Origin of the sequence: Acidovorax sp. 106, assembly GCF_003663825.1 — a bacterium.
Classification (GTDB): Bacteria; Pseudomonadota; Gammaproteobacteria; order Burkholderiales; family Burkholderiaceae_C; genus Acidovorax.
This window is the reverse complement of sequence record NZ_RCCC01000001.1, coordinates 4,381,366-4,437,784: the sequence shown is the minus strand read 5'-3', so window position 1 is coordinate 4,437,784 and position 56,419 is coordinate 4,381,366. Positions and strand designations below refer to the sequence as shown.

Genomic DNA, 56,419 nt, shown 5'->3' with positions numbered 1-56,419 from the left:
TTTGAGCGCAAATCCGTGCCGCCGCAGTTCACCGCCGTGGGCGAGCGCCTGCTGGCCCTGGCCGATGCCGTGCTGCCGCAGGTGGAAGGGGCAGAGCGCGACATCGCCCGCCTGGTGCTGGGGCAGGGCGGGCAGATGCGCATTGCGGTGGAATGCCACACCTGCTTTGACTGGCTCATGCCCGCGATGGATGCCTTTCGCACCCGTTGGCCCGAGGTGGAGCTGGACATCGTCAGCGGCTTTCACGCCGACCCGGTGGGCCTGCTGCACCAGGGCCGGGCCGATGTGGCCATCGTTTCCGAAGTGGACGCCGACGAGGCGGGCGTGGACTACCACGCGCTGTTTGGCTTTGAGATCCGTGCACTGCTGGCCAACACGCACCCGCTGGTGGCCAAGCCGCATCTGGCGGCGCAGGACTTTGCCGACCAGACCATCATCACCTACCCGGTGCCCGACGAAATGCTGGACCTGATCCGCCAGGTGCTGGAGCCCGCTGGCGTGCGCCCCCCGCGCCGCACCACCGAGCTGACGGTGGCCATGCTGCAGCTGGTGGCCAGCGGGCGCGGCGTGGCAGCGCTGCCGCTGTGGGCGGTGCAAAGCTACCTGGACCGGGGGTATGTGACGGCGCGGCCCATTGCGGTAGGGCCTGGCGACAAAGGCCTGCGCGGCGAGCTGCACGCCGCCTGCCTGCCCAGCCTGTCGGCCAAACCCTACCTGCAGGACTTTGTGCAGGTGACGCGCGAGACGAGTTTTGTGACGCTCAAGGGTGTGGAATTGCTGTGACGGTGCCCTGGGTTTGGCATGGATGTTGCAAAACGATTGGTGTTTGAAATTTGCATTTCATGCACCCCATAATGGCCATTCACACCACCCCGGCTTCTTCCTTTTTGCACGAGTCCCCCATGCCACACCCGTCCACTGCCCCTTCTGTGATTCGCCCCCTCATGGCCGCCTTGGCCATGGCCTTTGCCTTGGCTGCCCAGGCTGCGCCTGTGGCCGATGTGCATGCCCTGGCCCAGCAAGAGCAGCAGCCGCTGCTCGATACCCTGCGCGATCTGGTGCACATCGAGTCTGGCAGCAAGGACATTGAGGGGCTCAACGAGATTGCACAGCGCATTGCCGGCCAGCTCAAGCAACTGGGCGGTGCGGTGGACGTGCTACAGACCAGCGACATCTACCGCCTGGACGACACACCCGAGAAGGTGGGGCCTGCCGTGCAAGCCGTGTTCAAGGGTACGGGCACCAAGAAGATCATGCTGATCGCACACATGGACACGGTGTACCTCAAAGGCATGCTCAAGGCCCAGCCGTTTCGCATTGATGGCAACAGGGCCTACGGCCTGGGCATTTCTGACGACAAGCAGGGCATTGCCCTGATCTTGCACACCATCGCTGTGCTGCAAAAGCTCAACTTCAAGGACTACGGCACGCTCACGGTGTTGATCAATGGCGATGAAGAGATCAGCTCGCCAGGCTGGCGCAGCACCATCACCCGCATGGCGGCCGAGCAGGATGTGGTGTTCTCGTTTGAAGGCGGCGGCACCGACGGCACGCTGCGCCTGGCCACCAGTGGCATTGGAGCGGCCTACCTCACGGTGCAGGGCAAGGCATCGCACGCCGGGGCCAAGCCCGAAGACGGCGTGAACGCGCTGTATGAGCTGTCGCACCAGTTGCTGCAGATGAAGGATTTGTCAAAAACCGATGAAGGCCTCAAGCTGAACTGGACGGTGTCCAAGGCGGGCACCAACCGCAACGTGATCCCGGCCGAAGCCACAGCCCAGGCCGATGCGCGCGCACTGCGCGTGGCCGATTTCGACGGGCTGGAGAAAAGCCTGCAAGAGAAGGTCCAGAGTAAGCTGCTGCCCGCATCCAAGGTGGACGTGAAGTTTGAAGTGCGCCGCCCGCCGCTGGAGGCCAACGACGCATCGCGCCGCGTGGCGGGCTATGGCAAGGTGATCTACCAAGAGCTGGGCATGCCGCTGAACGTGGTGGAAAAAGCCACCGGCGGCGGTACCGACGCAGCGTTTGCCGCGCTCAAAACCAAGGGTGCGGTGGTGGAGGGCATGGGCCTGTCGGGCTATGGCGCGCACTCTAACGACGCCGAGTACGTACAGATCAACACCATCGTGCCCCGCCTGTACCTGGCTGCGCGCATGGTGATGGACATCTCGCGCGGCGTGCTGAAGTGATGGGGCCTGGTGGCTGAAGCGGAGGCGCATGCCCGCCATGCCCACCGGCTGCTCCACCGGTCAACCCCACCGGCCTGCCCGCGTGGGGTTTTTTGTTGCCTGCCAGGGCGGCGCTGGGCGCGGCGACTCGCTTTGGGCGGCACGCTGATGCTGTCTTTTGCTATTAATTCAATAGCTGTCTGCGCTTGTATTTAAAGCGCTACAGCCTGTTTTTCTGCAAATCCAAAATCTGTCCCTTCACAAAAAGGCGCCAACGCTGCGCCGGGAGGGATGCATGAGTTACACTTTGCAGTTGTGGAGTAAACCCGCCGACTGGCCCGAAGAACCCGATCTGCAGGTGCCCTTCGCCGTGCGTGCCCGCCGGGGGGGCGCCACCGCCTGGGCCGCGCGCGGCAACACCCATGCCCTCTATGTGGGCGGCTGCATCGCCAGTTTGGACAGGCACCGCCGCCCGTGATTTGGTTGGGATTGCGGATGTCATAGATCGCCGCAACTTGGCGGCTTGATAGCTTTTCAAGGCCCTGGTGGGGCATTGCCTGCAGCTCGAACTGCGCACTGTACGTGCTGCGCTTTGGCCGCAACCCGTCTATGCCGTGGAGTTGGTAGCGGCTCACCCGGCGCGTATCTTCTCCTCAGTCGTAGACCATTGGCGCGCCAGCAGTTTCGATCCGCTGTCTCCAGCCAAAAAGCCCGTGACCACTTTGAGCTTGAACTCTATTTGGTGCTTCTTCATGAAACCCCTTGAAGCTTGGCCCACTTATGGGGGAAGTTCAAACACCGGGTGATTCACTGTGGGTGCTTTCGTCTGATCGCGGAATCACTGCCTCCTTGCCAACGCAAAAGCGATACCCGCGCACGACCTGCTTGTTTTGCTGCATACAGAGCTTGGTCAGCAGTGCTCAGTAACGCTGTTGCGCACACGGTTGGAACGGGTGTGGTGAGGGGATCATCGTGGCCGTCGCGTGGCATATCCCAGGGCAGTGATTCTTGATCGCAGCAACTAATGCCCACTGACACGGTGAGAAACCCCGTCTCGGATGCAACGTGTGGGATTTTGAGGTGAGCCACGTTTTGCATCAGAGCTTTAGAAACTGTCATCGCACCTGATCCATCCGTACCTGGCAGTACAGCTGCAAATTCCTCTCCTCCGTAGCGAGCTACCAAGTCGGTAGGACGATTGGTGGATGCCAGCATGGCTTGTGCTACGGCCTTTAAGGCTTCATCTCCCGCAGCATGTCCATAGGTGTCATTGAAGCGTTTGAAATGATCCACGTCCAGCATGATCACTGACAAGGGCGCGCGGTTGCGCTGAGCGCGCTTGCATTCTTGGAGCAATAACTCATCCAGCGTGCGCCGATTGGCGACACCCGTCAGTGCGTCGGTGGATGAGAGCTGGCGCAGTCGGTCCAGGGCACGTTTCAGCCGCACTTGTGTTCTCACGCGTGCTGCAACAATGGCCGGATGGAATGGTTTGGCGATGAAATCAGCAGCGCCTTTGGCCAGGCCCTCTTCTTCCATTTCCTGGCTGCTGTGGCTGGTGATGAAGATGACAGGCACATCCTCCAACAGGGGCTGTGCGCGCATGGCCCCCAAGACCTCGAAGCCCGACATGCCCGGCATGTGGGCGTCCAGCAACATCACGTCGGGCGGTTCTTGTTCGGCCAATCTCAGCGCATCGGTACCGTTGAGTGCATAACGGACACTCCCGATGCCTGCAAGTGCCTTGGCCAGAACCTGGATCACCGTGATGTCGTCGTCCACGATCAGAAGATTGGCGCGGTCTGAATCAAGTGATTTGCGCATGTATGGCGGGCTCTCGTTGAAAACAATGTCGTCAAAAAATCTTATGCCGCGACGCCACCGATACCGTCTGGGGGCAGTGGAGCGTATGGCAATTTCTCACGCTCTCTTTGGTAAGCGAGCAGAGATTGTTCGTAGTGCAGAAGCAAAATCGAGCATGTGAATAGCTTCGAGGAGTACAGCTAGATTCTCTTCGCCCAGTAACGCCGACAAGTCCGAGGCCAAGGCGTCGACCTCTCCCATGGCCGCCAGGTCTTGCCTCTCAAGCAGTTGCACGAAAGCGTAGATTTTCTCCAAACCAGCCTCGTCCATGTTTGGCGCCTGAACGGCAGGGCTGATAGTAGGCACCGAGGGACGCGCCATGGCAGCATTTTTGGCGAACGCATCGCGGGTCTCAGAAGATGCCGCTGCCAAGGTGAGCAAAGCGCTATTGAGCGATGCGATCGAACTTGCGACTGATTCGTCAAGCAATGTGCGCTCCAGCGGCTGGTGGTCCAGGTCTCGCAATTGCGCCTCCAGCGTGGACGCGATGGCGTGCAATGCATTGGCACCCAGCATGCCCGAGGACCCGCGCAGCTTATGAACGCGCGCTATGAAAACCGCGCGCTCTTCAGGCGTGTGGCCTGCGGGCAGCTCGAAATCGGCCTTGCCATAGTCGCTCACAAAGCGTTGGAGCAAATCGACAAAAAGGTCTGCATCGCCCTGCAGCAGCTTCATGGATACCGCGGCGTCTATGCCCTCGATGTCGGGCCAGTGTGGCGCCGATGTCGATTTGGTGGCGATGCCCCCAACGGCAACCGCAACCGGTGCTCCGCGTCTCTTGCTGACATGCATATGCAATGTGCGCACCAAAAGTGCTGGGTCAAGCGGCTTGGTCAGGAAGGCATTCATGCCTGCCGCCTCTGCGCGTCGCCTTTCTTCAGACAGCGCGCCCGCCGTGAGCGCAATGATGGGAAGATCCGTCAGGCCCAGTTCGCGGCGCGCTATAGACGTGGCCTCGTAGCCGTCCATGATCGGCATTTGTACATCCATCAGGACGGCGTCATATGCGAAGGTCTGGGACGACAGTGCACCCCTGAGTGCTTCCACCGCCTCGCGACCGTTGGTTCGGAGCTCCACAGTGGCACCCTCTTTTTCGAGAAGCCTGCGCGCAACCTCCAGGTTGATGTCGCTGTCGTCCACCAGCAGAATGCGCAGGCCTTGAAGCCAATGGCCGCGCATGGAGTCCAGTCGTGTGGTGGCAATGACGTGATCATGGTTGCCGGTGTACTCTGCAACAGACGCGTTGACGGCATTGAACAGGGTGGACGGGTTGATCGGCTTGGTCAGAATGCGGTTGACTATCCCGGCTTGGTCATGGCTTGCCACTTGATCTCGTTCGTGGGCGGACACAATCAGGGTGGCGGGAAGCGCCGAGGCCCCCAGCCGCTCTGCCAACATGTTCAGCGTCTGAATTCCATCCAGCCCTGGCATTTTCCAATCAAGCACCAACGCGTCGGGCAGTGCCTGGTGCGCGTCGGCCAGTTCCTGCATGCGGTGCACCAGCTCGGTACCTGAAGGAACCGCTGTCGTATGCCAGCCAAATGCTTCGCACATTTTGGACAGACCCTCAAGATCGATCTCATTGTCATCGGCTATGAACACGGTCAGTCTGTCCTGCTTGGATGCCAATGGCGGCACTAATCCGCCTTCTTCTGGAGCCGAGAACGGCAACTGGACCCAGAACCTGCTGCCTTTGCCCAGAGCACTTTCTACGCCGACATCGCCGCCCATCAACTGAGCCATGCGTTTAACGATGGACAGTCCCAACCCAGTGCCGCCAAATCTGCGGGTGGTCGAGGCATCAGCCTGGGCGAAAGGCATAAACAGATTTTTCAGCGCCGCCTCGGAAATGCCTTCACCGGTGTCTATGACCGAGAACTTCAACCAAGCGCGCTGATCCGCTGGGGCGCTGCTGTGCACGCGCTCGACTTCAAGCCGCACAGAACCCTGTTGGGTGAACTTGATCGCGTTGCTTACCAAGTTGGAGAGCACTTGGCGTAGCCGTGTCGGATCGCCTTGCAGTGCCGACGGAAGACCATCCAAGCCGCGCGCCTCCAGCGCAACGCCCTTCCCTTGAGCCTGCGGTGAGTAAAGCTGCACAAGCTCGTTGACCAGTTCGGGCAGATGAAAGGCCACAGATTCCGTGGTCATCTCTCCTGCTTCAATCTTGGAGATGTCCAGTACATCGTTGATGATTCCCAACAATGAACGGCCCGCGATCTGAAGCTTCTTCAGGAGCTGGCGCTGGTCATCGTCGAGCGATGTGTCTGCCAGCAAATGAGCCACTCCGAGCACCGCGTTCATGGGCGTTCGGATTTCATGGCTCATGTTGGCCAAGAACATGCTTTTGGCTGTGCTGGCGGTTTCTGCGGCCGCCTTGGCATGGCGCAGGGCCCGATCCTGACGGTGACGTTCCGTCATGTCGTGTGCAATACCGAGGTACCCCAGAATGTTGCCGCGCGCGTCTTTGATCGTGTTGACTGAGAGCAGAACGCGCAGTTGAACCCCATCCTTGCGCACGTAGGTCCATTCCCGGGCTTCAAAGCCCAGCCGCTCGGCCTCGTGCACAAAGACCTGAAATCCCTGCACGGGATACCCATAGCGCTGCGAGAGTTCTTCGCCGTAGGCCTCGACTTCCTCTCGCAGATGCAAGGGGGCCGGTGAACTGACCCCCACAAGCTCTTGGGCCGTGTAGCCCAACATTTTTTCCGCCCCGGTGTTAAAGAGCGTGACGGTCCCATTCACATCCGTGGCAATGATGGATTGCTGAGTGGCGGCGCCCAGCACCCCGCCCAGCATGGCGACAGCCTGTTGCAGTTGATTTTCGGCCTCTTTTGCCGCAGTGATGTCCTGGTGCGTTCCGTACATCCACTCAGGCTCGCCGGCAGGGGTGCGTGTGAAGGTCCTCCCACGCGACTGGACCCACACCCAATGTCCTTGTTTGTGGCGCATCCGAATGACGCTTTGGTATTGCGGCTGCATGCCCTTGAAATGCTGGTCGAGAAGCGCTTGCGCTTGCGGTAAGTCATCGGGGTGGGCGTGGGTCGTCCAGGTATCGTTTGTGGTGGGGCGAAGCTCTTCCAGGGTGTAGCCGATGATGTCCGCCCAGCGCTCATTGATGATGATCTCGCCGGTCTGGATGTTCCATTCCCATGTGCCAACGTTGGTGCCGTCAATGATGTGTGCGAGCCGCTCGCGCTCCTGTGCGATGGCGTAGCGACTCTCCACCACTTCGGAGACATCATGGACGATCACATAGAAGCCGCGCACTTCGCCATCAACGATGTCGGGCAAGTAGTTGGCTAGCGAATGGCGCTTGCCTTTTCCGTCGGGACGGGGGATGGACCTTTCAAACTGCTGTCTCTCGCCGCGCAGCGCGCCCTCAATGTAGAGGCGATTGATCTCGAAAAGGTCCTTGCCCACGACGTCCACCATGGACTTACCCAAGAGGCTGCGCGCATCGATACCAAACCAGTCGGTATAGGCCCGGTTGGCAACGCGATTTCGCAGATTCTTGTCCCAATAGCCGATCATTGACGGCACAGCATCCAGCACGGTCTGCAGATCATGGCGAGCCGTCTCCAGTTCTGCGGTGCGGCTTTCCACCTGCTTTTCCAGGCTGGCGGCCAGGTCGGTCATCGCTCTTTCTGCCCGCAGACGGTCTTGAATATCGCGCATGAACCGCGCAATTCCGATGATCTCGCCGTGTTCTCCGCGTATGGCACTGGCCGTGACGGAAACTGGCGCCAAGGTACCGTTCTTGGTCAAGAGCGCTGTGTCCGCTGGGTGCATATCTTCGCGCGATAGTACTTGCTGCACCAGTTGCTCTTCCTTGGATTTTTCTGTCTCCGGTGTCATGTTCCCAATCATGGGCTGGCCTATGGCTTCGCTCTTGGCGTAGCCAAAAAGCCGCTCTGCGGCTGGGTTCCAAATGATGACTTTTCCATCCCTGGATTCGCCCACAATGGCGTCTGCAGAGTTCTCCACAATGGTCGCCAGTTGGGCCTGCTGCAACAGGTTCTTCCGTTTGCGCTCCACACCGACCCGCAGCGCCCCAATCAGAAGCGAAATAAGAAGGCTGGCGGCCGCACCGACGGCGAGGACCGCAAGCCAAGGAAACTGGCCGAGACTGCCGACAAACCCTGGCCGAGCGGTTAAGCCAATGCGCCACAAACGGCCGTAGATTTCGCGCTCCAGCGTTTGGTGCAAGGCGAATTCGCTCTTGTCGGGTTGGCGCAGGCTGTCGAAAACGGTCTCAGGTTTGGATGGATTGGAGACATCCGTGATGGACAGGTCGTACTGCAAGTGCGCCATGTCGAAGTCGGCCAGAACTTCGCTTAAAGCCAATGGCGCGTAGGTCCAGCCGAAAGCCAAGGATTCACGCTGATCAATTTCTGTAGGGGTTGCGCCGCTGCGGTACACCGGCAGCAGAAATAGCACGGAGCGTTGTGGGTCTACCGTTGCCTGAACAAGGGTGATGGGGCCCGTGATCGTGGCCTTGCCGGTTTGCATGGCAGAGATTGCAGCTTGGCGGCGATTCGCCTCCGACCCTATGTCCAGACCTTGAGCTGCGCGATTGCGCGCCGAAGGCTCGAGGTACTCGATGACAAAGCGCTCTTCACTGTGCTCATTCAGTGTCTTGATGGAAAAGTCTGAGAGTCCGTCCGCTCGTCTGGCTTGCAGGTAGGCGTCTGTTTGCGGTCTGGGTACCTTTCGAATGAAGCCGAACCCCCTCGCGCCTGGGAACTCTTCCGCGAAATTTCGCGTTTCGCTGTACTGGTGGAACAAGCGCTGATTGATACCTCTCTCGCCAGCGGTCACCACAACGGCTCTGGCTCCTCGCAGGCCGTATTCATACAGTCGCATACGCAGCTGCAGGCGCTCGACAACATCCTCGGATAGCGCTTCAAACCTTGATTGGGCGGCTCGGGTGTTCGAACCTTTCTGGTAATACGCAACCAGCGCACTTGCCGCAAACCCGATGAGCAGGCTGGCAGCCATCCATGCCAGGGGGGACGATGACAATTTTTTCACGCGCATGGGTGGTCGTTCTCCGCATTGTGTTTACCGCTTGGCGTCGCATCGCGCATCGCGCATCGCGGGGGCAGTCGACGCTGATCTTTCCACTCCTCATCCTCCATCGCCGCCCATTGCGCATTTATCGTGCCGCGGTTTTCAGACGCTTGATGCACACTAAGAGGCAGAAACTGAAAGCTCGGCCTTATCTGAAAGGGCGTCCCAACATGTCCATTGAAGAACTGGTATCACGCATCCATTATGGCGAGCAGGCGGAGCATATTCTCATTGTGGACGACGATGTGGTCTGTGTGCGCACGCTGCATGCGGTAGTCAAAGACCTCGGAACCATCGCGTTCACAACCCAGGCGGTCGAAGTCATGCGTTTGGCGAAACAACTGAGGCCCCGCGTGGTGCTTTTGGATATTTCGATGCCTGAGCGGGACGGCTATCAGCTGTGCAAAGATTTGAAGAGCTGCCCAGAAACCCAGGACGCCGCCATCATTTTCATTACCAGCAACGATGATGTGGATCACGAGCTGAAGGCCTTTGAAGTGGGCGCGTCAGACTTCCTTCCCAAGCCGTTCAACGCCCAGTTGGTAAGAGCGAGGGTGCAAGTGCAACTCGCCCTGCGCCGTGAGCAGCAGAGACTCCTGAACACACAGCGTGACTTGGCCGATGTCATCAGAAATGTGCCGGGGCACATCTCGTTTTGGGATAGCGACCTCAGATGCCAGCTTTGTAGCGATCAGGATGGCCGCTGGTTCGGTGTTCCCCCGGGCGGCTTGGCGGGAGCACCCATTCGGACCGTGCTCGCAGAAGAAGTGGCTGATAGTGTGCAGACCCTGCTTGGCAGCCTGCTGCAGCAGGCAGGGCGGGACCCATCACCGGCTGAAGCCAGTGCCGCACTGATTTACCGCGCAACCGACGGCAGTAAACGACATGTTCACGCTTCGGCTGCGCTGCGGCTGGATGCAAAAAATGCCTGGGGCGCGTTGCTCCTGCTCACCGATGTCACAGCGGTCACTGCGGCAGAGGCTGCGCTCGACGAGGAGCGTGAGCGCGCACGGGTCATTCTGAGCTCTATTGGCGACAGCGTGATTGCCACCGATGCCCGGGGCCTCATCACGTATGTGAATCCCGTCGCCGAGACGATGACGGAATGGGAGATGGCAGACGCCTTGGGTCAGCCCATCGAGAGCATCATGCCTTTGCGCAGCCATGGCGAGGAAGTCCCCCTCCAGAATCCGATACGCATTGCGCTGGTGCAGCAAAGAAAGGTCGGCATGGCGCTGGATACCCTGTTAGTCACCCGCAGTGGCCACAGGGTTCCAGTCGAAGATTCCGCCTCCCCCATCCGAGACGTGGAGGGCAACATCGCGGGTGCTGTGATCGTCTTTCACGATGTGAGTGAAACACGCGCGATGGCCATCAAAATGACCCATTTGGCGCAGCACGACCAGCTGACTGACCTGCCCAACCGTCTGCTGCTGGCAGACCGGATATCCCAGGCGATGCGCTCGGCAGTTGCCGCACATGGCTCGTTGGCCTTGATGATTCTGGATTTGGACCATTTCAAGTTCATCAACGATTCACAAGGGCACCACATCGGCGACATGATCCTGCGCATCGTGGCCGAGAGGCTGACCGAGGCTTTTAAGAGCAACGCCACCATCAGCAGGCAAGGCGGGGACGAGTTCATGATCCTGTTGCCAGAAATCGCGTCCCCGGAGCAGGCGCGCATTGCCGCCCAGACTGCGATCGACCTCGTATCTACAACCATGACGGTCGAAGGTGCCGATTTTCACATCGGCTGCAGTGTGGGCATCAGCGTCTATCCAGACGACGCGTTGACTCGAGAGGACCTCATGCGACACGCTGACTCTGCGCTGTACCGCGCCAAGTCTGACGGACGCAACCGCCTGAGTTTTCACTCAGCGTCGATAGAGCACATGCTTGTTCAACGCAGCCGAACGGGAAAGACGCTTCGCGCAGCCCTTGACAGCGGCAGGGTGGAGGTTCACTACCAGCCCCAGACAGATCTGGCCACGCAAACGGTCGATACCGTTGAAGCGCTTGTCCGCCTGCGCGACGAAGCAGGCCAGTTGATTGCCCCGTCTGAGTTCATTGCATATGCCGAGGAAACAGGACTCATCATTCCTTTGAGCCGCGCAGTGCTTGCGGATGCCTGCAAGCAGATCACCGAAATGCAAGCGTTGGGCTACAGGCTTCACGTAGCCATCAACGTGTCCATCGTCCAGTTTGCCCAGGCTGACTTTGTGGATTCGCTTTGCGAACAATGCAAAACACATGGCGTTTCACCGAGTTGCATCGAGATCGAGATCACTGAAGGCCTGCTGATGCGCGACGCAGACAATTTACGCGGTGTTCTCGATCAACTCAGGCGACATGGGTTCAGAGTAGCGCTGGATGATTTTGGGACGGGCTACTCGAGCTTGGCGTACCTCAGTCAGCTTCCCATTGACGTACTCAAAATCGACAAGTCGTTCATCTCACAGCTTGCAACATCGCGTCAGAGCGTTTCTATCGCGACAGCCATCATCCAGTTGGGCAAGAGCTTAAACATGGGGCTGGTTGCAGAAGGCGTTGAATCCCAGGAGCAGTCGGACCTGCTGGTAACGATGGGTTGCAACACGATGCAGGGGTATTTCTATAGCAAACCCATGCCCGGACATGCGTTGGCTGCATGGCTGCATGGCTGGGTGGGCGAAACGGCGCCTTGATCAAGCACGAGGCGGTTCAGCGCAGTGGCAATGTGGTGGGGGCAACGCGTGCTGGCCCTGTGCAGTCTGCGGCGGTAGATGCGGCGAACCTCCGGCCAGCTCCGCGAGGGCATCGAAGTACCGGCCCAGTCTGCGAGCCAGCGGCGCCCATGACGTTTAGACCTTGATCTGCTTGACGCCCGCATTGGTTCAACACTATTTCGTGTATGAACGCCACTTATCAACGCCACTTTACTGTGGGCACCGATTGAATTCGGACAGTGTGTGCGTAGGGTGCTGCCCGGTCAGTAGCAAAAACATGGCAAACACCGGGCCTTGCATGGTGCGCTCGTCGGTTTCGCTCTCCAGTGCTTGCCAGGTGCGTGACTGCAGGCCGCCCCGGCTGCCTTGCTGCACCGGGTAACCCATCAGTTCTGCGGCTTGCACTTGGCTCAGGCCAGCGGCGACGCGTGCGGCCTTGAGCTCGCTGGCGCTGGGGGCGGGCATGTGAAGAACCAGGGGCGCGATGGTGGCTTGGGTCATGGGCAAGGGTGTGGGCAAATGGAACGGGTTCCAAGGTTCTACATTATTGAGCAGCCCTTTTTGAACTTGAAATATCCGTTCGGGTTGAGCTTGTCGAAACCTTGCGCGGCGCTTCGACAAGCTCAGCGTGAACGGTTCAAGGAGGTTGAGGCCGGATCAATATTCACGTGGTGGCACCAAGACCCTTCTGCGATCTGGGCTGCCAACAACGAAAAGGGGCCGCAGCCCCTTGGTTCCTCAGGCACAGGCGGTAATCTTTGGCCGCCCATGTGCTCCAGGCTCCGCTCAGTCCAGCTTGATCTTGGCGGCAGACACCACGCTGGCCCAGCGGGCGCGTTCCTTGGCGAAGAACTGGTCTTGCTCGGCAGGGGTCATGGTGACCACTTCGGCGCCTTGTCCCGCCAGGCGTGAACGGATTTCTGGCGCGCGAATGGCCGTGATCAGGGCCTTGTTCAGCTTTTGGATGATGGCGTCAGGCGTGCCGCGCGGCAGCAACACGCCTTGCCAGGTGCCCGATTCATAGCCCGGCACCCCTTGCTCGGCAATGGTGGGCACGTCGCCAATCAAAGGCATGCGGGTGGATTTGGAGACACCCAGCACCTTCAGCTTGCCGTTTTGCACCTGGGGCAGGGTGGCCAGCATGCCGTTCATCAGGATCTGGGTTTGGCCTGCCACGGTGTCCTGGATGGCGGTCACGCCGCCCTTGTAGGGGATGTACTGCCAGCGCGCACCGCTGGCGCGCTCCAGCGCCACACCAGCCAAGTGGGGGGCGCTGCCGGTGGCGGTCACGGCAAAGTTCAGGTCGTTTTTCTTTGAGTACGCCACCAGCTCCTTGAGGTTGCTCACGGGCACCGAGGGGTGCACCACCAGCAGGTGGGGCGAGTAAGCCAGCATGGTCACGCCACGCAGGTCCTTGGAGGGGTCGAACGACAGCTTGGTGTACACCGAGGGGCTGATGGCCAGCGCACCCACGTCGCACAGCAGCATGGTGTAGCCGTCTGGCTCGGCCTTGGCCACAAAGTCTGCGCCCAAGTTGCCATTGGCACCGGCCTTGTTTTCGACGATGACGGTCTGCTTCAGCGCTTCAGACAGCGACTGGCTGATGGAGCGGGCGATGATGTCCGAGCTGCCCCCTGGCGGGTAAGGCACCACGATGCGCAGCGTCTTGGTCGGCCATTCGGCAGCGTTTTGGGCAAAGGCGGTGGTTGCTGTGGTGGCCGTTGCCAGGGCGGCAATGCCGGCCAGCAAGGCCGTGCGGCGGATCAAAGGCATGGAGGTCTCCAGTCGTTTTTGTGAATTGTCATCGTACAACATGCATGCTTTCTTCACAAGATTTTTGCAATTAGGCCTGTTTCACTTGCTTTTTTGCATGATTTTGGCTTGTGGTGGTTGGTTTTAGGTTTTGTTGTACGACGACATTCTTTGGTGGCGGGGGCGGGGTATGTGGCAAAGTGGATGACCCCTCCGGCGCCGATCTGTCGCGCTGTGACCTCCACCTCGCCTGTTTTGTGCCGCTGTATGTCAATTCCCGCTGCCACCCCGCCGCGCGCCTTCTCTTCGTCCAGCCCCTGGGCTGTGCTGTGGGTTTTTTTGCGTCTGGGGCTCACGTCGTTTGGTGGGCCAGTCGCCCACCTCGGCTACTTTCGCGACGAACTGGTGGTGCGCCGCCGCTGGCTGGATGAGCAGAGCTATGCCGACTTGGTAGCGCTGTGCCAGTTTTTGCCTGGCCCGGCCAGCAGCCAAGTGGGCATGGCGCTGGGGTTGATGCGCGGCGGCTGGCTGGGCGCGTTGGCGGCCTGGGTGGGCTTTACGCTGCCATCGGCCTTGGTGCTGGCAGCACTGGGGCTGGGGTTCTCGTCGGGTGGGGCGGGCTGGCCCGCCGGGCTGGTGCAGGGGCTCAAGGTGGTGGCGGTGGCCGTGGTGGCCCAGGCCGTGTGGGGCATGGCGCGCAGCCTGTGCACCAGCCCCGGGCGTGTGGCCTTGATGGGCGCGGCTTGCGCCATCACCCTGTGGCAGCCCGGTGTGGCGGGGCAGATGGGGGTCATGCTGGGTGCCGCCCTGTTGGGCTGGTGGGCCTGGGGCCGTGGCCCAGCGGCGCAGCCCGCCATGGCTGCCGGTGTCGCCGATGCCTGGGCCTTGCCGTATTCGCGCCGGGCGGGGCTGGCGCTGCTGGCCGTGTTTGCTGCCTTGCTGGTGGCGCTGCCCTGGTGGGTGCAAGCCAGCGCGGCAGGTGCAACCACTGCAACGAACGCGGCAAACCCGGTCATCGGCTGGGCCGTGGTGGATGCGTTTTACCGCGCCGGGGCGCTGGTGTTTGGCGGCGGCCATGTGGTGCTGCCGCTGCTGCAATCGGCCGTGGTGCCCTCAGGCTGGGTGGCGGGCGATGCGTTCTTGGCCGGCTACGGTGCGGCGCAGGCGGTGCCGGGGCCGCTGTTCACGTTTGCTGCCTTTCTGGGCGCCGCCATGGCGCCGGGCTGGGCGGGGGCGGGCTTTGCGCTGCTGGCCACTGTGGGGATTTTTCTGCCTGCGTTCTTGCTGGTGGCCGGTGCATTGCCCTGGTGGGCGCAACTGCGCCAGCGGGCCGGGGCGCGGGGCGTATTGGCTGGGGTGAATGCCGCTGTGGTGGGCCTGCTGCTGGCGGCGCTGTGGCACCCCGTGGCCAGCAGCGCCTTGCACGGCCCTGCAGACGCAGCCCTGGCCGCGCTGGCCCTGGCTGCACTGCTGTGGTGGCGCGTGCCACCCTGGGCCGTGGTGCTGGCCACCGCGCTGGCCGGGTGGGGCTGGCAGGCCGTAGCGGTTGGCTGAGGGGGTAAGTGGCTGGCTTGGGGTTGCCTCTCAGATGCAGCATCGGCCTTTGCTGCACCAGCGGCGCAAGGCATTGATCCCCTCTCCCCTCGCGGGAGAGGGTTAGGGAGAGGGGGCTGCACCAGCGCCGCGCCCATTTCTCCCCCTCTCCCCGGCCCTCTCCCGCGAGGGGAGAGGGAGTGAGAGCCACCTGAGGCAGATTTATTAGATCAAATTGGCCTCTAGCGCTTGCAGAATAAGCGCTGGCAGCTATCAAAATGGTAGTATTTGGGCGATTCTGCCCAGCGGCCCGGTTCTCGGGCATTCATTGGTTCTGCTTACGCGTGCTGCTTTGAACTCTCCTGTCATCTCCTCGCTCGTCCCCGTCGTCCTCTTCATCGCCATCGGCTTTGTGACGGGCCGCCAAGGCTGGATTCGCAGCAGCGCCGTCAAAGACCTGTCCAACCTCGTCTTCATGGTGCTGTCGCCCGCGCTGCTGTTTCGCACCATGAGCACGGTGCACATCGAAGACCTCAACTTCGGCCCCGTGGCCATTTACTTCGTCGCCTTCATCGCGCTGTACAGCGCCACGCTGGGGTGGCAAGGCTTTAGCCGCCTAGGCGCGGCCCGGGCGCTGGCCAATACCTTCAGCAACACGCTGATGATCGGCGTGCCGCTGGTGGGGCTGGTGTTTGGCGATGCGGGGCTGGTCACGCTCTTCACGCTGATTTCGGTGCACTCGCTCATCCTGCTCACCGCCGCCACCGTGGTGTTTGAACTGGCCGCCGCACGCGAGCACGCAGGCCAGTCAGACGCCGCGCAGCCCCCCATGTGGCGCACCGTGCTGGGCGCGGTGCGCAACGGCATCCTGCACCCCGTGCCCCTGCCCATCGTGGTGGGGCTGCTGTTTGCGCAAACCGGCCTCACACTGCCCCCAGTGGTAGACAAGCCACTGCAGCTGCTGGGCCAGGCGCTGGGCCCGCTGGCCTTGCTGCTGGTGGGCGTCACCCTGGTCTTCACCCGCGTGGGGCCGCACTTCAAGGCAGCGCTGCGCATCGCCTTGGCCAAATGTGTCGTGCACCCGCTGCTGCTGGCGGGCATGGGCTGGGCGCTGGGCCTGTCAGGCCTGCCCCTGGCCGTGATGATCGTGGCCGCATCGCTGCCCGTGGGGGCCAATGTGTTTTTATTTGCCCAGCGCTATGAAGTGGCACAGGATGAGGTCACGGCCAGCGTGGCGGTGTCGACGGTGCTGGCGCTGGTGACTATGCCGGTGGTGATTTTGCTGACTACGCGGTATGTGGTGTGAGGGGACTTGAGCGGGAGTTGTTGCGCATGGCGTGTTTCGCCGTACCACGCCGCTTTTGCTAAGTTTTCTGTTTTTTCTCAGCGCGTTGTTTGGCTATCCCGACAGCTTAAAAATTGACCAAGTCTTTTTTCTCTTACGCGTTGGACGCCTAGATTCGTATCTAGCTATTTGAGGATATGCGGTGCCTATAAACGAGGGGCTGCAAGAAACAGAGCCGGCTACCGTAGATCAAAGCTGAGGCCTATGCCAGAATTAAGCGAGCCGTAGAGTGGATTTTGCTTATGTATCAATCACATCTGAGATTGCCGTTGCTTTATAGAAATACGATATGCCTGAATGTGAGTTATCTCGAGTTTTAAGATGACCGGCATTAATGCCTACAAAAAGTAGGTCGCGAAAGCCAGGAAAATCAATGCCTGTGCCGGGTTTGGGCCCTTTTTGAACAGCGAAAACTGGACTGCCTGATGAGCCGCTGTATGAAAATGCCTCATATGCAACGCATGCACCTTTGACGGATTCACCATACGAGTAATCAAATCTCGGATCGCTTGAGATGGTCCCTGTCCTTAATATCGGACGACTTGCTGCCTTATCGTGCCACTCCGGAAACCCTGGGAATGCAAGGAAATCACACACGGATAATTTGTTTTTGAAATCATTCAATGTGGCGATAAATGTGGCAGGGATGAAGTAGTCGATGTGAGCATCCGCATTGATGGGTACAAGTTGCGTTATGCAAGCGATATCGTTTTCGGGATTGGGGTGAAAATTGACATTAGGTGCTAGAGAGAAGGCTATGTTGTCCTCTGGATAGTTGTCTCCTAATCTCCCAGATTTACCAGATATCTCAACTCGTCGTAAAGAGTAGCCAGAAAGCTTTTCATTATTTTTCTTGTACGAGATATCAAGTACGTGCCTGTTTGTGACAAGACAGAGGGCACCATGTCTATTTTTTACAAAAAAGCATGTTCCTACCCCAGTCTTTGTATTTCCAATAGCATCAGCAAATGTTGCAGATATCTTGTAGGCGGCGTAGAGAAACTGATTATTTAGTCCATGAAACATGGGGGCTCGATAAAAAAGCTAAAGACATATTCATTTCCCGCATATGAAGCGGTGTTGCAAAGCTCGCGTCAGTGATAGCTCCTGGCCGCCTTCACCCGTTCACGATCGCAGCCGCCCCCACCCCCACCCCCAACAACTGATGCAGATGCGTACTACTCGTCGTGTACTGCAGCACCACAGGCTTGCCGCTCAGAGCCTCAGCAGCCGCAAAGGCGGCCAGGGTGCCTTCGTGAAAGCCGCACACGATGAGCTTGCGCTTGCCGGGGTAGGTGATGATGTCGCCCACGGCGTAGATGCCGGGCACGCTGGTGCGGAAGGTGGCGGTGTCTACCACCAGTTGCTTGCGTTCCATGGCCAGGCCCCAGTCTGCGATGGGGCCGAGGCGGGGGGAGACGCCCAGGGCGACGACCAGCACGTCGACGGGCACGGTTTGCTCAGTGCCCTCGGGCGTCAGGGTGTGCAGGGCGGTCAGGCGCTCGCCATTGCAGGTGATGCTGCTCTCGCGGGCGATGCCGGTGATTTGGCCCACCACCACTTCAATGCGCCCGGCATCGCGCAGGGCTTGTAGCTGGGCGAGTTGCTCGGGCGGGGCGTTGAATACATCGCGGCGGTGCAGCAGCACCACGCTGGCGGCGGGCGATTCGGTAGCCGTGGCGGCTTGGATGGCGCAGGCCACGGCGGCGTCGTCCCCGCCATGCACCACCACGCGCTGGCCTTGCAGACTGGCCGCCGGGGGCAGGTGCTGGTAAAAAAGCTGCGTGCCCGCAAAGGCCTCGATGCCTTCTACCTTGAGCGCCTTGGGCACAAAGGCGCCCACGCCTGCGGCGACAAAGACGGCACGGGCTATCAGCTCCGTACCTTGGCTGGTGGTGACGGCAAAGCGCCCATCGGCCTGCGGCTGGATGGATGCCACCTGGGTGCCCAGATGCCATTGGGGGCGGAAGGGCGCAATTTGTTGCGTGAGCCGCGCGGCCAGCTCGTGGCCGGTGCACACGGGCACGCCGGGGATGTCGTAGATGGGTTTGTCGCCGTACAGCTCAACGCACTGGCCGCCCGCGTAGGGCAGGACGTCGATGATATGGGCCGCCATGCCTTGCAGGCCCAGCTGGAACACCTGGAACAGGCCCACGGGGCCTGCACCGATGACGACGGCGTCTGTTTCTTGGGTCATCGCTGTTATGGCACCTGGGTGCCAGCGCGAGAACGAGAGCTAGGACGACACGCCCCGCCGTCCTCTGTCAACAACCGTTCGAGCTGAGCTTGTCGAAGCCATGCGCCGCGCTTCGACAAGCTCAGCGTGAACGGTAGGGGGTGGATCACTTGACCAGATCAGCGATCTTGCCTGGCTTGCCGTTCCATTCGTCCGCGTCGGGCAGTGCGGGCTTGCGCTTGGTGATGCTCTTCCAGCCGTCGGCAAAGGCCAGGTCGGCGTTGAGCTTGATAAATGCCACTTGATCGCCGGGCAGGTCTTCTTCGGCAAAGATGGCGTTGGCGGGGCACTCGGGGATGCACACGGCGCAGTCGATGCATTCATCGGGGTCGATGACGAGCATGTTCGGGCCTTCGCGGAAGCAGTCCACAGGGCAAACGTCCACACAATCGGTGTACTTGCACTTGATGCAGTTTTCGGAAACGACGTGGGTCATGGCTAGGAATTGTGTGGGGTCGGTCGGTGAAAACCCGCGATTTTAAGGCCTTCACCCACCATCAGTAACAGGGCCCCTGAGCCCGCAAGGGGGACTCAGGGCATTTTCAAAGCAGTTTGCTTGCGCTGGGTCAGTTGACCAGCACCGCGCCAGCGGTCTTGTGGCTGGCGGTGTCCACCAAAATCAGCGAGCCCAGCACGCGCGCTTTACCGAATGCGGCGGCCGGAATCGCCTCTTGCAGCAGCAAGTCCACATGGCCGATGGCGTTGGGGTCGAGCTGCGTGGCGGCTTCTTCGGCCAGCGTGTTGATGTTGAGCTTGTGCACCACGGCTTTCACCTTGGCCTTGATCCAGCGGTGGCCGTGCAGCGCCCAGTACACGCGGCCTGCGACCAGGGGTTCGTCGTCCATCCAGGCGATGGTGGTGCGCAGCTCGCGGCTGGCGGGCCATGCGGGCACGGCGGCGGGGGTGTCGCCAAAGTCGTCGTCAGCCACGGCAGCGGCAGCGGTGGGCGCAGCCAAAATCCAGTCGCCACGCGATACGTCTACCTCGCGGTCGAGGATGATGCCCGCGCTGGTGCCTGCGGGCACGTCCTTGGGGCGGCGGGCGTGGTCCAGCACTTGGGCCACGGTGGCGAGCTGGCCGCTGGGGAAGATTTGCACGGGTGTGCCGGGCGCCACGGTGCCCGATGCCACGCGGCCCCAGAACACACGGCGACCTTGGGATGTGTCGGAAGAGGACGAGAACTTCTCGACCCACTGCACGGGGAAGGCCAGGGGCAGCGCAGTGTCGGCGGGGGTGTTGGGCAGCGCTTCGAGCACTTGCAGCAGCGTGGGGCCTTGGTAGCCGCACCACCCGGCGTTGGCATCCACCACGTTCCAGCCTTTCAGGGCCGACACGGGCACTGTCGCGCGCACGGCAATGCCTGCAGCCTGTGCAAAGCGGGCCAGCGCGCCCTGGATGTGCGTCCAGGCCATGGCCGGGTCGGCCACGGCGTCGAGCTTGTTCACGGCAAACACCAGCGAATTGACGCGCAGCAGGTGGGCCAGCAGGCTGTGGCGGCGGGTCTGGGGTAGCAGGGCCAGGTCTGGGTTTTGCCAGTCGAGCTTGGTGGCATCGACCAGCACCACGGCGGCGTCGGCGCTGCTGGCGGCAGTGACCATGTTGCGGGTGTACTGCTCGTGGCCGGGCGCATCGCCAATGATGAACTTGCGCTGGGCGGTGGCGAAGTAGCGGTAGGCCACGTCGATGGTGATGCCTTGCTCGCGCTCGGCAGAGAGGCCGTCGGTCAGCAGGGCCAAGTCAGTCTCGCCCCCGCGCTGCACGCCCGCCAGGTGGTCTTGCAGCACGGCCTTGCTGTCCACCAGCAGGCGGCCGATCAGCGTGCTCTTGCCATCGTCCACGCTGCCGCAGGTGATGAACTTGAGGGCGGAGATGTGGTTGTTTTGGGCTCCAGCGCTTGCTGGTTGTGCGCTGGCAGCTATTGAATTAGTAGTGCTCATTGGGAATACCTGCTTCAGAAATAGCCGTCTTTTTTGCGCTTCTCCATCGAAGCATCCGATGTCTTGTCGTCCATGCGCGTGGCTCCGCGTTCGCTCACGTCCGCAGCCAGCGTCTCGATGACGATCTCGGCCGGGGTGGCGGCCGTGCTCTCCACCGGCGCGGTGCAGGTGATGTCGCCCACGGTGCGAAAGCGCACGTCGCGCGTTTCCACCACGTCGCCTTCGCGCGCGGGGGTCAGCTCGGTCACCGGCATCAACAGGCCCTTCTTGTCCACCACCTGGCGCTTGTGGGTGTAGTAAATGCTGGGCAGGGCGATCTGCTCGCGGTCGATGTACTGCCACACATCGAGCTCGGTCCAGTTGCTGATGGGGAACACGCGGAAGTGTTCGCCGGGCTGCAGGCGGGTGTTGAACAGGGTCCACAGCTCGGGGCGTTGGGCCTTGGGTTGCCATTGGCCAAAGCTGTCGCGGTGGCTGAAGATGCGCTCTTTGGCGCGGGCCTTTTCTTCGTCGCGGCGGGCGCCGCCGATCAGCGCGTCAAAGCGGAACTCTTCGATGGCTTCGAGCAGTGTGACCGACTGGTGCACGTTGCGCGACTCGCCGGGGTGGGCCAGGCGCACCGTGCCGCGCGCCATCGAGTCTTCGACATTGCGCACGATGAGTTCGGCACCGAGTTCCTTGGCGCGGAAGTCGCGGAAATCCGTCACTTCGGTGAAGTTGTGGCCCGTGTCGATCATCAAGAGCGGGTACGGAATGCCGCCACCGCTGGCCTTGGTGCCAAAGGCCTTTTCGGCGCACTTGAGCATGACCAGCGAATCCTTGCCGCCCGAAAACAGCAGGGCGGGGCGCTCGAAGGCGGCGGCGACTTCACGCAGGATGAAGATGGTTTCTTCTTCCAGGGCGTCGAGGTGGGAATTGTTGAGGTGGTAGCTCATGTCGTGGTTCTTCTTCTCAAGCAGCGCGGTGTCGGTCCGGGTGTTCATGGTCGGATCAGTGATGGGGGTGTGCGGATTGGTGTTTGATCCATCAGAACCGTTCGGGCTGAGCTTGTCGAAGCCTTGCGCGGCGCTTCGACAAGCTCAGCGTGAACGGTTTCATCGGTTCTCAAAGCAAATCTGCGTCAGTGGGCTAAATGAAGGCCGCACTCGCGGTTGTCTTCGCCCTTGGTGGGGTCCACATAGTCAAAGTTGTTGGGCAGGCCGTGCTTGACGCAGTACTCGTGCAGGTCTTTGGACGACCAGTGCAGCAACGGTGCCACCTTGATCAGGCCATCAGGGTTGATGCTGACGGGGTCCATCTGCGCACGCACGGCGGTGTCGGTGGCTCGCAGCGCGGTGAACCACACCTTGGGTGCGGTTTCGCGCAGGGCGCGGGCAAAGGGCTCGAGCTTCACTTCTTCGGTGAAGGCGGCATGGCGTGGGTCGTCCAGCGCTGGGGTCGCACCTTCCACGGCTTCGCGGTGCGCGCGCGAGCGGCGTGGCAGGTAAATTTGCAGCTTCAGGCCCAGTTGCTTTGTCACTTCGTCGGCAAAGCGGTAGGTGGCTTCGGTGTTGTAGCCGTTGTCCATCCACACCACGGGCACATCGGGGTTCACTTGCGTGACCATGTGCAGGATGACTGCCTCAAAGGGGCGGAAGTTGGTGGTAACGATGGCGGGCTGGCCCAGGCCCAGCGCCCATGCCACCAGTTCTGGGGCGTTGCGGCCGAGGTCGGCGTTGATGCGTGCGAGATCGAATTGGCTCATGGTGCGGGGCTTTGGAAGGTGGTGACTTGGTTCTCAGGCCGCAGCGCGGTGGGCAAACAGAGGCTGGGGGTTCACGGCATCGCCCTGGTAGAAGCCAGAGAACAGCTCGAACTGGCGCTGGGCATCGGCGGCATCCACGCCCTCGGCCAGCACCGCGCTGCTAAAGCCCGTGCGCTCCATCTGCACCAATTGGTCGATCAGCACATCGCCCGTGGCGCGGATCTCACCCGCAAAGCCACGGCGGCGGCGCAGCAAGAAGGCCTGGCTGAACGCGCGGCCATCGGTGAAGTTGGGAAAGTGCAGGTCCACGCGTTCCACGCCTTCCAGCGGCAGCGTGGTGGCGTCGGCATCGTTGGCCAGCGCCACCACGCGGGCGTCGCCCTCTGCGGGGGGCTGGTGTTCGTGGGATGCGAGAAGTTTCAGGTTCATCATCGTGAGGAGATTCGTAGCGGTGCTTTTGCTGGCGGGCTTGTTCAAGCGGTGGCCAGGGTGTCGTCTTTGTGGCGGGCCAGCTTGGCGGCTTCCTTGAACGGGTCCAGGCCGGTGCGGCGCACGGTGTTCTGGAATGTCTCGCCGCTTTCGCGCAGGTCGCGGTAGGTGCTGAGCACGGCCTCGATCACGTCAGGCACTTCAGCCGCAGAGAAAGAGGGGCCAATCACCTTGCCGGCCACGGCAGCGCCCGACAGGTCGGACCCATCGGAGCCGCCCAGCGTGACCTGGTACCACTCCTTGCCGTCCTTATCGACACCCAGGATGCCGATGTGGCCGCTGTGGTGGTGGCCGCAGCTGTTGATGCAGCCGCTGATGTGCAGGTCGATCTCGCCAATGTCGTCCAGCTCATCCAGGTCTTGGTAGCGCTGGGTGATGGCCTCGGCAATGGGCAGCGAGCGGGCATTGGCCAGTGCGCAGAAGTCGCCGCCGGGGCAGGCGATCATGTCGGTGAGCAACTGCACATTGGCACTGGCCAGGCCCAGGGCCTTGGCCTCTTGCCACAGGCTGAACAGTTGGCTGCCATGCACCCAAGGCAACAGCACGTTCTGGTCGTGCGTCACGCGGGCTTCGCCGCCCGAGTATTTGTCCACCAGGTCTGCCAGGGCAATCAACTGCTCGCTGGTGGCATCGCCCGGTGCTTGGCCGGGGCGCTTGAATGACAGCGTCACAGCGCGCAGCTGTGGGTTTTGGTGCGCGTGCACGTTGCGCTGCAGCCAGCGGCCAAACATCACATGCTCGGCGGCTTGGGCGTCCAGCGAGGCCTGCAAGGCTGCGGGGGGCACGTCGGCAATGTCGGACAGCTTCGGCGCCACAAAGCAGGCGGCCACGCGGTCAAACTCGGCCTGGGGAATGGTGTGGGGGCCACCGTCTACTTCCAGAATCTGGCGGTATTCCTCTTCCACATCGTCGATGTACTGTTGGCCCTCGGCCTTCACCAAAATCTTGATGCGGGCCTTGTACTTGTTGTCGCGGCGGCCATGTTCGTTGTACACGCGCACGATGGCCTCGATGTAATTCATGATCTGGTTCCAGGGCAGGAACTCGCGGATCACGGTGCCAATCACCGGCGTGCGGCCCATGCCGCCGCCCACAAAGACCTTGAAGCCGATCTCGCCCGCGTCGTTCTTGACGAGGTGCAGGCCCACGTCGTGCCAGCCAGTGGCGGCGCGGTCGTCACGGGCGCCGCTGATGGCGATCTTGAACTTGCGGGGCAGGAAGGCGAACTCGGGGTGCAGCGTGGTCCACTGGCGGATGATTTCCGCATACGGACGCGGGTCCACGATTTCGTCCACGGCAATGCCCGCCAGGGCGTCGGTGGTGGTGTTGCGAATGCAGTTACCGCTGGTCTGGATGCCGTGCAGTTGCACGCTGGCCAGCAGGTCCATCACGTCCGCGCTTTTGGACAGCGGAATCCAGTTGAACTGCACATTGGTGCGGGTGGTGAAGTGGGCGCAGTTCTTGGGCAAGAAGGTCGTGCCCAGCTTGCCCTGGCCTTCCATGGCGGCCTTGAAGACCGCCGCTTCGGGCTCGTCGTACTCGCGGGCGATCTGGGCCAGCACGCGCAGTTGGCGGCTGGCGATTTCGCCATAAGGCACGGCCACGCGCAGCATGGGGGCATAGCGCTGTACGTACCAGCCGTTTTGCAGGCGCAGTGGGCGGAAGGCGTCTTCAGACAGCTTGCCGGTTTGCCAGCGCGTGAGCTGGTCACGGAATTGCCGTGCCCGCTGTTGCACAAATTGTTGGTCGAATTCTGTGTATTGGTACATCGTGGTGCAGACGCAGGGTTCTAGATCAAAAGCAGTTTGAAGCCCGCCCAGGCGAGCAACAGCGAGAGGGCAGAGCGGATAAGCCGCTCAGGCGTGCGGGTGACCAGGCGCGAACCCAGCCAGATGCCCGGCAGCGAGCCAGCCAGCAATTGTGCAAGCAAAGGCCAGTCGACTGAGCCTAGCGAGGCGTGTCCCAGACCGGCCACGAGGGTCAATGGCACGGCGTAGGCGATGTCGGCGCCAATGATGCGCGGCAGGGGCAGCAGGGGGTACACCAGCAGCAGCACCGTGACACCAATCGCCCCCGCACCCACCGAGGTGAAGGTGACCAGCGTGCCGATTACGGCGCCCATCAAAATAGGCAGGCTCCAGTGGCGGGGGCGCGTAGGGTCGCCCGCGTGGTGCTTGCGGGCTGCCGCTTCGGCCGCCTGGCGTTGGGAAGAAAAAACAATTGCCTTGTACAACGTGGCCGCTGATGTGAGCAGCAGCGCAAAGCCCAGCGTGGTGGTCATGATGCGCTGGGCGGGGCCGCTGGCGGGGCCCAGTGTGTGTAGCGCCCACAGTGCCAGCAAGGCGGCCGGAATACTGCCTGCGCACAACTGGCCCACCACCTTCCAGGGCACCAGGCGCTGGCGGGCCAGGCTCACGGTGCCGCCCATCTTGGTGAAGGCGGCAAACAGCAAGTCGGTGCCCACGGCCATGTGGGGCTTGATGCCAAAGAAGAAGATCAGGATGGGCGTCATCAGCGAACCGCCGCCTACGCCCGTGAGCCCGACGATCAGGCCCACTGCAAACCCCGCAAAAACAAACGCCAATTCATGCATGGCCGCGAATGTAGAGGGGAGGCTTATGGATGCAAACTATTGTTTTGCTCTGCCAATATGCAAATATTTATATAAGCAAGTACTGGAGGGGCTTGGCGCGGGATTTGATTGATGGCGCACTGTCGCGGGCGGCTTACGCTGCCCGGTCATCCAATCGGTCGTGGCCCCCATCGCCCGCCTGCACGGTGCGCCGCTAAGGCTCACTCCCTGCGGCGCGATCACATACGCTCGCTCGACAGCGCCCGGGCCAGCTTGGCGTCCAGCGGCAACGGCTCGGCATTCAGGCGGGCAGCCAGCAGTTCACCGCACAGCAGGGCCAGCGTCAGCCCGCGTGCGCCCATGGCGGTGCACACCCACAGGCCGGGCAGCGCCAGCGCGTGCACCGGCCCCACGATGGGCAGGCGGTCTGGGGCGGTGCAGCGCACGGCGGCCCAGTGTTCGACTTTGGCTGTTGTGGTGTGTGCGGTGTCTTCACCGATCAGGCGGGCATCAAAGCTGGGCTGCAGCTGGCGGGCGGCCGTGGGCAGCAGGGTTTGCAGCTTGTCCCAATGTGATTGGTGCGCCGCCTGCTGGTCGGTGGCACTGGCGGGCAGCGCCGTCACATCGCGCTCAAAGGTCGAGCCCATGATCCAGCCGCGTTCAGTGGCCTCGCCGCCCGGTTGGTCTGTGCTGCCCAGCCCGAAAGACGGCACCAGGTTGCCATGCCCGTTCGCCGGAAAAGGCGCGGGCGGCGGCAGGTGGGCGGCATAGTGCCCCCACGACACTTGGCCGCGCACGGGCTGCAGGGGCCAGCGGTCGCTCAGCAGGGTGTGGCTGCCCGCGCCTGCGGCAATCACCACCACGGGAGCCTGGGCCAGCACATCGCCCTGGGCATCGAGTGCCTGCCATTCGGTGGCTGCAGGGTTTGCTGCGCTGGCGGCAGGCACAGGCCGCAGGCTGGCCACTTGGCATTGGCCGCGCCAAGTCACGCCGCTTTCACGCAGCAGTGCCCGCACCATTTGGGCGGGGCGTATCCAGCCCGCCTGGGCGTGCCAGCAGGCCACGGCGTCGGGCGGTAGGCCCGCCTGCTCGCGGGCATCGGGCGGGGCGAGGGTGCTCCAGTCGGCTCCAGGGCCTTTGTTCCAGTCGGCGGGCAGGCCAGGGCTGCCGTCTGTGCGGTGTTCCAGCACGCCGGTTGCGCCCCAGTCTTGCCCGGCCTGCAGGCGTTGCTGGGCTTGCTGCAGCGTGGTGCGCACGCCGCAGCGCGATAGGCGCGACAGCACGGCATCGTCGGGCGAAACATGGGGGGCAAACACCCCGGCAGGCAGGCCCGATGCGCCAGCGGCGGGCTCGCTGGCCTGGTCCAGCACCTGCACTTGCCAGCCCCGGCGCGCCAGGCTGGCTGCGGTGGCGGCCCCTGCCAGGCCGCCGCCAATCACGATGCATTGCTGGGGCTGCGCGGTGGCGTGCTGGGCTGCGTCGGGCAAGGTGGCTGTGCGGGCCCGTGGTTCCCAGCGGGGGTTGTAGGTGGCGTGCAGGTTGTCGCGCTTGGGGGGCACGCCGGGCACGCGCTGCACCTCAAAGCCGCATTCGGACAGCGTGTCGCGCACAGCGCGGGCAATGGTCCAGGTGGCCAGCTGCGTGCCCCGGCGGCAGCAGCGCGCCACGGCCTTGAGGGTGTGGGCGCTCCAGATCTCGGGGTTGACCGAAGGGCTGAACCCGTCCAGATACACCGAGTCTGCCGTGGGCGCCTGCTGGCGCAGCATCTCTTGCGCATCGCCCACATACAGGGTGAGCAGCACGCGGCCGTCTTCAAACGCCAGGCGGTGCACGCCAGGCAGCAGGCCCCACCACTGGGCGTGCAACTGCTCGGCCAAGGGCGCCAGTTCGGCGTGGGCCGTGGTGGCGCGCAGCAGGTCGGCGGCATTCACGGGCCAGGCTTCGGTTGATATGAAGTGCAGCAGGCGCGGGCGGTGCGCGTCGGCCCGCCAGGCGGCCCAGGTGACGAGAAAGTTCAGCCCAAAGCCAAAGCCCGTCTCCAGCACGCGCCACTGGGGCTGTCCGGCCCAGGCGGCAGGCAGCCCGCAGCCTTGCAAAAACACCCGGCGGGCTTGGTCCAGGCCACCGTTTTCACTGTGGTAGCGGTCGCCAAAGCGGGGGCTGTAAGGGGTGCCGTCGGGCAGCCAGTCGATGGGCTCGGACATGGGGGGCAAGTACTGGTTTTTTGTGGTGCTCGCATCGCACCCGACCTGCCACACTGGCGCGGCACAGACTAGGGCAGCCGCTCAGGTCAAAGTGCATGACACGGTGCATGTGCTGAGTGCGGCCCATGAAACTGGCGCTGCCCAGGCCAGGGCAGCCGAGCAAGGGCCGCCCCGCAGCGAGGGCTGCGTCCCCCTGCCCGTAGCGTGCAACGCTACGAGAGCGGGGGGAAGCGGCGCAGCCGCTCAGGGGGGTGTTCTTTATTTAAGCGCTGGGCGGCACATAGCCCGCCGCGGCGTCTGCGCCGCCGCCAAAAAAGTGGTTTTCCATCTGCCTTGCCAGATACTGGCGGGCGCGGGCGTCGGCCAGGTTCAGGCGGTTTTCGTTGACCAGCATGGTCTGGTGCTTGAGCCAGTCGGCCCAGGCTTGCTTGCTCACGCTTTCCCAGATGCGCTTGCCCAGCTCACCGGGGTAGGGCGGAAAGTCCAGGCCTTCTGCCTCTTGGCCGAGTTTGATGCATTGGACGGTGCGTGCCATGGTGGGGATTCCTTGTGGTGGTCTATGAAAGCGAGACAGGCGCAGACGCCTCTAGGGGCGGGTTTTGCGCTTGGCTCAGATGATTTAGATATAAAGAACTGAAATCTCAGTAGTTCCAGTTTTTAAGAGGGCCTTCCAGAATGCGTTTCATCGGTGTTTTGCACCGTCCCGCATTCCAATCAACGAGGCCCTTCATGAACTTTCGCCGCGACTTTATCAAGTTTCCATTGGCCGCAGCCTTTGCAGGCGCTTTGGCCCTGACGGCTTTGCCGTCGTTTGCGCAGTCTGTGACCTTGCTCAATGTGTCCTACGACCCGACCCGTGAGCTGTACGTCGAGTTCAACCAGGCCTTTGCCAAGTATTGGAAGGCCAAGACCGGGCAGGACGTGACCATTAAGCAAAGCCACGGTGGCTCGGGCAAGCAGGCGCGCTCCATCATTGATGGACTGGAGGCTGACGTGGCCACCCTGGCGCTGGCGGGCGACACCGACGCGCTGCACACCAACGGCGGCTGGATTCCCAAAGACTGGCAAAAGCGCCTGCCCCACAACAGCTCGCCTTACACCTCCACCATCGTGCTGGTGGTGCGCCAGGGCAACCCCAAGGGCATCAAGGACTGGGACGACCTCGTCAAGCCCGGCATCAGCGTGATCACACCCAACCCCAAGACCTCGGGCGGCGCCCGCTGGAACTATCTGGCCGCCTGGGAATTTGCCAAGCGCAAGTACGGCGGTGACGCCAAGGCCAAAGACTTCGTGGCCAAGCTCTACGGCAACGTGCCTGTGCTGGACACCGGCGCGCGCGGCTCCACCATCACCTTTGCCCAGCGCAACCAGGGCGATGTGCTGATTGCCTGGGAAAACGAGGCTTACTTGCTGGAAAAAGAATTTGGCGCGAAGTTTGACGTGATTGCGCCTTCCATCTCCATCGTGGCCGAGCCCGCTGTGTCGGTGGTCGACAAGAACGTGGACAAGAAGGGCACCCGCGCCGTGGCCGAGGAATACCTCAAGTACCTCTACACCGAAGAGGGCCAGGACATTGCGGGCAAGCATTTCTACCGCCCTGCGGTGTCTGACAAGGCCAAGGCCAAGTACGCCAAGCAGTTCCCCAAGCTGAACCTGTTCACCATCGACGACGCCTTTGGCGGCTGGACCAAGGCGGCCAAGGACCACTTCGCGGACAACGCCAGCTTCGACCAGATCTATACGCGCAAGTAAGAACAAAAATGCCTGATTAGGTACCTATCTCAGATGGCTCTCACCCCCTCTCCCCTTGTGGGAGAGGGCCGGGGAGAGGGGGTGAAACGGGCGCGGCGCGGGTGCAGCCCCCCTCTCCCCAACCCTCTCCCGCGAGGGGAGAGGGCGTTAACCCCCAGCACCGCTGCGGGTGTGCAGGCTGATGCTCCCATCTGAGATAGGTAAAAAATCAAGCCAAATCAGCCTCTAGCGCTTAACCATAAAGCGCTAGCAGCTATCAAAACAGTAGTGAAGGAAAGATATGTCCGCCTTGTTGATTGCTGGCAGCCCCTCCGAGCGCTCCCGCTCCGCCGCCTTGCTCGATGCTGTGTCGCAGCGCCTGCAGGCCCGTGGCGCGCTGGTAGACCGCATCCACATCCGCGACCTGTCTCCGCAGGCCCTGCTGCTGGCCGACTTTGGCCACCCCACGGTCGTAGCGGCTACCGACCAGGTGGCCAAGGCCCGCGTGCTGGTGGTGGCCACCCCCGTGTACAAGGCAGCCTACAGCGGTGTGCTCAAGGTGTTTCTGGACTTGCTGCCGCAAACCGCGCTCAAGGGCAAAACCGTACTGCCTCTGGCTACGGGCGGCAGCCCGCACCACATGCTGGCGCTGGACTACGCGCTGCGGCCCGTGCTGCAGTCGCTGGGTGCCAAGCACATCCTGCCCGGCATCTACGCCACCGACTCGCAGGTAACGCTCACGCCCGAGGGCACCTATGACGTGCACAGCGACATTGCAGCGCGGCTGGATGACGCGGTGAACCAGCTGGTCACCGAAACCCTCCGGCCCGCATCTGCCCAGGCCGGGCGGTTCGATCCGGTGCACTTCTCGCAGGTGCGATGTAGCGTTTGATGCAGCGGCCGGGGCTGCTGCGGCGCACCCAGAGTGCACGGCCCGCCGGCAGACCCCGCTGCGCTGATTCCTTTCCCGATTTATTTAACTGAATGTGCCTTGGCTGCAGGGCAGGGCGCGCTGTTGCCCGCCGCAGGCCGCCACGGGACCACCCGACTTTTCAAAGAGCATTGCATGACACACCGTATCGTTCCCTCTCGCCGGCAGGTGCTGGCATCGGGCCTGGCCACCGGCCTCACTGCGGCGGGCTTTGCGCCTTCCGCATTCGCCCAATCTGCCGCAGGCCCTGTGCTGCGCGTGGGCCACCAAAAGGGCTGGCTCTCGCTCATCAAGGCCCGCGGCACGCTCGAAAAGCGCCTGGCGCCGCTGAGCGTCAAGGTGACCTGGACCGAGTTCAATGCAGGCCCTGTGCAGCTGGAGGCGCTGAACGTGGGCGCCATCGACTTTGGCGACGTGGGCGAAGCGCCCCCCATCTTTGCCCAGGCGGCCGGTGCGCCCCTGGTGTATGCCGGCTCGTCCGTGCCTCGCCCAGCGGTCGAAGCGGTGGTGGTGCCCAAGGACTCGGCCATCCGCACCGTGGCCGACCTCAAAGGCAAGCGTGTGGCCTACAACAAGGGCTCCAACGTGCATTACTTTTTGGTCAAGCTGCTGGAAAAGCATGGCCTGAAATACGGCGATGTGCAGTCCATCTTCTTGCCCCCGCCAGACGCCCGAGCCGCCTTTGAACGCGGCGCTGTAGACGCCTGGGTGATCTGGGACCCGTTCCTGGCCTCAGCCGAAAAAACGCTGGGCGCCCGCATCCTGGCCAACGCCCAGGGCGTGGTCAACAACCGTGCGTACTACTTCACCTCACGCGACTTTGCCACCCGCCACCCCGAGGTGCTGCGCATTGCCGTTGACGAGATCAACACCATCGAAACCTGGATTGCCAAGAACAAGGCCGAGGCCGCCACCGAGCTGGCCCAGGTGCTGGGGCTGGACCGCTCCATCACCGAGCTGTTCATTGGCCGCGTGGGCTATGGCACCACCGTGGTCACCCGCGAGATCCTGGCCGAGCAGCAGGCCATTGCCGACACGTTCTTTGACCTGAAGCTCATCCCCAAAAAGCTCAACCTGCTGCACGCAGCCCCCGTCGACCTGAAGTAAGAGCGGCTCACCAAACTCTTCTGGCGTTGTTGCTGCGTCTTTGTCGTACTGCCCGTACTGCCTGCGACGCAGCGCCTAGCCAGAACCGCTTCGCTGAGTTTGGTGACCCGCTCCAAGCCACACGCCGCCGCCGCCCATTGATCACTGACCAAGGAGCCCACCATGCCCACCCGTACACCCGCACCCATGCCATTTCCTCTGCACCAGCGCCTGCAGCAGATGTTGTGCGTCACGGCCCAGGCCTGGGGGCTGGGCGCCAAGCCCTGCCAGGGGTTACGGCGCGCGCCCACCTTTGGCTTCGCGATCTCGTACTGACCACCCCAAAAACAGACTCCCGGCCCCAAGGCCGGGGCCTACCAAAACGCATCCAGCACACAGGTGACCCCCATGCAGATTTTCTGGTTCATCCCCACCCACGGCGACAGCCGCTACCTGGGCACCGCCAAGGGCGGCCGACAGCTCAGCCACGACTACCTCAAGCAAGTCGCAGTCGCGGCCGACAGCCTGGGCTACGAAGGCGTGCTCATCCCCACCGGGCGCTCTTGCGAAGACCCGTGGGTCATTGCATCGACCCTGCTGCCCGTCACGCGCAACCTCAAGTTTCTGGTGGCGGTGCGCCCCGGCCTGCACCAGCCCGCGCTGGCTGCCCGCATGGCCGCCACGTTTGACCGCCTCTCGGGCGGGCGGCTGCTCATCAACCTGGTCACCGGCGGCGACCAGACCGAGCTGGAAGGCGACGGCGTCTTTCTGGACCACGCCGAGCGCTACGAGCAATCGGCAGAGTTCATCCGCATCTGGCGAGAAATTCTGGCGCGCAGCCACGACGGAGAAACCTACGACTACGAGGGCAAGCACCTGAGCGTGAAGGGCGCCAAGCTGCTGTTCCCGCCGCTGCAAAAGCCGCACCCACCGGTGTACTTTGGCGGCTCGTCTGCCGCAGCGCACGATCTGGCGGCCGAGCAGGTCGAGACTTACCTGACTTGGGGTGAACCCCCCGCCGAAGTGGCCAAGAAGGTGGCCGATGTGCGCGAGCGCGCCGCCAAGCTGGGCCGCACGGTGAAGTTTGGCATCCGCCTGCACGTCATCGTGCGTGTGACGGAAGAACAAGCCTGGGCAGCGGCAGAAGAACTCATCAGCCATGTAGACGACGACACCGTGGTGCGTGCCCAGGCTGTGTTTGCCCGCATGGACTCCGAAGGCCAGCGCCGCATGGCCGCATTGCATAGCCAAGGCGTCAAGCGCACCCGCAAAGACCTGGAAATCAGCCCCAACCTGTGGGCCGGTGTGGGCCTGGTGCGCGGCGGCGCAGGCACCGCCCTGGTGGGCAGCCCCGAAACCGTGGCCGCCCGCATCCAGGAATATGCCGACCTGGGGCTGGACACCTTTGTGCTCTCGGGCTACCCGCACCTCGAAGAGGCCTACCGCTTTGCCGAGCTGGTGTTCCCGCTGCTGCCCGTCAAAACGCAGGAGAAGCTCACCGGCGGCAACCCGCTGGGGCCCTTTGGCGAAACCGTGGGCAACCAGTATGTGCCCAAGGCCTCGCAAAGCTGAGCCGGCGGCACGGCGAAACAGGACATTCACCATGGTCGTCCATTCCATCAACCACGTGCAACTGCCTTTCCCCGCAGGCGCTGAGGGGCAGATCCGCAACTTCTACAACAGCCTGCTCGGCCTGCCTGAAGTGCGCTTGCAAGCGGGCAGTGCGCTGCGTTTTGTGGCAGGCACCCAGCGCATTGACCTGGTGCCCACCGAGCAGTGGCAGCCCGTGCCTGCGGTGTCGCACCTGGCCTTTGAGGTGCAAGACCTGCCCGCCCTGCGCGGGCGCCTGCTGCAGGCCCAACTGCCGCTGGTAGAGAACCGTGCGCTGCCCGGCTACCTGCGCTTTTACGTCAAAGACCCAGCGGGCAACCAGCTGGAGTTTCTAGAACCCGATCTCGATCAGTGAGCCATCGCATGCCCTCAATTCAAAATGTTCGCGAGCTGCAGGTCGCCCCTACAGGTTCTGCCGCTACTGTCTCCGACACCCCTGACGCGTCCGACGAGCCCGGCAGCCCGGTGCTGCCATCGCCACTGGCCCTGTTTGCCCGCAACGTAGGCCAGCGCCTGCTGCCCTGGGCCGTGCCCGTGGGCCTCATCGTGCTGTGGCAGATTGCATCGTCGCTGGGCTGGCTTTCTAACCGCGTGCTGCCCGCGCCGCTGGACGTGATCAAGGCCGCCTGGACGCTGGCCGCATCTGGCGAGCTGTGGACGCACGTGAAGGTCAGCGCGGGCCGCGCCCTGGCGGGGCTGGCCATTGGCGGCGGGCTGGGCCTGGTGCTGGGCCTGCTTACCGGCTCAGTGCGGTTTTTTGAGACGCTGTTGGACTCGACCATCCAGATGGTGCGCAACATTCCCGCGCTGGCGCTGATTCCGCTGGTCATCCTGTGGTTTGGCATTGACGAATCGGCCAAGCTGTTTCTCATCAGCGTGTCGGTGTTCTTCCCTATCTACCTCAACACCTTCCACGGCATTCGCAACGTGGACCCTGGCCTCATCGAAATGGGGCGCACCTATGGCCTGAGCCGCTGGCAGCTTTACCAGCAAATCATCCTGCCCGGCGCGCTGTCCAGCATCTTGGTGGGGCTGCGCTTTTCGCTGGGGCTGATGTGGGTGATCCTCATCGTGGCCGAAACCATCTCGGCCCAGGCGGGCATTGGTTACCTGACCATGAACGCCCGTGAGTTCCTGCAGACCGACATCGTGCTCGTAGGCATCTTGCTCTACGCGCTGCTGGGCAAGCTGGCCGATGCCTTTGCCAAGGGCCTCGAAAGGTACTGGTTGAGATGGCATCCCGGGTATCAGGTTTGAGCATCCCCCTGAGCGGCTGCGCCGCTTCCCCCTTCTCTCTACGCGCTGCGCGCTAGGGGAAGGGGGACGACGCCAGCGCGGCGGGGCGGCCCTTGCGCGGCGTCCCTGGCATGGCGCAGCGCCCCATGCAACCTGCTTTTTTTGCTCACATTTTTATAGCTGCTAGCGCTTGATAAATAAGCGCAGGAGGCCATTTTGACTATCAAACCATCTTCACAACCCCAAGGCGTGCGCCTGGAAGTGCGCGGCGTGGACAAACGCTACGGCACACGCACCGTGCTCAAAAAGGCCGACTTGGTGATCGAGCCCGGCGAGTTTGTCGCCATCGTGGGCCGCAGCGGCTGCGGCAAAAGCACACTGCTGCGGCTGGTGGCGGGGCTGGAATCGGTCTCGGGCGGGGCCATCCGCATCGACGGCGATAGCGTGAGTGGCCTGAGCGACAGCACCCGCATCATGTTCCAAGACTCGCGCTTGCTGCCCTGGAAGCGCGTGGCCGACAACGTGGCCCTGGGCCTGCCACCCGGGCTGCGCGGCGCAGCGGCCGATGTATTGGCCCGTGTGGGCCTGGGCGACCGGCTGGGCGAATGGCCCGCGCGCCTGTCGGGCGGCCAGCGCCAGCGCGTGGCCTTGGCCCGCGCCCTGGTGCACAACCCGCGCCTGTTGCTGCTCGATGAACCCCTGGGGGCGCTGGATGCGCTCACCCGCATCGAGATGCACCGCCTGATTGAAGGCCTGTGGCGCAGCAGCGGCTTTACCGCGCTGCTTGTCACCCACGACGTGCAAGAAGCCGTGGCACTGGCCGACCGCGTGATCCTGATCGAAGACGGTCAGATTGCGCTGGACCAGCGCATTGACTTGCCGCGCCCACGATCCCACGGCGACGCCGCTTTTGCCGCGCTGGAAAAACGCATCCTCGACCGCGTGCTGCAAAAGCCCGAGCCTGAGTCCGCAGCAGGCGGTGCCAACTGGCCCGGTGTGCCCGCCCACGGCCTGCGCTGGGCGGTGTGAGGTGTTTTTGCACCACCTCCACCCGTTCGGGCTAAGCCTGTCGAAGCCGTGGTGCGCTCTGCGTGCAGCCCTTCGGCTGGCTCAGAGCGAGCGGCGGGCCGAGCACCGTGCACCCTGCAAAACGCTCTTGCTTTCAGATTTTCAACCCACCTTTATCAACGGACTTTTCAAGGAGAACCCCATGTCCATTCAAGCCATCAACGTACGCAACCAGTTCAAGGGCAAAGTGCGCGAAATCATCCGTGGCGATGTCGTCTCTGAAGTCGATGTCGAAACCCCCTGGGGCATCGTCACCTCCGTCATCACCACCCGTTCGGTGGACGACCTGGGCCTGGTCGTCGGCTCTGACGTCGTCGCGCTGGTCAAGTCCACGGAGGTGTCGATTGCCAAGCTGTGAGTTGATTTTTAATTGAATTGGCGTCTAGCGCTTTATAGATAAGCGCAAGGCGCTATTGAAAGCGTAGCGGTTTTGCTTCCGTTCAAAGCAGCACCTGCCGCGCGCTTCACCCCTCAGGCCCTTGCACAGGGCCTGAGTTTTGGGTGCTGGCCAAGCAAGGGGGGGGGGCATGGCGGCCAGCCAGAGGGGGGGCTTGTCAGAGTTTTTCATGTAACGTATGATGTGTGTCATGCGAAATAAACAGCCCAATGCCCGATCCGCAGCCAAGGAGGCCACCCACGAACGCATCGTGTCGGTGGCGGCGCGGGCGATCCGCCGCCAGGGCTATCACGGCACGGGGGTGGCAGACATCATGAAGGAGGCGGGCCTGACGCACGGCGCCTTCTATGCGCACTTTGAATCCCGCGAGGCCATGTTGGCCGAAGCTGCGGCTCAGGCGTGTACGGAATCTGCGGCGCTCGTTGCAAACGTCGTGGCGGGCGAGTCCTCTCAGCGGGCGCTGGTGACCATGCTCAACGCCTACCTCTCCAAACAGCATGTCGAGGGCGTCGAAACGGGCTGCCCCCTGGCCGCACTGGGCTCTGAAACCGTGCGCCAAACCCCCGAGGTGCGCCGTGTCGCCACCCGGCACATCAAGGAAATGGTCGACCTGATTGCCCGCCAGTCGCCGCAGTGGGGCCAGCCTGAAGCCCATGAGGGCGCGCTGGTCACCATCGCCACCATGGTGGGTGCCCTGGTGCTGGCCCGCGCGGTGGATGAGCCCGCCTTGTCAGACAGCCTGCGCGAGGCCGCTATCAAGCACCTGACGCCCCCCGGCGCGCCGGGCTGATTCTGTCAGCCGCGCGCTTTTTTTTGCAGTTTTATATGATGATTGTCATGCGAAATTTGAAGCAAAGCAGTGTGGCTTGCAGCTTGAAGCCCGCTTGGCTCGCTCAACCACGTTGGCCCCGCTGAAATAAGGAAACCCCATGAAAGCCTTTGTCCTCGATCGCTATGCCAAGCAGGGTGCGCTGCGGCCTGCCGACATCCCGCCGCCCGACCTGCACGACGACGAGGTGCTGGTGGCGGTGCATGCCGCTGGCGTCAACCTGCTCGACGCGAAAATCAGAAGCGGTGAGTTCAAACTCATCCTGCCCTACAAGCTGCCCCTCGTCCTCGGGCATGACGTGGCCGGTGTGGTGGTCAAGGTCGGTTCGCGCGTTCAGCAGTTCAAGCCCGGCGACGAGGTGTACGCCCGCCCTGACGATTTCCGCATTGGCGCCTTTGCAGAACTGATTGCTGTCAAAGAGTCATCGCTGGCTGCCAAGCCCCGAGGCCTGACGATGGAAGAGGCGGCGTCCATTCCCTTGGTGGGCCTGACGGCGTGGCAGGCCCTGGTCGAAAAGGCCCAGCTCCAAAAAGGGCAGAAGGTGTTTATCCAGGCGGGGTCGGGCGGCGTGGGTACCTTTGCCATCCAGCTGGCCAAGCACCTGGGCGCCACCGTGGCCACCACCACCAGCGCGGGCAACGCGTCACTGGTCAAGAGCCTGGGCGCGGATGTGGTCATCGACTACAAGACGCAAAACTTTGAAGACGTGCTGCGCGACTACGACGTGGTCCTTCACAGCCAGGACGGCCAGGCGCTGGCCAAGTCCCTGCGGGTGCTGAAAAAGGGCGGTCGGCTCATCTCCATCTCTGGCCCGCCAGACCCTGAATTTGGCAAGGACATCCGTGCCCCCGGCTTTGTGCGACTGGTGATGCGCCTGCTCAGCGCAGGCACCCGGCGGCGCGCACGCAAGCTGGGCATTGGCTACTCGTTCCTCTTCATGCGGGCGCACGGCGGCCAGTTGCAAGAGATCACACGCCTCATCGAAGCGGGTGCCATCCGCCCGGTGATCGACAAAGTCTTTCCGTTCAACGCCACCAACGAAGCCCTGGCCTATGTAGAAGCTGGGCGCGCCAAGGGCAAGGTGGTCGTCAAGGTGGTTTGACCGGCGTTGCTGGCACCTCCTCGCTAATCCCTTTCATACCCCACAACTTTTCCCACCCTCTGGAGATTTCCATGAAGATTGAAAACGCTGTTGTCCTCATCACCGGTGCCAATCGCGGCATCGGCCTGGCATTTGCCCGCGAGTTGCTCGCCCGTGGTGCGCGCAAGGTCTACGCCGGTGTGCGCGACCCTGCCACCGTGGGCCCCCAGCCTGGCGTGCAGGCCCTGCGCCTGGACGTGAACAACCCCAGCGATGTCGCCGCTGCTGCCGCGTTGGCGTCAGACGTCACGCTCGTGATCAACAATGCAGGCATCGCCCAACCCGGCGGCTTTTTGGCCGCCGACAGCGAAGAGCTGGCCCGCAGGCTCTTTGAGACCAATTTCTTCGGCATGCTGCGCGTGAGCAAAGCCTTTGCCCCCGTCTTGCAGGCCAACGGCGGCGGGGCACTGCTCAATGTGCTGTCGGTGGCCTCGTGGATCAATGGGGGTGAACTGGCAGCGTACTCGGCCAGCAAATCGGCCGCTTGGTCACTCACCAACGCGCTGCGCCACGAACTGGCAGCGCAAAAGACACAGGTGCTGGGCCTGCACATGGCCTATGTCGATACCGACCTTACACGGGGCTTTGATGTGCCCAAGACGAGCCCTGAGCAGATCGTTCAGCGCGCGCTGGATGGGCTGGAGGCGGGCGCAGACGAAGTGCTGGCCGATGAGATCACCCAGCACGTCAAGCAGTTGATGACGGCAGACCGCCCTGGCTACTTGCCGCCGCAGGCCTGACGGTGTGCAGGACGGCTTGTTTTTTTGATCGCTTTGGGGGAAGCGGCCCTATGAGGGCAAGCACCCCGCAAACCCCTTCGGCCCGGGGGCTGATACCTCTGCCAGCGTCAGCGCCGCCATGGCGTCGTTCTGGCCAGGGGCCTTGGTCAGCCGCTGGCCGTTTTGCCAGCGCCACTGTGTGCCGTCAAAGCTGTAGACCAGCGTGTGTGTGCGGTTAGACAGCAGGTGCGCTGGCGTCAGCGCGATGGCCTTCGCCTCTGCCTCGGTGGCAGCCGTTGCGCGGGCCTCGTTGTCTTTGATGACGATCTTGCCCACAAAGGGCGTCACGGGCGATTCGGTGGCGTTGACCTCGGGCTGCACCAGGGCAGGGCTGTAGCCGGTCTTGGCCCAAGTGTTGCTGTCTTTGGCTTCTGAGGCGCTGATGGGGCCCACATGTGCCTCACGCGCGGCCAGGAACTGGGTGCACGCGGCGGTGATGGCGGCAAAGCGGTCGTTGGCTTGCTTCGCAGTGGCCGTGAGCTGTTGGGGCGCTTCAGTCTTATTGCACGCTGCCAGCGCTGCGCAGGCCAGCACGGCAGTCGTGGCGATGGTCAGGGCGGAATTTCGTGAGCGGCGTGTTGGACGCATCGGTGCGGGGCCAGGATGGGCGGGCATAGGGGGCAGGGGGCTATCAAAAAAGAGCCCGGCGCTGGGCCGGGTTGGGGAGGGGTGGGTTGATTGAAACGTGCGGTCAGAGCGCTGAATCCATGCGTTGAATCCCCGCGTTGGATCATCAGGCCACGTCAGCCCGTCTTCTCACGGTGCCAGCCGCTCGCGCAGCCAGTCGGTGCCGTCCAGGCGGTAGCGCAGCCGGTCGTGCAGGCGGCTTTTGCGGCCTTGCCAAAACTCCCACTGGTCGGGCACCAAGCGGTAGCCGCCCCAGTGCGGCGGGCGTGGCGGTTTGAGCATGAACTGCGCGCCGTACTTGGCGGCATTGGCCACTAGCACCCCACGGCCGCTGATGACCTGGCTTTGCGGGCTGGCCCAGGCGCCAATGCGCGAATCCAGCGGGCGGCTGTTGAAATATTCGTCGCTTTCGGCGTCGCTGACCTTCTCGACCACGCCTTCAACGCGCACCACGCGCTCCAGCTCCACCCAATGAAACTGCAGCGCTGCAAACGGGTTGCCCGCAATCTGGCGACCCTTGCGGCTGTCGTAGTTGGTAAACCAGACAATCCCGCGCTCGTCATAGCCCTTGATGAGCACGATGCGCGTGCTGGGGCGCATGTCGCCGCCCACGGTGGCCAGCGTCATGGCATTGGGCTCGGGCACTTGGGCGCTGATGGCTTCCTTGAGCCACTGGTCAAACTGCTGCAGTGGGGCTGCGTGCGAGGCGTCTTCGTTCAGCTCGGCACGCTCGTAACTCTTGCGAAGGTCTGCGATGGATGTGGTCATGCCTGCCATTGTGCATCTGAGGGACATGGCACCGACCGGTTCGGTGTTTGCCCGCTTGTGAGCGAATATCTATTCGTTTATATTGGCCCCGCCATGAAACCCAAAGACGACGAAAAGCAGCGCGCCATTGCACAGGCCACCTTTGATCTGGTGGCGCAAACGGGCCTGAGCGGGCTGACCATGGCCGAGATTGCCCGGGCCGCGGGCATTGCCACCAGCACGCTGTATGTCTACTACCCCTCCAAAGACGAGCTGATCAGTCAGCTGTACCAAGACGCCAAAACCGTGACGGCCGAGCGCATCATGCGCGGCGTGGAGCCCGCCATGCCCTTCAAGGCTAAAGTGCGTCGCACCTGGCTTAATCTGCTGCGCCACCGGCTCGACCAATATGCCGAGGTAGTGTTTCAAGAGCAGTACTACAACTCGCCCTGGTTCACCCAAGGCAACCGCGAGTTTTCAACCCGGCTGATGGCCGGCTTTTTTGCGCTGATGGAAGAGGGCCAGCGCAACGAGATTTTGAAACCGGTGCATGGCTCGCTGCTCACGGCCAGTTTGCTGGGCTCGGTGCGCGAAACCGCCAACCTGATACGCACCGGTGTGCTGCCAGACGACGATGCCGTGCACCAGACCGCATTCAGCCTGTGCTGGGATGCCCTCAAGGCCTGAGCTGGGCTGGGGCTTGCCAACGGTGCCTTTCAGCATGCTTTGAGGCGCCGCCCCAAGGCCCCTGTGGGATAGCGATCCAGGCCCGCAGACCAGGCCAGGCGGGCCCCGCAAAGTCAAAAGCGGCTACCCGCTGCAAGAAATTTTTAGTCGAATAATAATTCAGCCAAAATTATTTCCCCCACCGCACCCCAACCAGGAGCACCCCACGATGCCAACCTTGAACATCAACGGCAAAGACACCGCCGTCAACGCCGACGACTCCACCCCCATCCTCTGGGCCCTGCGCGACACGTTGGGCATGACCGGCACCAAGTTTGGCTGCGGCCAGGCGCTGTGCGGGGCCTGCACGGTGCACCTGAACGGAGCGCCCGTGCGCTCGTGCATCACGCCCATTTCGGCCGCTGCGGGCCAAAAGATCACCACCATTGAAGCCGTTACCGCCAACGACAAGGTGGGCAAGGCCGTGCACGCCGCCTGGGTCAAGCACGACGTGGCCCAGTGCGGCTACTGCCAAAGCGGCCAGATCATGAGCGCCACCGCGCTGCTCAAGGGCAAGAAGAAGCCCTCTGACGCCGACATCGACGCTGCCATGGCAGGCAACGTATGCCGCTGCGGCACCTATGTGCGCATCCGCGCCGCCATCCACGACGCAGCAAAGACGTTGGCCTAAGAACACCGAGCAGGAGAACACCATGCATTTCGACGCTCAAACCGCCCGCGCCCACATGCCAAAAGGCCTGGTAGCGCTTATGGATCAAGCGCAAGGCGCTATCAATACCGAAGCAAACGCTGCTGCCGCCGAAGGCGTGGCACGCCGCACCTTCCTCAAGGCCGCAGCCGCATCCGGCTTTGCGCTGGGAGCCTACCCGTTGGTCGCTACCGCACAAGGTGCAGGCGCTGCGCCCGCCGGGCTCAAGCCATTCGAGCAGCCCTCGGCTTTTGTGCGCATTGACACCGATGGCACCGTCACCGTCACCATCAACCGCCTGGATTTTGGCCAGGGCGTGCAAACCGGCCTGCCCATGATCCTGGCCGAAGAGCTGGACGCCGACTGGGCCAAGGTGCGCAGCGTGCACGGCGACGCGGGCCCCGCGTATGTCGACCCGGCCTTTGGCATGCACCTCACGGGCGGCTCCAACTCGCTCAAAAACTCGTACAACCAGTACCGCGAGCTGGGCGCCCGCACCCGCGCCATGCTGGTGTCTGCCGCCGCCGCGCAGTGGGGTGTGGACGCATCGGCTCTGCGCACCAACGCAGGCTTTGTGGTGGGCCCCGGCGGCAAAAAGCTGGCCTACGGCGCCCTGGCCGAAGCCGCCATGCAGCAGCCCGTGCCCGACAAAGTCACCCTCAAAGACCCCAAGCAGTTCCGCATCATCGGCAAGCCCACCGGCCGGCTCGATGCCAAAGCCAAATCCAGCGGCCAGCAGGACTACGGCATTGACGTGCGCCTGCCCGGCATGCTCACGGCCGTGGTGGCGCACCCCCCCGTGTTTGGCAGCCAAGTGCAAAGCGTGGACGACGCCGCCGCCAAGGCCATCAAAGGCGTGCGCGCCGTGCTGCGCGTGCCACTGGACCGTGGCAGCGAAGGCGTGGCCGTGGTGGCCGACAGCTACTGGATCGCCAAGCAGGGACGCGATGCCCTGAAGGTGGAATGGAACAGCACCGCCGTAGAAAAGGCCGACAGCGCCCAGCTGTTGACCAGCTACCGCGAACTGGCCCGCAAGCCCGGCGCCGTCAAGTACAACGCCGACACATCGGCCCTGGCCAGCGCACCGCACAAGATCAGCGCCGAGTACGTCTTCCCGTACCTGGCCCATGCGCCCATGGAGCCCATCAACTGCACCGTGCGCCTGGACGGTGACAAAGCCGAGCTGTGGCTGGGCACCCAAATGCCCGGGCTGGACGCCATGGCCGCAAGCAAGGTGCTGGGCGTGCCCGTGCAAAACGTCAAGGTGCACGCCCAGATGGCCGGTGGCGGTTTTGGCCGCCGCGCCATTCCCACCAGCGACTACATCGTTGAAGCCTGCGGCGTGGCCAAGGCCGCCCGCACCGCCGGCATCAGCGCCCCCGTTCGCCTGCTGTGGAGCCGCGAGGACGACATCAAAGGCGGCTACTACCGCCCCATGCACGTGCACCGCGCAGACATTGGCTTTGACGCGCAAGGCAACATCCTGGCGTGGGACCACGTCATCGTCGGCCAGTCCATCACGGCTGGCTCGCCGTTTGAGGCCTTCATGGTCAAAGACGGCATCGACACCACGGCGGTTGAGGGTATGAAAGAGCCCTACGAAATCCCCATGAAGCTGTCGGTGCACCACCCCAAGGTGAACGTGCCCGTGCTGTGGTGGCGCAGCGTGGGCTCCACCCACACCGCCTACGCCATGGAAACCCTGCTGGACGAAGTGGCCCGCGCCACCAAGCAAGACCCGGTGGCCTACCGCCTGCGCCTGATGGGCGACAAACACCCCCGCCACAAGGCCGCCCTGCAACTGGCCGTGGCGCAATCGGGCTACGGCAAAAAGAAGCTGGCCCCCGGCCGCGCCTGGGGCGTGGCGGTGCACGAATCGTTCAGCTCGGTGGTTGCCTACGTGGTCGAAGCATCGGTGAAAGACGGCACCCCCAAGCTGCACAGCGTGACTGCGGGCGTGCACTGCAACCTGGCCGTCAACCCCAAGAGCGTGGAAGCCCAAGTGCAGGGCGGGGCGCTGATGGGCCTGTCCATGTGCCTGCCCGGCGCAGCCATCACCTTGAAGGACGGCGTGGTGGAGCAAAGCAACTTCGGCGACTTCGCCATACCCCGCATCACCGACATGCCCCAGGTGGCCGTACACATCGTGCCGAGCGCCGAGCCGCCTACCGGGATGGGTGAACCTGGATTGCCGCCACTGGCGCCTGCGTTTGCGAATGCGGTGGCGCGGTTGACAGGGAAGACGCCGAGGGAGTTGCCGTTTAAGTTGGGTTGAGCGGGTTGGATGGCATGAAAGCGCCGGGTTTGAAAAAGCCCGGCGCTTTTTTTATGGTTTATTCGGTTGTGCCAGTTCGGCGTTGGGGGCATCGCTGGGCTGTGTGCGACGAGCAGCTTTTGGACTATCTCAAGCGGTGGTGAATGTGCTGGATGGATTCTCCCTGCCTGTCCAGAAGCTTGACGAGGCGGTTGTACGGAGCAGTCCAGTTCATCATTGCTGTGCGGACTCTACGATGAATTTGCTCCGCTCGTACAGTTCATCAAAGGTCATTATGTCTATCCCAGTGATGCTCGTACGATAAAGCTCAAAGGAACGCAGCTTGTCTTGGTTCACACCATGCTCGCCCATGAACTCATTGAGGGAGCCAATCACGATGAACGCACGCGGCTTGAAGTTGAAAAAATCTTCACCCGTGGGATTCCCATCGTCGTCCTCCATGCGCTGCATACCATGAAGTTTGTGCATGGCTATCGCAACGGTAGCTTGGACTTGAGCGACCGCACCTGCCATCTCTTTGGACGGTGCCCAGCAACCTGCTCGATAGGCATCTGATTCAAGCAGTTTGGTGTTGTGGTGCTTGATTTCCGCGAAGCAAAGGGAGTTGATGATCCCTCTGGTCTTCAGGACTGCATCCGCTCGCTTGCCTCTGTGGAGAAGGTCGTAGCCCTGAACAAACTGCTCAAGCTTTCGCTCTTCAAACCCGGTGACATAAAAGTAGCTCAGCCCGTAGCCAAAAACCCATGGATTCTTCTCAAAGTAGGCTTGCCAAAGTGGCTCATCTCCCTTGATGGATTTCTGCTTCTTGCACAGTTCAAAAAATTCTGGATCGCTCAGGAGTTGAGTGAACACGCCAAGCTGCTTCTTGCGATAGCCCAAAGCGACGATGTCATCCTTGGTAACTTCGGACTTGAGCGCTTCAAGGAACACTTCCTGGTTGTCATGAACCAAGGTCGCGGCCTGAGCCTTGGAAAGTACCAGCCGGTGTAACTCGGTGTCTGTGATGTTGACTGCGCCTGTGTGCTTGAACTCCACCTCCGCAATGTCGTTGAGAAAGCCCAGAAGCCTCGGGATCTCGCTGCCAACAAATGAGAAGTTCGTGCGGTGGGGCTGGCCGTTGTTGCCGTTGAACTGCTGGAGTGTCAACACCGTGAGCTTGCGGTCATCCTCAAGAAACTTAGCAACGATCTCGGTTCTTGCCGTTGGAGCACGACGAAGGACAACCTCCTTCTTCACCTTTGCGTAGTAGGCACCCTCGGAATCGATTACCTTGGATGCAATTCGAAGAGGCCCGTTCAGCGTTGGGACCTGCGGGCTAATGTAGGTCTTACCCGTCAGTTTGTTGCGATGGATTTCCTCTTCGTTTGCCATATGTACCGCCTTATTCTCGTTCTACAACTTGCTCGGTGTCGCCGTCATAGCGATTCTGTTTTTAGGTTGCGAAGTTTATTTTGACGATCAAGGCCTGCTGTACGCAGCCGCTATTGGTTAGTGTCACGCCGTAGGCTTGGCCGAGCTCAATCCTTGAGGCTCACTCCCAAATCGCCCAGCTTTTTCGCAAACGAATCCCTGCGTTTTGCCGCCTTTGCCGCTGTTTCGGTAGCGGCTTGGATGGCCTTGGGGCCTTTATTGGCAGCCGCTTGGATCAGCCCAAACTTATGAGCGGCATCTGCCTCGGCTCGCTTGAACGTGGCAATCAGTTCAGCATGCGCAATGGGTGGATTCACAGTGGCTCCCCTATCAATCAGCGTCGTGATTCTTAAATTTGGACGTTGGTGCGAAGCAATGCGGTTCTCAATTCGCGAGTGGCTGGTTTGGCAATGTCCACCTTTTGCACCGCCAAGTCGAACGAAGAGCCGGGCTTGATGCTGGTGGGCAGTATCTTTTTGGCCGGAAGCTTGGCAGGGTAGGTGCCTTTACCCGGGCACATGCGAACGGAAAACCCGAACTCGTCGAGCAGGCCTTTCGCATACAGCTCCGCCAATTGGTGAAACGATACGAAGGTGGAGCGTTTCACGTCTTTGAATCCGGGCTGGCTGACGTCACGAACGAGCTCGAATTTGCCAAGCGAATCTCGCTGTGTATCGGTAAATGGGTGCAGCAAGAAAGTCTGACGAACGCCATCCTTTTTGGACACCAAAGTGTGTTCGACGGCGATATCAGTTAGCAGCATATTTTTTCCTTGCTTTTCAAGCGGCAGCTTACACAGCCGCATCAGTCCCATCAGTCGCCATCCCACCCATAGTCGTAGCTTGTGTTTTCAGACCAAGCCACTGGGGAGCCAACGCCCCTTCAGGTGCGAAGTGCTCGAAACGGACAAAACTCGTCCTATGGGCAGGATCCAAGGGCAGGGACTTTAACTGAACGACTGCAAATGAACTGACCTGCGGCTTAGTCAACCTGTACCACCTCAAACTGCTGTCGGATGGGCGCGGCCTGTAGCACCACCTCATCACCCGCGCATTTACCCAGCATGGCCCTGCCCAGAGGGGCTTGGCTGCTGATGACCTGTACGACCTGAGCGCCGCAGGCCAATTTCATGCTGCCTCCATCCGGGCCGAGAAAGAGCTTTTGCTGCGTTCCCTCGGAATCGACCAAGCAGACCAGTGCGCCGAGCTGTATGCCTTGACTGGGGTCGTAGGGGCGGGGGCGGAATTGGCGCCAAGTGGCCATGGCCTCGCGGATGGCTTCGGCGCGCCGAGCTTGGCCAGCGGCCAAGTAGGCCGCTTCGAGCCCCAATGTGTCGTATTTGTTTTCGGCGATGTTTTCTTCGTGAGTCGCAGTTTCATGAGCCGTCCGCGTTGCCTGCTCGGCTTGCAGCAGGTCCTCGGCGAGCCGTGCCAACACATGCTGTTGAAGCAAAAATTTATCCATGATGAAGGGTAGATATCTCGAACAAGCGGGCGGTAATTCTTGATTGTGAAGGGCCCCACAGCCTTCGACGCTTCTGTTGGCTGCAGGTTAAGGATGGGACCGAAGCTGTTCCGGGCGCTGCAGGCCATCAATTTTGATGAAAAGTGCTGCCAGCGGTTTTTAGATGAGCGCTGGCTGCTATTAATTTAGAAGTTCGTGACTTGGGTGCGTGACTTAGGCGCGTGCGCTGCGCTGCAATCACGTCATCTCAACCGCGCGGATGGCACTTTGTTTCCCACGGTCACTTTGTGCCCGGGTTTCAGCAACGCGGGCCTTGCGCCCCTAGCCGGGCTTGCCGTGGTCGTGCTGTTTAGCGCGGCTCTTAGCGCGGCAGAGGCCGCCGTCAACAGGGCCACAGCCCGCAGATTCTTTGGCGGCCCCTGTTTTTCTTTATCAATCGCCTCCAATCTCTATAAAACCTTAGGACGCATGGATGCCATGATGCGGCTGGCTTCAGCACCCAGCATTTCGATCTATCCACACCCATGCCATTGACACCACCCACTGTCCTCATCCTCGCCTCTGGCCGTGGCGAACGCTTCAAGGCCTCCGGTGGCACGGTGCACAAGCTGCAGGCCTTGCTGGCAGGCAAGCCGGTGCTGCAGCACACGCTGGATGCCGTGCGCGCCAGCGGTTTGCCGTGGCATGTGGAGGATGCGGGGCACCCGGGCATGGGCGATTCGATTGCCGCAGCAGTGCGCCACACGGCCCATTCAGCGGATGCGGCGGGCTGGCTGTTGTTGCCGGGCGATTTACCGCTGGTGCGGTCTGCCACGCTGCAGGCCATGGCGCAGGTGCTGCTGGATCACCGGGCCGTGGTCGCGTGGCCCGAGTTTGCGGGCGAGCGGGGGCACCCGGTGGCGTTTGGGCGGGATTGCCTGGAGGGCTTGCTGGCTTTGTCTGGCGAGAAGGGCGCCGCGCCGGTGGTGCGGCACTGGGCTCAGTTGGGGCGAGGGCTGGCTGTGCCAGTGCAGGACGAGGGTGTGGCGGCTGACATTGACACCGTGCAGGCGCTGGAGCGGGCTGAGGCGTTGTGGGCGAAGACTCAGGCGCTGCTGGCGCAGCGGGGTGCTGGCGAGGGGTGAGCCTGCACAGAGGTCAGCCGAAGAAGGCCTCGGCTGATGCGTTCATCGCCGCCCCGGCGGAGGCTATTCCGCAGACCCCAGCGATCGGCCAGTGGGCTCAGGAGCAGCGCCAGCTTGCGGCTGAGCCCGCAGACTTGGTGCAAACGCGGCCATCTCCAGCGGTGATGGAGTCTGCATTGTTCTTTTTGTAAACGGCCCCAGCATCGTCGTAGCAGAACCCGCTGTCGCAGTGGGTAATAACGGGGTTGGTTTTCACAATTACCTTGGGCGGCTCTTGCATGAGCGGTGTGTTGGTGCCGCAGGCGGCGTTCACATTGGTGATGGCGGCATTGGTGCGCATGCGCTTTTCATCGGGCGACAGGGTTCGGATGCTGGAGACGAACTCCATCTCTTTCTGTGCATTTTTGCAGGCCGGTGTCGCGGCAAGGGGCGTTGGGGCGCTGGTTTGGCTGGGGGAGGAGGGCGGTGCGTCTTGCTGGGCGCGCTCGGCCGCTTGGGCCCGGTACTTTCTATCGGTCGCGGCGTCTGCGTTGGCGCGGTCCTGGGCAATCTCTGCCGCGCTTTTTTGGCGCTCGACCAGTTTGCTGGTTTGCCCTTCGGCGCAAGGTGTGTCGGTGTAGATGCTGTGGCCTGCTGCGTTGGTGCAGCGATGCACTTGGGCTTGGGCTGTAGAGATCACGACCGCGCAAATGGCGATTCCCATCAGTGTGCTTGTTCTCATGGTTCCTCCTGTACCCATGAGCAACGTTTGAGCCCCTGTGTGCGCTGACCGTGCACGGAACTTTGGCGCATAAAAAAAGCCGCTGCAGGGGGCAGCGGCTTGGGGTCGAGCTAGCGGAGGCGGGGCGCCGCCGTGCGCAGGGCGGGCGCGGTTTATTGCGCCGCAATCACCGCACAGGCCAGCCGGGGCCCGGCGTTGCCGGTGGGCTGGGTTTTGTAGTCGTCGGGGTCGCGGTGCACGATGAGGCCGCGGCCGACGATGTTGTTGTCGGTGCTGCCCACGCGGATGGTGCGTGATTCAAAGCTGAATTGGGCCACGCCGTTGGCGTCGGCCTTCAGGCTGGGCAGGTCGCCGGTGTGGTGTTCGCCCATGCCATGGTGGCCGTGCGATTTGCCGCCGGGGTTGAAGTGGCCGCCTGCGCTCATGCCGTCGCCGCTGCTGCAGTCGCCTTTTTCATGGATGTGGAAGCCGTGCTCGGCGCCGGGTTTGAGGCCGATGATCTTGCCGCTCACCTTCACCACATCGCCACTTTGCACAAAGCGCACGGAGCCGGCGGTGGTGTTGCCTTTGGTGGCCTGCAACTGGGCGCTGGCGCTGGGGCCTGCGGAATAGCTGGCGCAGCCAGCCAATGTGGCCATGGCCACCGAGGCCAAAACAAAGCCAAAGCGAGGGTTCATAACAAGCTCCTGAAGTGAGAGGTATGGGCAAACGCAGGCATTGTGCAGGCGATGCGCTGTGGTTGGTGGGCCCACGCATGGGTGGGTGGATGAGCGGTACTGGATTTAAATAAAATACTGTATAAAAATACAGTTACCATGCAATCCATGCACCCGCCGGGCGCAACGCAACCCCCCCACCGAGCCCACCCACCATGTCTGCCTTATCGATTGCGTCCCTGCGCGGTGCGCCCGCCAAAGGCCCTGTGCAACTGCCTGGGGTGTGGCTGGGTAACCAGCTGTGTGATGCCATGGCGTGCGCCTCTGCACAAGCCACCCAGCCCACCGGCCATGCGGCTCTGGATGCGCAGTTGCCCGGCGGTGGCTGGCCCGTGGGGGCGCTGACCGAAGTGCTGCAGCCCGAGCCCAGCCGCCATGCCTGGCAACTGCTGCAGCCCGCCCTGGCACAGGCCACGGCGGCGCGGCCCGGGGCGGTGGTGCTGGTGGCCCCACCGTTTGAGCCCTTCGCCCCCGCCTTGCAGGCCGCCGGGCTGCCGCCCGGGCGCTTGTGCATGGTGCAACCCGGGCCCACCCAGGCGGGCGGCAGGGCCACCGCTGCACTGTGGGCCACAGAGCAGGCCTTGCGCTGCCGCGATGTGCTGGCCGTGGTGGCCTGGCTGCCGCAGGCGCTGCCCGAGCAGTTGCGCCGCCTGCAGCTGGCTGCTGCCCACATGGGGCAACTGCTGTGGGTGCTGCGCCCGGCCCATGCGCGCCAGCAGGCATCGCCCGCACCGCTGCGCCTGTGGGTGCAGGGCGATGCGAGCGCGCCGCTGGCGATGCAGGTGCAGGTGCTCAAACGCCGGGGGCCGCCGCTGGCGCAGCCCGTGGTGTTGCCGGGCGGCTCTGCCCGGCTGGTGCAGGTGCTGGCGGCTGCGGCGGCGCGCAGCCAGCAGCGGCGGGGGCAGGGCCTGCCCGTGCAGGCAGCAACCCCGCTGAAGGTACCGCCGAAGATGCCGGTGCCGGGCAATGCGGTGGCGGCGGGGAAAGGGGTGGTGCATGCACTGGATCGCGTGGCCGTACCTGCCGCCGCCTGACGGCCTCCCGGCCAGTACAGCCGGTACAGCCAGTACGTACGGTGCCAAGGTGCATGCCGGGATGGCTGGCGCCACAGTGCAGCCAGCCTCGCTGCAAGGCGCCGCGCCGGGCCTGCTTGGCACCGAGGCCTGGTGGGCGCTGCGCTTTACCCCCCGCGTGGCGCGGGTGGATGAAGCCTTGCTGCTGGAGGTATCGACCACCGAACGCCTGTGGGGCGGGCGCGCAGCCTTGCTGGCGCAATTGCACGCCAGTGCACCGCCGTGGGTGGATGGGCTGGGCGTCGATACGTCGGGCGGTGCTGTCGCCGGGCCGGCTGGGCCAGAGGGCGGCGGCGCACAGCCCCCATCCGAGCGCTCATCCGAATCCTCATCCGAACCCTTCGCCACGCCATTCACCACCCCGTTTGCCGAAGGCCCCACCGCCTTCCAGGCCTTGGCCCTGCTGCGCCTGCAGCTGGCGGCGGTGCCGGGGCCGGTGGCCGGGCAGCGCACCGGGCCCCAGGCCCACCCTGTGCGCCACGCCATGCCCCGGCGCATTCCGCACGACCTGCCCCTGCACACCCTGACGGCGCTGCGCCCCCATGTGGCCAGCCTGGCGCGCATGGGGTGCAACACCTGGGGCCAGTTGCGTGCCTTGCCGCGCGATGGGGTGGCCCGGCGGCTGGGGGCGGCCGCGCTGCGGGCGCTGGACTGTGCCTATGGCGACGCCCCCCACCAGCACACTTGGCTGGAGCTGCCCGAGGTATTTGCCCTGACGGCCGAGCTGCCCGCGCTGGCCACCTCGGCCGATGCGCTGCTGTGGTCGGCCCACGCCTTGCTGCAGGCCCTGCAGGCCTGGCTGCAGGCACGCCAGCAGGGCGTGTTGGCGCTGGAGCTGGCCTGGCACCACGACCTGCGCAAGGTGGACGGCAAGCCCGTGCCCCCCTGGCAGGCGCTGCCCGTGCGCACGGCCCAGCCCACGCAGGCCCTGGCCCACCTGCGCCGCCTGCTGGCCGAGCACCTGGCCCGCACCCCGCTGGCCGCGCCCGTCAACCAGATCGCACTGCGCGCATTGCAGACCGTGCCCATGCCCCACGCCAGCGCCAGCCTGTTGCCCCCCACGGGGCGGGAAGGGCGCAGTGCGCAAGACGATGCCCGCAGCGAAAGCTGGCACCAGTGGGTGGAGCGCCTGTCAGCCCGCCTGGGACCCGAGCAGGTGCAGTGCGTGGCCCTGGTGGCAGACCACCGGCCCGAATGCATGCAGCGCTGGCAGCCCGCCAGCCAGGCTTTGGTGCGGGGTGGGGTGCCTGCCGCGCCAGTGGGGCCTGGGCCAGCGGCGCGCACCTGGGCAGGTGCACCGTCCACGGCGCCCGCAGACCCGTGGGGGCGGGAGGGGGCGCAGGTGCAGAGCGACCACTCCGCGCCCGGCGCGGCCCCCCAGGCCCCAGACGCCAGCCTGTGGCCCACCTGGCTGCTGCGCCCGCCCCAGCGCCTGTCGGTGCAGGGCAGCCGCCCGTGTTACCACGGCCCGCTGCGGCTGCTGGCAGGCCCGCACCGGCTGGAGGCCGCTTGGTGGGAGGCCGCGTTGAGCGCCCCAGCCGCTGATAGGGCCCATACGACTGATGGGGCGGATGGCCCTGGCGCCGCAGGCAACGCCACCCCATCCCATGGTCCAGCCCCTGGCCTGGTGGTGCGCGACTACTTTGTGGCCCACAACGAGCGCGCCGGGCATGTGTGGGTGTACCGCGAGCGGTTGGCCCCATCGGCCCCAGCGCAGGCCAATGCAGGAGCAGGCTTGGGTGCTCCCGCGCGGCAAGACCGCTGGTTTTTGCACGGTATTTATGGCTGAGCCCACTCCACCCATCACCCCCTCTCACGGCCAGCCGGTGAGCCCGCCCGCCCGGGCGCTGCCCGACTATGCCGAGCTGCACTGCGTCTCTAACTTCAGCTTTCAGCGCGGCGCATCGCACCCGCAAGAGCTGGTGGAGCGCGCCGCCGCGCTGGGCTATCGCGCGCTGGCGCTGACGGACGAATGCTCGGTGGCCGGGGTGGTGCGTGCCCATATTCGGGCCAAGGCGCTGGGGTTGCACCTCATCGTGGGCAGCGAGTTTGCGTACCCTGGTTTTCGGCTGGTGGCACTGGCGCGCAATGCGCAGGGCTGGGGCAACCTGTGCCAGTTCATCACCACGGCGCGGCGCAGCGCGGCCAAGGGGCATTACCAGATGGGGACGATGAGCGATGTGCGCCAGCTGCAAGGCTGCGAGCTGCTGCTGGTGCCCGAGCGCACGCCGCAAAATGCTATGAATTTAGTAGCTGTTAGCGCTTTATTAGAAAGCGCTAGAGCCCAATTTTTCTCAAAATTTTGGCTGGTGGCCGAGCTGCTGCTGGCCCCCGACGACGACCTGTGGCTGGCCACGCTGCAGCAGGCGGGCGCCGCCGCCGGGGTGCCGCTGGTGGCGGCGGGCGATGTGCACATGCACGTGCGCTCGCGCAAGCCGCTGCAGGATGTGATTACCGCAGTGCGCCTGGGCCTGCCGGTGGCGCAGTGCGGCTTTGCCCTGCAGCCGCATGCCGAGCGGCACCTGCGCCAGCGCGTGCGGCTGGCCGGCATCTACCCGCCCGAGCTGCTGGCCGCCACGGTGCAGATTGCGCAGCGCTGCACCTTCAGCCTGGACGAAATCAAATACCAATACCCGCAAGAAACCGTGCCCCCCGGCATGACGCCCGCTCAGGGCCTGGCCTGGCTCACGCACGCAGGCGCGGCCAGCCGCTACCCCCAGGGCGTGCCCGATGCGGTGCAGGCCCAGCTGCAGCGCGAGTTGGCGCTGATTGCAGGCTGCGAGTACGAGATGTACTTCCTGACGGTGCACGACATCGTGCGCTACGCACGCAGCCAGGGCATCCTGTGCCAGGGGCGCGGCTCGGCGGCCAATTCGGCCGTGTGCTTTTGCCTGGGCATTACCGAGGTAGACCCCACCCGTTCGCACCTGCTGTTTGAGCGCTTCATCAGCAAAGACCGCAAGGAGCCGCCCGACATCGATGTGGACTTTGAGCACGACCGGCGCGAAGAGGTCATCCAGTACATCTACAGCAAATACGGGCGCGACCGCGCCGCCATTGCCGCCGTGGTTACCACCTACCGCACCCGCAGCGTGCTGCGCGACGTGGGCAAGGCCCTGGGCGTGCACCCGGCGGTGGTAGATGCGTTTGCCAAAGAGCACCACTGGTTTGACAAGGAACTGGCAGGCCCCAAGCTGCAAGACCTGGCCGCATCGCTGGGCCACAACCTGGGGGCGCACACCGCCGCGCTGTGGCTAGAGCTGGCGGGCGAGCTGCACGGGTTTCCGCGCCACCTCAGCCAGCATGTGGGCGGCTTTGTGCTCACCCAGGGGCCGCTGTCGCGGCTGGTGCCGATTGAAAACGCGGCCATGGCAGACCGATCCATCATCCAGTGGGACAAGGACGACCTGGACGAGATGGGTCTGATGAAAGTGGACGTGCTGGCGCTGGGCATGCTCAGCGCGCTGCGCCGCTGCCTTCAGTTGCGCGCCGTGCTGCGGGGTGAGCGCTGGCGGCTGGCCGACATCCCGGCCGAAGACCCGCACACCTACGACATGATCTGCGCCGCCGACACCGTGGGCGTGTTCCAGATTGAAAGCCGCGCCCAGATGAGCATGCTGCCGCGCCTGCAGCCGCGTGTGTTTTACGACCTGGTGGTGGAGGTCGCCATCGTGCGGCCCGGCCCCATTCAGGGCGGCATGGTGCACCCCTACCTGCAAGCGCGCGAGCGGCGGCGCCGGGGTGAGGCATTGGTGCTGGAAAAGCCTGCGCTGAAAGAAGCGCTGGAGCGCACGCTGGGCGTGCCGATTTTTCAGGAACAGGTGATGCAAATCGCCATGATTGCCGCCAGCTTCTCTGCCGCCGAGGCTGATGCGCTGCGCCGCTCCATGGCCGCCTGGAAGCGCACGGGTGGTGTGCACAAGTTTGAAAAGCGCCTGATCGACGGCATGGTGCACAACGGCTACGCGCTGCCCTTTGCCCAGGCCATCTTTGCGCAGATGCTGGGTTTTGGCGAATACGGCTTTCCAGAAAGCCACGCCCACAGCTTTGCCCTGCTGGCCTACAGCAGCAGCTGGCTCAAGTGCCACGAGCCCGCGTGCTTTTTGGCGGCGCTGCTCAACTCCTTGCCCATGGGGTTTTATGGCCCGTCGCAACTGGTGCAAGACGCCTGCCGCCACGGCGTGCGCGTGCTGCCCATCGATGTGAACCACAGCGATTGGGATTGCACGCTGGAAGGGCCACTTGCGCCCCTGCAACCCCCACGGCCCTTGCCCGGCATGCGAGGCGTGGCCCCGCCACAGCCCGCCGTGCGGCTGGGCTTGCGGCTGGTCAGTGGCCTGAGCCAAAAAGCCGCCCAGCGGGTAGTGCAAGCGCGTCGGTCCAATGGGTCTGGTGGACCCGATGGGGCCAGCAATGGCGCCAGTGATGGGTGCCATGGGCTATTCCGCAGCACCGAAGACCTGGCACTGCGCGCCCACCTGGACCGCCGTGATCTGCAAGCCCTGGCCGCTGCCGATGCGCTGGCCGCCTTGTCGGGCCACCGCCGCCAGCAAATGTGGGACGCCGTAGCCCAGCACCAGATGCCCCCTTTGCTGCGGGATGCGCCCGTGCATGAGGCACCGCTGGAACTGCCCCCCGCCGATGAGGGTGAGGAAATCGTCTTCGACTACGCCGCCACAGGCCTCACGCTGCGCCGCCACCCCCTGGCACTGCTGCGCCCCCGGCTGGAGCGCTGGAAATTACTGACCGCCTTGCAGCTGCAGTCCACCCCCCACGGCCGCAATGTGCGCGCCTGCGGCATCGTGACGGTACGGCAGCGCCCCGGCACAGCCAAAGGCACCATGTTTGTGACGCTGGAGGACGAAACCGGCCCGGTGAATGTGATTGTCTGGCCAGCGCTCATCGAGCGTTGGCGGGACGCACTGCTGCGGTCACGCCTGCTGGCGGTGCAGGGGATGTGGCAGTGCAGCGAGCAGCCTGGGGGGCCCGCAGGCTCGGTCTCTCACGCTGGTGGCGGGGGCGAGGCTGCGACAACCGCCAGCACACCCGCCCCCGTCGTCCGCCACCTGGTAGCGCAGCGGTTCAAAGACCTCACGCCGCTGCTGGGCCGCTTGGGTGGTGCTTTGCACGGCAGTCGGGACTTTCATTAATCTCATCTGCTGCCGTTGCCATTAGTGTTCCTTGCGGTCAACTGCAGGTACCCAACCCATGAAAATATGCCCTCGCAGCCTGCATAGGAGGAGGTCTTTCTCAGATTCCCAGAAGGAGCAGGCCGCACTCTCGGCATCCTTGGGTTGGACCGCAGTATCTCAAAGCAGCCGTTGATTCAAAACAGATGGATCAGTGCTACAGAGCATGCAGTAGGCGCGCTCGGCGGGAGTTGCTGTCGCGCTATAGTTTGCCGACTTCATGCGTGCCGGGTTTCATGAAAGATTTATACCTGTTGATTTACACAACATCCTTAGTTGCAAGCCAATAGGCAAGTGGGTTGCGAGAATTTTTTCAAAAGATGTATGGTCACGTACCGGATGTATCAACCGGGTTTTGCCGTCTACAACATTGAGTTAGGCAATAAATTGGGAGGCAATGTGCCCAAGAAAGATAAGTTAGTCCCCAAAGAATTTTTTGACTACGCTGAAAAAATTCTAAACATGAATGATCATGAGTTTTCCGAAGAATTTATGGAGGCTGAAGATATAGTCAATTCCTACATTTGTGCGGTAGATGGTGGCAGTACATTTTTACCAAATAAAGAAGGGCTTGCACGTGCTGTATTGTGTCTTACTTTCTCCATTCCAAATCCCGAGAGACCCAAAGAAATATGGAATTTGATTAATTCATTAATATCTCCGGAAAAGGGGGGTGCTTTTTATGCGATAAAGCCTCAGGTAAATGAAATTTTTTTACTTGCGCAAAGCAACTTGGAGAGAATACAAAAAGATAACGAAGCGCATGGAGGCTTTAAAGATTTTGATGACTTGTTTTAACCCAAGGAAATCTGCAACCGCAACATTGAAGTGCACTACTTAAATGCGGCCATCGCCTAACGTTCTACGCATAGGCACCGCAAAGGCGTGCTTGAATTAACAACTTATCTTCCATGTCATATCAAGACACACAACAAGTCTGCTTGAACGGGCACCAAACTACAGCCAACTATCACGGTTCGCCGGAGTTTCGACGCAAGCACTGCGCAACCTGCGGCGCACAAACAATCCACACCTGCCCAAAGTGTAGCCACGAAATAAGAGGCGAATACCATACAGACGGTGTTGTGGTCATAGGATTTCGCACTCCCGTTCCAACACATTGCGAGAACTGCGGATCAGCCTTTCCTTGGACCGAAGCAAAAGCCAAACTAGCGTCACAAGTAAAAGGAGATGGGGCCGCAGACCACTTCTCTTTAGTTCAACAAATCTGTTCCAGATTCCACTTGGTGGCCAAGCAACTCAGA

51 protein-coding genes (2 of these 51 running past the window's edge) are annotated in these 56,419 nt (G+C 62.8%); 27 read left to right on the top strand and 24 right to left on the bottom strand.

The window, feature by feature from the left end; all coding sequences use genetic code 11:
- The 3 genes from C8C98_RS19490 to C8C98_RS19480 all read left to right on the top strand — a co-directional run.
- On the top strand, window positions 1–783 hold the 3' portion of the coding sequence (locus tag C8C98_RS19490) for a LysR family transcriptional regulator (RefSeq protein WP_121455620.1). The gene continues 156 nt to the left of window position 1, outside the view; only the last 783 of its 939 coding nucleotides appear in the window; its start codon lies off the left edge, out of view; it ends in the stop codon at window positions 781–783.
- 119 nt (window positions 784–902) lie between these two features.
- Window positions 903–2,189: a M20/M25/M40 family metallo-hydrolase gene (locus C8C98_RS19485; protein WP_121456403.1), complete on the top strand. Its 1,287-nt coding sequence runs from the start codon at window positions 903–905 to the stop codon at window positions 2,187–2,189.
- A 274-nt stretch (window positions 2,190–2,463) separates the two neighbouring features.
- Window positions 2,464–2,646 (top strand): hypothetical protein, encoded by a 183-nt coding sequence (locus C8C98_RS19480; protein WP_121455619.1) that lies wholly within the window; start codon window positions 2,464–2,466, stop codon window positions 2,644–2,646.
- A 153-nt stretch (window positions 2,647–2,799) separates the two neighbouring features.
- On the opposite strand, the gene C8C98_RS22165 is transcribed toward C8C98_RS19480, so the two are convergent.
- From C8C98_RS22165 to C8C98_RS19470, 3 genes are all read right to left on the bottom strand, one after another.
- The gene (locus tag C8C98_RS22165) at window positions 2,800–2,922 is read right to left on the bottom strand and encodes a hypothetical protein (protein ID WP_255423184.1); all 123 of its coding nucleotides are present in this window, start codon (window positions 2,920–2,922) and stop codon (window positions 2,800–2,802) included.
- Window positions 2,923–2,975: 53 nt separating this feature from the next.
- Window positions 2,976–3,992, bottom strand: a complete 1,017-nt coding sequence (locus C8C98_RS19475; protein ID WP_121455618.1) for a diguanylate cyclase — start codon at window positions 3,990–3,992, stop codon at window positions 2,976–2,978.
- Between the two features lie 96 nt (window positions 3,993–4,088).
- On the bottom strand, window positions 4,089–9,071 hold the full coding sequence (locus C8C98_RS19470) for a PAS domain S-box protein (protein WP_121455617.1): 4,983 nt from the start codon (window positions 9,069–9,071) through the stop codon (window positions 4,089–4,091).
- Between the two features lie 203 nt (window positions 9,072–9,274).
- On the opposite strand from C8C98_RS19470, the gene C8C98_RS21680 reads away from it, so the two are divergent.
- A complete protein-coding gene (locus C8C98_RS21680) occupies window positions 9,275–11,791 on the top strand; it encodes an EAL domain-containing protein (RefSeq protein WP_158600188.1) in 2,517 nt (838 codons plus the stop codon).
- A gap of 231 nt (window positions 11,792–12,022) precedes the next feature.
- On the opposite strand, the gene C8C98_RS19440 is transcribed toward C8C98_RS21680, so the two are convergent.
- Both C8C98_RS19440 and C8C98_RS19435 read right to left on the bottom strand, forming a co-directional pair.
- Window positions 12,023–12,313: a helix-turn-helix transcriptional regulator gene (locus C8C98_RS19440; protein ID WP_121455614.1), complete on the bottom strand. Its 291-nt coding sequence runs from the start codon at window positions 12,311–12,313 to the stop codon at window positions 12,023–12,025.
- Between the two features lie 285 nt (window positions 12,314–12,598).
- Window positions 12,599–13,585 carry a tripartite tricarboxylate transporter substrate binding protein gene (locus C8C98_RS19435; RefSeq protein ID WP_121456401.1) on the bottom strand — a complete coding sequence of 329 codons (987 nt, stop codon included), beginning with the start codon at window positions 13,583–13,585 and terminating at the stop codon, window positions 12,599–12,601.
- A 246-nt stretch (window positions 13,586–13,831) separates the two neighbouring features.
- Here C8C98_RS19435 and chrA point away from each other — a divergent pair, with 246 nt between their 5' ends.
- On the top strand, window positions 13,832–15,118 hold the full coding sequence (gene chrA / locus C8C98_RS19430; RefSeq protein ID WP_121455613.1) for a chromate efflux transporter: 1,287 nt from the start codon (window positions 13,832–13,834) through the stop codon (window positions 15,116–15,118).
- A gap of 331 nt (window positions 15,119–15,449) precedes the next feature.
- Window positions 15,450–16,403 (top strand): AEC family transporter, encoded by a 954-nt coding sequence (locus tag C8C98_RS19425; protein ID WP_121455612.1) that lies wholly within the window; start codon window positions 15,450–15,452, stop codon window positions 16,401–16,403.
- A gap of 279 nt (window positions 16,404–16,682) precedes the next feature.
- On the opposite strand, the gene C8C98_RS21675 is transcribed toward C8C98_RS19425, so the two are convergent.
- From C8C98_RS21675 to C8C98_RS19370, 11 genes are all read right to left on the bottom strand, one after another.
- Window positions 16,683–17,468: a trypsin-like peptidase domain-containing protein gene (locus C8C98_RS21675; RefSeq protein WP_147436425.1), complete on the bottom strand. Its 786-nt coding sequence runs from the start codon at window positions 17,466–17,468 to the stop codon at window positions 16,683–16,685.
- A 91-nt stretch (window positions 17,469–17,559) separates the two neighbouring features.
- Complete coding sequence (locus C8C98_RS19420) at window positions 17,560–18,639, bottom strand: NAD(P)/FAD-dependent oxidoreductase (RefSeq protein ID WP_121455611.1); 1,080 nt, start codon at window positions 18,637–18,639, stop codon at window positions 17,560–17,562.
- Between the two features lie 145 nt (window positions 18,640–18,784).
- The gene (gene fdxA / locus C8C98_RS19415) at window positions 18,785–19,114 is read right to left on the bottom strand and encodes a ferredoxin FdxA (protein WP_121455610.1); all 330 of its coding nucleotides are present in this window, start codon (window positions 19,112–19,114) and stop codon (window positions 18,785–18,787) included.
- A gap of 130 nt (window positions 19,115–19,244) precedes the next feature.
- Window positions 19,245–20,615 carry a sulfate adenylyltransferase subunit 1 gene (locus C8C98_RS19410; RefSeq protein ID WP_121455609.1) on the bottom strand — a complete coding sequence of 457 codons (1,371 nt, stop codon included), beginning with the start codon at window positions 20,613–20,615 and terminating at the stop codon, window positions 19,245–19,247.
- A 14-nt stretch (window positions 20,616–20,629) separates the two neighbouring features.
- Window positions 20,630–21,598: a sulfate adenylyltransferase subunit CysD gene (gene cysD, locus C8C98_RS19405; RefSeq protein WP_121455608.1), complete on the bottom strand. Its 969-nt coding sequence runs from the start codon at window positions 21,596–21,598 to the stop codon at window positions 20,630–20,632.
- Between the two features lie 137 nt (window positions 21,599–21,735).
- Complete coding sequence (locus C8C98_RS19400; protein ID WP_121455607.1) at window positions 21,736–22,359, bottom strand: phosphoadenosine phosphosulfate reductase family protein; 624 nt, start codon at window positions 22,357–22,359, stop codon at window positions 21,736–21,738.
- 33 nt (window positions 22,360–22,392) lie between these two features.
- Window positions 22,393–22,782, bottom strand: a complete 390-nt coding sequence (locus tag C8C98_RS19395) for a DUF934 domain-containing protein (protein WP_121456400.1) — start codon at window positions 22,780–22,782, stop codon at window positions 22,393–22,395.
- Between the two features lie 50 nt (window positions 22,783–22,832).
- Entirely contained in the window at window positions 22,833–24,617 is a 1,785-nt protein-coding gene (locus tag C8C98_RS19390) for a nitrite/sulfite reductase (protein ID WP_121455606.1), read from the bottom strand.
- 20 nt (window positions 24,618–24,637) lie between these two features.
- On the bottom strand, window positions 24,638–25,441 hold the full coding sequence (locus tag C8C98_RS19385; RefSeq protein WP_121455605.1) for a sulfite exporter TauE/SafE family protein: 804 nt from the start codon (window positions 25,439–25,441) through the stop codon (window positions 24,638–24,640).
- Window positions 25,442–25,659: 218 nt separating this feature from the next.
- On the bottom strand, window positions 25,660–27,624 hold the full coding sequence (gene mnmC, locus C8C98_RS19380; RefSeq protein WP_121455604.1) for an FAD-dependent 5-carboxymethylaminomethyl-2-thiouridine(34) oxidoreductase MnmC: 1,965 nt from the start codon (window positions 27,622–27,624) through the stop codon (window positions 25,660–25,662).
- 262 nt (window positions 27,625–27,886) lie between these two features.
- Window positions 27,887–28,159, bottom strand: coding sequence for an oxidative damage protection protein (locus C8C98_RS19370; RefSeq protein ID WP_099655570.1), 273 nt, complete (start codon window positions 28,157–28,159; stop codon window positions 27,887–27,889).
- Between the two features lie 194 nt (window positions 28,160–28,353).
- Between C8C98_RS19370 and C8C98_RS19365 the strand changes: the two genes are divergently transcribed.
- The 12 genes from C8C98_RS19365 (at window position 28,354) to C8C98_RS19310 (ending at window position 38,394) form a co-directional block, all read left to right on the top strand.
- The gene (locus C8C98_RS19365; protein ID WP_121455602.1) at window positions 28,354–29,376 is read left to right on the top strand and encodes a sulfate ABC transporter substrate-binding protein; all 1,023 of its coding nucleotides are present in this window, start codon (window positions 28,354–28,356) and stop codon (window positions 29,374–29,376) included.
- Window positions 29,377–29,656: 280 nt separating this feature from the next.
- Window positions 29,657–30,247, top strand: coding sequence for an NADPH-dependent FMN reductase (ssuE, locus tag C8C98_RS19360; RefSeq protein WP_121455601.1), 591 nt, complete (start codon window positions 29,657–29,659; stop codon window positions 30,245–30,247).
- A 174-nt stretch (window positions 30,248–30,421) separates the two neighbouring features.
- Window positions 30,422–31,393, top strand: coding sequence for a sulfonate ABC transporter substrate-binding protein (locus C8C98_RS19355; RefSeq protein WP_121455600.1), 972 nt, complete (start codon window positions 30,422–30,424; stop codon window positions 31,391–31,393).
- Window positions 31,394–31,555: 162 nt separating this feature from the next.
- Window positions 31,556–31,708, top strand: coding sequence for a hypothetical protein (locus tag C8C98_RS21935; protein WP_199726620.1), 153 nt, complete (start codon window positions 31,556–31,558; stop codon window positions 31,706–31,708).
- 72 nt (window positions 31,709–31,780) lie between these two features.
- Complete coding sequence (gene ssuD / locus C8C98_RS19350) at window positions 31,781–32,944, top strand: FMNH2-dependent alkanesulfonate monooxygenase (RefSeq protein WP_121455599.1); 1,164 nt, start codon at window positions 31,781–31,783, stop codon at window positions 32,942–32,944.
- A gap of 31 nt (window positions 32,945–32,975) precedes the next feature.
- Entirely contained in the window at window positions 32,976–33,338 is a 363-nt protein-coding gene (locus C8C98_RS19345; protein ID WP_121455598.1) for a VOC family protein, read from the top strand.
- A gap of 8 nt (window positions 33,339–33,346) precedes the next feature.
- The gene (ssuC, locus tag C8C98_RS19340; protein WP_121455597.1) at window positions 33,347–34,240 is read left to right on the top strand and encodes an aliphatic sulfonate ABC transporter permease SsuC; all 894 of its coding nucleotides are present in this window, start codon (window positions 33,347–33,349) and stop codon (window positions 34,238–34,240) included.
- 195 nt (window positions 34,241–34,435) lie between these two features.
- Window positions 34,436–35,248 carry an ATP-binding cassette domain-containing protein gene (locus C8C98_RS19330; protein WP_233574612.1) on the top strand — a complete coding sequence of 271 codons (813 nt, stop codon included), beginning with the start codon at window positions 34,436–34,438 and terminating at the stop codon, window positions 35,246–35,248.
- A gap of 181 nt (window positions 35,249–35,429) precedes the next feature.
- Window positions 35,430–35,645: a molybdopterin-binding protein gene (locus C8C98_RS19325; protein WP_015013774.1), complete on the top strand. Its 216-nt coding sequence runs from the start codon at window positions 35,430–35,432 to the stop codon at window positions 35,643–35,645.
- A gap of 217 nt (window positions 35,646–35,862) precedes the next feature.
- Complete coding sequence (locus C8C98_RS19320; protein ID WP_121455595.1) at window positions 35,863–36,474, top strand: TetR/AcrR family transcriptional regulator; 612 nt, start codon at window positions 35,863–35,865, stop codon at window positions 36,472–36,474.
- A gap of 139 nt (window positions 36,475–36,613) precedes the next feature.
- Window positions 36,614–37,615, top strand: coding sequence for an NADP-dependent oxidoreductase (locus tag C8C98_RS19315; RefSeq protein WP_121455594.1), 1,002 nt, complete (start codon window positions 36,614–36,616; stop codon window positions 37,613–37,615).
- 71 nt (window positions 37,616–37,686) lie between these two features.
- On the top strand, window positions 37,687–38,394 hold the full coding sequence (locus tag C8C98_RS19310) for an SDR family oxidoreductase (RefSeq protein ID WP_121455593.1): 708 nt from the start codon (window positions 37,687–37,689) through the stop codon (window positions 38,392–38,394).
- 48 nt (window positions 38,395–38,442) lie between these two features.
- On the opposite strand, the gene C8C98_RS19305 is transcribed toward C8C98_RS19310, so the two are convergent.
- Both C8C98_RS19305 and pdxH read right to left on the bottom strand, forming a co-directional pair.
- Window positions 38,443–39,021, bottom strand: coding sequence for a hypothetical protein (locus C8C98_RS19305; protein WP_121456399.1), 579 nt, complete (start codon window positions 39,019–39,021; stop codon window positions 38,443–38,445).
- Window positions 39,022–39,189: 168 nt separating this feature from the next.
- Window positions 39,190–39,828 carry a pyridoxamine 5'-phosphate oxidase gene (gene pdxH / locus C8C98_RS19300; RefSeq protein ID WP_121456398.1) on the bottom strand — a complete coding sequence of 213 codons (639 nt, stop codon included), beginning with the start codon at window positions 39,826–39,828 and terminating at the stop codon, window positions 39,190–39,192.
- Between the two features lie 93 nt (window positions 39,829–39,921).
- Between pdxH and C8C98_RS19295 the strand changes: the two genes are divergently transcribed.
- From C8C98_RS19295 to C8C98_RS19285, 3 genes are all read left to right on the top strand, one after another.
- A complete protein-coding gene (locus C8C98_RS19295) occupies window positions 39,922–40,494 on the top strand; it encodes a TetR/AcrR family transcriptional regulator (protein ID WP_121455592.1) in 573 nt (190 codons plus the stop codon).
- 208 nt (window positions 40,495–40,702) lie between these two features.
- A complete protein-coding gene (locus tag C8C98_RS19290; protein ID WP_099741211.1) occupies window positions 40,703–41,164 on the top strand; it encodes a (2Fe-2S)-binding protein in 462 nt (153 codons plus the stop codon).
- Between the two features lie 22 nt (window positions 41,165–41,186).
- Window positions 41,187–43,457 (top strand): xanthine dehydrogenase family protein molybdopterin-binding subunit, encoded by a 2,271-nt coding sequence (locus tag C8C98_RS19285; protein WP_121455591.1) that lies wholly within the window; start codon window positions 41,187–41,189, stop codon window positions 43,455–43,457.
- Between the two features lie 213 nt (window positions 43,458–43,670).
- On the opposite strand, the gene C8C98_RS19280 is transcribed toward C8C98_RS19285, so the two are convergent.
- The 4 genes from C8C98_RS19280 to C8C98_RS19265 form a co-directional block, all read right to left on the bottom strand.
- Entirely contained in the window at window positions 43,671–44,828 is a 1,158-nt protein-coding gene (locus C8C98_RS19280; protein WP_121455590.1) for a Shedu immune nuclease family protein, read from the bottom strand.
- Window positions 44,829–44,974: 146 nt separating this feature from the next.
- Window positions 44,975–45,184, bottom strand: a complete 210-nt coding sequence (locus C8C98_RS19275) for a hypothetical protein (protein ID WP_121455589.1) — start codon at window positions 45,182–45,184, stop codon at window positions 44,975–44,977.
- 32 nt (window positions 45,185–45,216) lie between these two features.
- Window positions 45,217–45,681, bottom strand: a complete 465-nt coding sequence (locus C8C98_RS19270; RefSeq protein ID WP_233574611.1) for a hypothetical protein — start codon at window positions 45,679–45,681, stop codon at window positions 45,217–45,219.
- Window positions 45,682–45,848: 167 nt separating this feature from the next.
- Window positions 45,849–46,331, bottom strand: a complete 483-nt coding sequence (locus C8C98_RS19265; protein ID WP_121455587.1) for a GreA/GreB family elongation factor — start codon at window positions 46,329–46,331, stop codon at window positions 45,849–45,851.
- A 524-nt stretch (window positions 46,332–46,855) separates the two neighbouring features.
- Between C8C98_RS19265 and C8C98_RS19260 the strand changes: the two genes are divergently transcribed.
- On the top strand, window positions 46,856–47,455 hold the full coding sequence (locus tag C8C98_RS19260) for an NTP transferase domain-containing protein (RefSeq protein WP_121455586.1): 600 nt from the start codon (window positions 46,856–46,858) through the stop codon (window positions 47,453–47,455).
- A 97-nt stretch (window positions 47,456–47,552) separates the two neighbouring features.
- Here the strand turns inward: C8C98_RS19260 and C8C98_RS19255 are convergent, their stop codons facing one another.
- Together C8C98_RS19255 and C8C98_RS19250 are read right to left on the bottom strand one after the other, a co-directional pair.
- The gene (locus C8C98_RS19255; protein WP_121455585.1) at window positions 47,553–48,176 is read right to left on the bottom strand and encodes a DUF4124 domain-containing protein; all 624 of its coding nucleotides are present in this window, start codon (window positions 48,174–48,176) and stop codon (window positions 47,553–47,555) included.
- Between the two features lie 152 nt (window positions 48,177–48,328).
- Entirely contained in the window at window positions 48,329–48,853 is a 525-nt protein-coding gene (locus C8C98_RS19250) for a superoxide dismutase family protein (protein ID WP_121455584.1), read from the bottom strand.
- Between the two features lie 194 nt (window positions 48,854–49,047).
- Here C8C98_RS19250 and imuA point away from each other — a divergent pair, with 194 nt between their 5' ends.
- From imuA to C8C98_RS19230, 5 genes are all read left to right on the top strand, one after another.
- Complete coding sequence (gene imuA, locus C8C98_RS19245; RefSeq protein ID WP_121455583.1) at window positions 49,048–49,926, top strand: translesion DNA synthesis-associated protein ImuA; 879 nt, start codon at window positions 49,048–49,050, stop codon at window positions 49,924–49,926.
- Entirely contained in the window at window positions 49,889–51,754 is a 1,866-nt protein-coding gene (locus tag C8C98_RS19240) for a DNA polymerase Y family protein (protein ID WP_121455582.1), read from the top strand. The genes imuA and C8C98_RS19240 overlap by 38 nt, the downstream gene beginning before the upstream one ends.
- A complete protein-coding gene (locus C8C98_RS19235; RefSeq protein ID WP_121455581.1) occupies window positions 51,747–55,115 on the top strand; it encodes an error-prone DNA polymerase in 3,369 nt (1,122 codons plus the stop codon). The genes C8C98_RS19240 and C8C98_RS19235 overlap by 8 nt, the downstream gene beginning before the upstream one ends.
- Window positions 55,116–55,553: 438 nt before the next feature.
- Window positions 55,554–55,952, top strand: coding sequence for a hypothetical protein (locus C8C98_RS21670; RefSeq protein ID WP_158600187.1), 399 nt, complete (start codon window positions 55,554–55,556; stop codon window positions 55,950–55,952).
- Between the two features lie 113 nt (window positions 55,953–56,065).
- Window positions 56,066–56,419, top strand: partial view of a DUF2321 domain-containing protein gene (locus C8C98_RS19230; RefSeq protein WP_121455580.1) — the beginning only. Its footprint extends 399 nt past the window's final position; 354 of the gene's 753 nt are visible here — the first part of the coding sequence; its start codon is at window positions 56,066–56,068; its stop codon lies off the right edge, out of view.

Excerpts from the sequence above, each read along its gene's own strand:
- C8C98_RS19485 (WP_121456403.1), top strand. The coding sequence starts at position 903 with ATGCCACACCCGTCCACTGCCCCTTCTGTGATTCGCCCCCTCATGGCC.
- C8C98_RS19480 (WP_121455619.1), top strand. The coding sequence starts at position 2,464 with ATGAGTTACACTTTGCAGTTGTGGAGTAAACCCGCCGACTGGCCCGAA.
- C8C98_RS22165 (WP_255423184.1), bottom strand. The coding sequence starts at position 2,922 with ATGAAGAAGCACCAAATAGAGTTCAAGCTCAAAGTGGTCACGGGCTTT.
- C8C98_RS19475 (WP_121455618.1), bottom strand. The coding sequence starts at position 3,992 with ATGCGCAAATCACTTGATTCAGACCGCGCCAATCTTCTGATCGTGGAC.
- C8C98_RS19470 (WP_121455617.1), bottom strand. The coding sequence starts at position 9,071 with ATGCGCGTGAAAAAATTGTCATCGTCCCCCCTGGCATGGATGGCTGCC.
- C8C98_RS21680 (WP_158600188.1), top strand. The coding sequence starts at position 9,275 with ATGTCCATTGAAGAACTGGTATCACGCATCCATTATGGCGAGCAGGCG.
- C8C98_RS19440 (WP_121455614.1), bottom strand. The coding sequence starts at position 12,313 with ATGACCCAAGCCACCATCGCGCCCCTGGTTCTTCACATGCCCGCCCCC.
- C8C98_RS19435 (WP_121456401.1), bottom strand. The coding sequence starts at position 13,585 with ATGCCTTTGATCCGCCGCACGGCCTTGCTGGCCGGCATTGCCGCCCTG.
- chrA (WP_121455613.1), top strand. The coding sequence starts at position 13,832 with ATGTCAATTCCCGCTGCCACCCCGCCGCGCGCCTTCTCTTCGTCCAGC.
- C8C98_RS21675 (WP_147436425.1), bottom strand. The coding sequence starts at position 17,468 with ATGTTTCATGGACTAAATAATCAGTTTCTCTACGCCGCCTACAAGATA.
- C8C98_RS19420 (WP_121455611.1), bottom strand. The coding sequence starts at position 18,639 with ATGACCCAAGAAACAGACGCCGTCGTCATCGGTGCAGGCCCCGTGGGC.
- fdxA (WP_121455610.1), bottom strand. The coding sequence starts at position 19,114 with ATGACCCACGTCGTTTCCGAAAACTGCATCAAGTGCAAGTACACCGAT.
- C8C98_RS19410 (WP_121455609.1), bottom strand. The coding sequence starts at position 20,615 with ATGAGCACTACTAATTCAATAGCTGCCAGCGCACAACCAGCAAGCGCT.
- cysD (WP_121455608.1), bottom strand. The coding sequence starts at position 21,598 with ATGAACACCCGGACCGACACCGCGCTGCTTGAGAAGAAGAACCACGAC.
- C8C98_RS19400 (WP_121455607.1), bottom strand. The coding sequence starts at position 22,359 with ATGAGCCAATTCGATCTCGCACGCATCAACGCCGACCTCGGCCGCAAC.
- C8C98_RS19390 (WP_121455606.1), bottom strand. The coding sequence starts at position 24,617 with ATGTACCAATACACAGAATTCGACCAACAATTTGTGCAACAGCGGGCA.
- C8C98_RS19385 (WP_121455605.1), bottom strand. The coding sequence starts at position 25,441 with ATGCATGAATTGGCGTTTGTTTTTGCGGGGTTTGCAGTGGGCCTGATC.
- mnmC (WP_121455604.1), bottom strand. The coding sequence starts at position 27,624 with ATGTCCGAGCCCATCGACTGGCTGCCCGACGGCACCCCTTACAGCCCC.
- C8C98_RS19370 (WP_099655570.1), bottom strand. The coding sequence starts at position 28,159 with ATGGCACGCACCGTCCAATGCATCAAACTCGGCCAAGAGGCAGAAGGC.
- C8C98_RS19365 (WP_121455602.1), top strand. The coding sequence starts at position 28,354 with ATGAACTTTCGCCGCGACTTTATCAAGTTTCCATTGGCCGCAGCCTTT.
- ssuE (WP_121455601.1), top strand. The coding sequence starts at position 29,657 with ATGTCCGCCTTGTTGATTGCTGGCAGCCCCTCCGAGCGCTCCCGCTCC.
- C8C98_RS19355 (WP_121455600.1), top strand. The coding sequence starts at position 30,422 with ATGACACACCGTATCGTTCCCTCTCGCCGGCAGGTGCTGGCATCGGGC.
- C8C98_RS21935 (WP_199726620.1), top strand. The coding sequence starts at position 31,556 with ATGCCCACCCGTACACCCGCACCCATGCCATTTCCTCTGCACCAGCGC.
- ssuD (WP_121455599.1), top strand. The coding sequence starts at position 31,781 with ATGCAGATTTTCTGGTTCATCCCCACCCACGGCGACAGCCGCTACCTG.
- C8C98_RS19345 (WP_121455598.1), top strand. The coding sequence starts at position 32,976 with ATGGTCGTCCATTCCATCAACCACGTGCAACTGCCTTTCCCCGCAGGC.
- ssuC (WP_121455597.1), top strand. The coding sequence starts at position 33,347 with ATGCCCTCAATTCAAAATGTTCGCGAGCTGCAGGTCGCCCCTACAGGT.
- C8C98_RS19325 (WP_015013774.1), top strand. The coding sequence starts at position 35,430 with ATGTCCATTCAAGCCATCAACGTACGCAACCAGTTCAAGGGCAAAGTG.
- C8C98_RS19320 (WP_121455595.1), top strand. The coding sequence starts at position 35,863 with ATGATGTGTGTCATGCGAAATAAACAGCCCAATGCCCGATCCGCAGCC.
- C8C98_RS19315 (WP_121455594.1), top strand. The coding sequence starts at position 36,614 with ATGAAAGCCTTTGTCCTCGATCGCTATGCCAAGCAGGGTGCGCTGCGG.
- C8C98_RS19310 (WP_121455593.1), top strand. The coding sequence starts at position 37,687 with ATGAAGATTGAAAACGCTGTTGTCCTCATCACCGGTGCCAATCGCGGC.
- C8C98_RS19305 (WP_121456399.1), bottom strand. The coding sequence starts at position 39,021 with ATGCGTCCAACACGCCGCTCACGAAATTCCGCCCTGACCATCGCCACG.
- pdxH (WP_121456398.1), bottom strand. The coding sequence starts at position 39,828 with ATGACCACATCCATCGCAGACCTTCGCAAGAGTTACGAGCGTGCCGAG.
- C8C98_RS19295 (WP_121455592.1), top strand. The coding sequence starts at position 39,922 with ATGAAACCCAAAGACGACGAAAAGCAGCGCGCCATTGCACAGGCCACC.
- C8C98_RS19290 (WP_099741211.1), top strand. The coding sequence starts at position 40,703 with ATGCCAACCTTGAACATCAACGGCAAAGACACCGCCGTCAACGCCGAC.
- C8C98_RS19285 (WP_121455591.1), top strand. The coding sequence starts at position 41,187 with ATGCATTTCGACGCTCAAACCGCCCGCGCCCACATGCCAAAAGGCCTG.
- C8C98_RS19280 (WP_121455590.1), bottom strand. The coding sequence starts at position 44,828 with ATGGCAAACGAAGAGGAAATCCATCGCAACAAACTGACGGGTAAGACC.
- C8C98_RS19270 (WP_233574611.1), bottom strand. The coding sequence starts at position 45,681 with ATGGGACTGATGCGGCTGTGTAAGCTGCCGCTTGAAAAGCAAGGAAAA.
- C8C98_RS19265 (WP_121455587.1), bottom strand. The coding sequence starts at position 46,331 with ATGGATAAATTTTTGCTTCAACAGCATGTGTTGGCACGGCTCGCCGAG.
- C8C98_RS19260 (WP_121455586.1), top strand. The coding sequence starts at position 46,856 with ATGCCATTGACACCACCCACTGTCCTCATCCTCGCCTCTGGCCGTGGC.
- C8C98_RS19255 (WP_121455585.1), bottom strand. The coding sequence starts at position 48,176 with ATGAGAACAAGCACACTGATGGGAATCGCCATTTGCGCGGTCGTGATC.
- C8C98_RS19250 (WP_121455584.1), bottom strand. The coding sequence starts at position 48,853 with ATGAACCCTCGCTTTGGCTTTGTTTTGGCCTCGGTGGCCATGGCCACA.
- imuA (WP_121455583.1), top strand. The coding sequence starts at position 49,048 with ATGTCTGCCTTATCGATTGCGTCCCTGCGCGGTGCGCCCGCCAAAGGC.
- C8C98_RS19240 (WP_121455582.1), top strand. The coding sequence starts at position 49,889 with ATGCACTGGATCGCGTGGCCGTACCTGCCGCCGCCTGACGGCCTCCCG.
- C8C98_RS19235 (WP_121455581.1), top strand. The coding sequence starts at position 51,747 with ATGGCTGAGCCCACTCCACCCATCACCCCCTCTCACGGCCAGCCGGTG.